Origin of the sequence: Saccharothrix sp. HUAS TT1 (genome assembly GCF_040744945.1) — a bacterium.
Taxonomy (GTDB): domain Bacteria; phylum Actinomycetota; class Actinomycetes; order Mycobacteriales; family Pseudonocardiaceae; genus Actinosynnema.
The window spans coordinates 7,236,213-7,293,883 of sequence record NZ_CP160453.1 but is presented as its reverse complement, the minus strand read 5'-3'; the positions used below and the strand labels follow the sequence as shown (position 1 = coordinate 7,293,883).

Here is a 57,671-nt window from a genome sequence, read left to right as displayed (position 1 = left end):
CGAGGAGGCCGAGGCGACCGGCCTGGACCTGCCGTCGCTGCGGGTCGTGCTGCTCAGCGGCGACTGGATCCCCGTCGACCTGCCCGACCGCGTCCGCCGCGTCGCGCCCAACGCCCGGGTGATCAGCCTGGGCGGCGCGACGGAAGCCTCGATCTGGTCGATCCACCACCCCGTGGACGAGGTCGACCCGGCCTGGACCAGCATCCCGTACGGCAAGCCCCTGGGCGGGCAGACCTGGCACGTGCTGGACGAGGGCGGCGCGGACGCGCCGACGTGGGTGCCCGGCCACCTGCACATCGGCGGCGTCGGCGTGGCCGTCGGCTACTTCAACGACGAGGAGCGCACCGACGCCGCGTTCGTCACCCACCCGAGGACCGGTGAACGGCTCTACCGGACCGGCGACCTCGGCCGGTACCTGCCCGACGGCACGATCGAATTCCTCGGCCGCGCCGACTTCCAGGTCAAGGTCCAGGGCTTCCGCGTCGAGCCGGGCGAGATCGAGCACGTCCTCGCGCAGCACCCGGCGGTGTCCCGCGCGCTGGTCACCGTCCGCGACACCCCCGCGGGCCGCCGGCTCGTCGGCTTCGCGGCCGCGACCGGGGTCGACGGGCAGGAGGTGCGCGAGTTCCTGGCCGACCGGCTGCCCCGGTACATGGTGCCCGCGCACGTGACCGTGCTCGACCGGCTGCCGCTGACCTCCAACGGCAAGGTCGACCGGCGCGCCCTCGACGGGCTCGGCCCCGCCGACGGCGAGCCCGCCCGGGAGTTCGTCGCGCCGCGCACCGACCTCGAAGCCGAGGTGGCCGCCATCTGGGCCGCCGTGCTGGAGGTGCCGCGGGTCGGGGTGTTCGACGACTTCTTCGACCTCGGCGGCCAGTCCTTCGCCGGCCTCCGCGTGATCAGCAGGCTCTCCCGGCAGCTCGGCAAGCGCCTGTCGCTGGGCGCGCTGCTCTCCGGGCGCACCGTCGCCGCGCTGTGCGAGCACCTGAACCAGGCGTGGTCGGCGCTCGTGCCGCTGCGCGAGAACCCCGGCGCGCCACGCGTCTTCCTCGTGCACCCGGCGGGCGGCAGCGTCCTGGCCTACCGGCCGCTGGCCGACCTGGTGGACGCCGACTGGCACGCCCTGCAGGCCCCCGGCCCCGACTCCGGCCAGGAGGTGCCCGCCGAGGTCGAGGACTTCGCCGCCCGCTACGTCGAGGAGATCCGCCGCGTGCAGCCGCACGGGCCCTACGTGCTCGGCGGCTGGTCGTCCGGGGCGGTCATCGCGGCACAGGTGGCGCACGAGCTGGAACGGGCCGGCGACCGGGTGACCCGGCTGTTCGTGTTCGACTCGCCCGCGCCGATGCCCGCGCCCGAGGTGGACCCGGTGTCGATGCTGCTGTGGTTCCTGGAAGACCTCGACCTCGGCTTCCGGGCCGACGACGCCACGGCGGACGAGCGCGCCGCCCTGCTCGCCGCCGCCGAGCACGACCGCCTGCGCGCGGGGCTGCGGGTGCTCGAACGCCGCACCGGCCGCGCGGTCGCGGTCGACGAGGCGCACCTGCGCGACACCTACGCGGTGTTCAGCGGCGTCGTGCGCGCCTGCCGCCGCCACCGGCCCGCCGTCATCGGCGCCGACGTGCTGGTCGTCCGAGCCGCCGACGGCGTCGTGAGCGAGTTCGCCGACCACCCGCACGCCGAGGACCCCGACTGGGGCTGGCACACCCTCACCACGGGCGCCGCGACCGGGATCGCCCTGCCGGGCACCCACTACACGCTGCTCACCGACCGGCACGTCACCCCCGTCGCGGCCGCGGTGCGCGACCACCTCGAACGAGTGCTGGAGGCACGATCGTGAGTCGCGACTTCCCCCTGCTGGTCGACGTGCTGCGCGCCCACGCCGTCGACCGGGCCGACGAGACGGCCCTGGTGATCCTGGCGGACGGCGAGACCGAGCACGCCCGGTTCACCTACGCCGAGCTGGACGCCCGCGCCCGCGGGCTGGCCGCCCGGATGCAGCACGCGGGCCTGGTCGGCCAACGGGTGATCATCCTGCTGCCCACGGGTGTCGAGTACGTCGTCAGCGTCCTGGCCTGCCTCTACGCCGGCGCGGTGCCCGTGCCGCTCAACCCGCCGACCAAGAGCGGCCACCGCGACCGCGTCGACCACGTCGTGGAGGACTGCCGACCGGCGCTGGCGATCGTCGCCTCGACCGACGGCCCGATGGCCCACCTGCCGGAGCGGCACGGCTGCGCCCTCTGGTCGGCCGCCGACCTCGCCGACCACGCCGACCTGCCCTGGACCCCGCCCGCGACCGGCCCCGACGACGTCGCCTACCTGCAGTACACCTCCGGGTCCACCAGCCGCCCCCGCGGGGTGGTGGTGACCCACGACAACATCGTCTACCAACCCGCGCTGTTCAGCACCGGCCTCGGCATGGACTCCCGGGACGTCGTGGTGACGTGGCTGCCGCTGTTCCACGACTTCGGCCTGATCGCCGGGCTGTTCATGCCGCTCGTGCTCGGCGCCACGACCGTGATGATCCCGCCGCCGGTGTTCGTGCAGCGGCCCCTGCGCTGGCTCGACGCCGTCAGCAGGTACCGGGCCACGGTGTCGTTCAGCCCGAACTTCCCCCTGGACCTGTGCTGCGAGCGCATCACCGAGGAGGAGAAGGCGACGCTGGACCTGGGCAGCTGGCGGGTGCTCGCGCTCGGTGCCGAACCGATCCGCGCCGACACCCTCGACCGGTTCGCCGAGGCGTTCGCCCCCTGCGGGTTCCGGCCGGACGCGTTCCGCACCGCCTACGGCATGGCCGAGTCGACGCTCGCCGTCGCCACCCACCCGCCGCGCAACGGGGTGCGGGTGGTGGAGGTCGACGTCGAGGGCTACGCGCACGGCCGGGTCGACGTCGTGCCCGCCGGGAGCCCCGGACCGCGCCGGCAACGCCTGCTCAGCAACGGGCCCGCCCTCGGCGACACCACGATCACCGTCGTCGACCCCGAGACCCGCCGACCCGTCCCCGAGGGGCGCGAGGGGGAGATCTGGTTGAAGGGCCGCACGGTCGCGGCCGGCTACTGGGACCGCCCGGACGACACCGCCCGGGCGTTCGACGCCCACCTGGCCGACGGCAGCGGCCCGTACCTGCGCAGCGGCGACCTCGGCGCGCTCATCGACGGTGACCTGTACATCACCAGCCGCCTCAAGGACCTGATCATCATCCGCGGCCGCAACCACCACCCGCAGGACGTCGAGCTGACGATGACCGACGCCCACCCCGCGCTCAACCGCGGCCTCGGGGTGGCCTTCTCCGTCGACGTCGACGGTGAGGAGCGCCTGGTCGTCGTCCAGGAGCTCAAGCGCGCCGAACGCGGCAAGCACGACCTCGCCGCGGTCGCGCGCCGGGTCCGCGGCGCGGTCGCCGAGGAGCACGACGTGGCCATCGACACCGTCGTGCTCATCCGGCCGGGCTCCCTGCCCGTCACCACCAGCGGCAAGGTCCGCAGGCAGTTCACCAAGCAGGCGTACCTGCGGGGTGAGCTGAAGGTCGAGCACGCCTCCGGCCCGGTGGCCGCCGACCCGCCCGTCGCGGACCGCGGCACGGCGTCCGTGGTCGAGTGGCTGCGCGCCCGCGTCGCGGCCAGGACCGGGCTCCCGCCCGCCGACGTCCCGGTCGACGCGACCTTCGGCGGCCTGGGGCTGGACTCGGCGCAGGCGCTCGGCCTCACCGGCGAGCTGGCCGCGTGGCTCGGCCGCCCGGTCGACCCCGCGACCTTCTACGGCAACCCCACGATCGCCCGCCTGGCCGCCGCCCTCACCCCCGCGACGCCGAGCGCGGCCGAGCCCGTCGCGTCGACCGGGACCGCCGCGTCGGCCGAGCCGGTCGCCGTGGTCGGCATGGCGTGCGCCTTCCCCGGCGCGGACTCGGTCGGCGACTACTGGTCGCTGCTGGTCGAGGGGCGCACCGCGGTGGCCGAGGCGCCGGCGGACCGCTGGCCGACCGACTCGTGGTACCGCGAGGGCCCGCCGATCCCGGGGCACAGCACCACCAAGTGGGGCGGCTTCCTGCCCGACGTCGCCGGGTTCGACGCGCGGTTCTTCGGCGTCTCCGCCGAGGAGGCCGCGGCGATGGACCCCCAGCAGCGCCTGCTGCTCACCACCGCGTGGCGCGCGCTGGAGGACGCCGGCGTGCCGGCCGACGAGGTCGCGGGCGCCGCCGTCGGCGTCTTCGTCGGCATCAGCACCACCGACTACGGCCGGCTCATGGTCCGCGACCAGGTCGAGCCCGGCGCCTACACCGGCACCGGCACGTCGCCGAGCGTCGCGGCCGGCCGCGTCTCCTACTTCCTCGACCTCACCGGCCCGAGCACGTCGATCGACACCGCCTGCTCCTCCTCGCTGGTGGCGGTGCACAACGCCTGCGAGAGCCTGCGGCGGGGCGAGTGCGACACCGCGATCGTCGGCGGCGTCAACCTGCTGCTGGATCCCGACCTGGTGGTGGCGTTCTCCCAGGCCGGGATGATGTCCCCGACCGGCAGCTGCAAGACCTTCGACGCCGCGGCCGACGGGTACGTGCGCGGCGAGGGCTGCGGCGTGGTCGTGCTCAAGCGCCAGGCGGACGCCGAACGCGACCAGGACCGGGTCCGGGCGCTGGTCGTCGGCTCGGCGGTCAACCAGGACGGCCGCAGCAACACCCTCACCGCGCCCAACGCCCTGGCGCAGCGGGCGGTCATGCGGCGGGCGCTGGCCGGTTCCGGCCTGGCGCCCGGCGACGTCGGCTACCTCGAAGCGCACGGCACCGGCACGAGCCTGGGCGACCCCGTCGAGATGGCCGGCATCACCGCGGTCTACGGCGAGCCGGGGGCGGGTGACCCGCTGTGGGTCGGGTCGGCCAAGACCAACCTGGGCCACCTGGAAGCCGCCGCCGGCGTCGCCGGGCTGATCAAGGCGGTCCTGGCCGTCGAGCACGGGATCGTCCCGCCGCACCTGAACTTCGACCGGCTCAACCCGCACATCACGCTGGACGGCACCCGCTGCGCCATCCCGACCGCACCGCAGCCGTGGTCGGACGAGGCGGGCCCCAGGGTCGCCGCCGTCAGCTCGTTCGGGTTCAGCGGCACCAACGCGCACGTGATCGTCCGGCAGGCGCCACAGCCACCCCGCCCGGCCGACGGCGACGACGCGGAGACCTGGCAGGTCCTGCCGCTGTCCGCCAAGGGCGAACGGGCGCTCGCCGACCTGACCGACGCCGTGGTCGACGCCCTCGACGGCGGCGACCTGGCCGCCCTGTGCCGCGCCGCCCACCGCCGGACCCGCTTCCCCCACCGGACCACCGTCGTCGCGCGCACGGCGGCCGAGGCCGCCGAGGCGCTGCGCGAGCACCGGTCGGGCACGCCGTCCGCCTACGTCCTGACCGGCGTCGCCCCGGACACCGGGCCGGGGCCGCTGGCGTGGGCGTTCCCCGGCCAGGGGTTCGCGCGCACCGGCATGGCCCGGCCGCTGCACCGGCGGCACGAGGTGTTCCGCGACGCCCTCGCCGAGGTCGACGCGCTCGTGCGCACCGAGCTGGGCGCCTCCCTGCTGCCCACGCTCGCCGGCGAGCCCGGCGAGCTGGTCGACCTGGCGCGGACCCGCTACGGCCAACCGGCGATGTTCGCCACCCAGTACGCCATCGCCAGGCAGTGGCAGGCGTTCGGCGTCGAGCCCGACCACCTCATCGGCCACAGCCTGGGCGAGTTCACCGCCGCGGTGATCTCCGGCGTGCTCACCCTGGAGGACGCCGTCGGCCTCGTGCTGGTGCGCGCCCGGCTCATGCAGGACACCCCGCCCGGCGCGATGTACGCCGTGCGCACCCCGCACGCCGAGGAACTGCTGGGCGAGCTGGCGACCGGCGCCGTCGCCGTCGCGGCGTTCAACGGACCGGAGGACTTCACGGTCTCCGGTCCCGAGGGCGCGGCCGAGGAGTTCGCGGCGCGGTGGGTCGGCCGGGGCGCCAAGGTGACCCGGCTCGGCGTCGACCGCGCGTTCCACTCACCCCTCATGGACCCCGTGGCCGACGCCTTCGCCGAGCACGCCCGGCACGTCCGCCACCACGAGGGCCGCATCCCGATCGTCTCCACGCTGACCGGCGACGTGCTGCCCACCTCGTCGCTGACCGCGGCGCACTGGGCGGACCAGCTGCGCCGCCCCGTCCGGTTCGCCGACGGGCTGCGCACGCTCGCCGGGCTCGGTGTCCGGCACTTCGCCGAGATGAGCCCGGAGCCGGTGCTGTCCCCGCTCGGTGCGCGCGCCGTGCCCGACGCGACCTGGTTGACCAGCGGCCACCGCCAGGACGACGACGACCGGCGGCTGCTGCTGTCCCTGGCGGGCTGGCACAGCGCCGGCGGCGCCCTCACGCGCCGCCTCGCCGCCGGCCGGGTGGACCCCGCCGCGCTGCCGGGCCACCCGCTGCGCGCGGACCGCCACTGGTACGCGCCCGGCACGACCCGGCGGCGGCCCGCGACCGGTCACCCCCTGCTCGGCCGCCGGGTCGACATCGCCGGGGCGCCGAGCGAGTGGTTCGAGTCCGAGCTGGGCGGGACCCGGCCGTGGTTCGCCGACCAGCACCGGATCGGGGGAGCGGCCCTGCTGCCCGGCGCCGCGGTGGTCGAGTGGATCACCGCCGCGGCCGGGGCGGTGCTCGGCGGCGACGCCTGGACCCTCGACGACGTCCGCTTCACCGGCGCGGTGGCCCTGCGACCCGGCCGGACGACCGCCGTGCAGGCGGTCGTGGACCCGGTCGGGGGAGCGGTCGACTGCTACGCCCGCGACGACGGCGAGCGCCGCTGGACACCGAGGGCGAGCGCGGGCGCGACCCGCCGGGGCGTGGCCGCCGCCGAGCCCGGCCGACCCGCGGAGGAGCTGACGTGGGAGCTGGTGCGGCAGGACGTCGACACCCTGTACGCCCGCTTCGCCGCCGCCGGGATGGCGTACGGGCCCGCGTTCCGCGGCGTCCGGCAGCTGTGGCTGGGGCGCGGTGAGGCGGTGGGGCGGATCAGCGTCGACGTCCGCGACCCGGAGGACGCGCGGTACGCGCTGCACCCGGTCGTGCTCGACGCCTGCCTGCACGTCGCCGCGGCCTTCATCCCCGACCTGCCCACCGCTCTCGTGCCGGTCGCGGTCGAGCAGGTGGTGGTGCGCGCCGAGCTGCCCGGTGACGTGTGGTCCCACGCCAGGTCGCGCGGTGAGCGGGACTCCGGCGAGCACGTGGTCGACGTGCGGCTGACCTCCACCACCGGCGAAGTGCTGGTCGAGCTGCACGGCCTGGTCCTGCGCCCCACGGGCGCCGCGGCCGCGGTCCCGCTGCTCCAGTACACAGTGGACTGGGAGCCGGTGGACGCGGTCCTCCCCGCCCCCGCCGGTCACTGGCTGGTCGTCGGCCCCGACGAGGTCACCGCGGAGGACTGGCGGGAACGCCTGCGCGCCAAGGGGATCACCGCGACCGGCTACTCGGGACGCGGCGCACCCGACGACGTCACCGGAGTCCTGGTCGTCGGGGCGACGCCGCGGAACGACGACCTGGCGGGGTTCGAGGAATCGGCCCGCGCCGCCGTGCTCCCCCTGCGGCAGCTCCTGCCCGAACTGGCCGCCCGGCGCCCGACGGTCGTGCTGTGCACGGAGGGCGCTGCCGGTGATCCGCCGCGCGTGGCGCGTGCCGCGCTCGCCGGCCTCGCCGCCGCCCTGACCGCCGAGCACCCGGACCTGCCGGTCGTCCACCTCGACCACGACGGGACGGCCGAACCGGCGGACGTCGTCGGCCGGGCGACCGGGCTCGGCGGGTCGGGCAGGCTCGTGCTGCGCGACGGGCGGTGGCGGCGAGCCCGGCTGCGGGCCGCCGAACCGGACGGCGGCGACGTCGGGCTGCGGGCGGACGGCACGTACCTGATCACCGGCGGGTGGGGCGCGCTGGGCCGCGTCACCGCTCGGCGGCTGGTCGAGCTCGGCGCCCGGCACATCGCCCTCGTCGGCAGGCGCCGACCCGAGCCGGACCCCGACTGGGTCGTGGAGCTGCGCGAGCGGGCCACGGTCGTGCTGCTGACCGCCGACGTCGCCGAGGAGGGCGACCTGCACGACGTGCTGGCCCGGATCTCCGGGACCATGCCCCCGCTGCGCGGCGTCGTCCACGCCGCTGGCGTCACCGACGACGGCGCGTTCACCGACCTCGACTGGTCCCGGTTCGAGCACGTCCTGGCCGCCAAGGCGCGCGGCGCGTGGAACCTGCACCGCCTCACCAGGGGCGCGCGGCTCGACCTGTTCGTGCTGTTCTCGTCGTTCGCCTCGCTCGTCGGCTCCGCCGGCCAGGCGAACTACGTGCTGGCCAACGCCTTCCTGGACGCCCTGGCGGACGTGCGGCGGGCCGAGGGGGCGCCCGGCGTCAGCGTCAACTGGGGGCCGTGGTCGGACGGCGGCCTCGCGTCCCGGGGCGGGCTGCCCGCCAAGCTCGCCCGCGGCGGCCTGCACGGCATCGGCGACGACGAGGGCGCGTCCGCGCTGTCGGCGGCGCTCGCCGGCCACCACGGCCGGCTCGGCCTCGCCAAGGTCGACTGGGACCGCTACCTCGCCGTCAACGGCGGAGCGGCCGACAACACGCTGCTCGCCGACCTCGCCACCCGGCGGGCCGCGCCGGTGGAGCCGGACCTCGGCGAGCTGGTCCTCACCGACCCCGAGGGCGCGGAGGCCGCGGTGACCGCCGTGCTGCTGCGGGAGGCGTCCGTGCTGCTGGGGCTGAGCGCCGTCGACCGGGAGGAGCTGCGCGCGCGGTTCGCCGACACCCGGCTGACCAACCTCGGCCTGGACTCGCTGATGGGGGTGCGCCTGCGGGACCGGCTGCTCACCGGCCTGTCGGTCGCCCTCCCCGGCGAGGCGCTGTTCGACGGCAGCACGGTCCGGGACGTCGTCCGGGACCTGTGCGAGCAGCTCGCGCTCAAGGCCGTCGTGCGGGAGGAGGACGTGCCCGACTCCGACGACCTGGAGGTGGTCCGGCTGTGACCGGTCAGTGGCAGCAGGTGTCCACGAGCGAGTCGGCCGCGGCGGGCGGCGGCTCCGCGCCCCGGGCCTCGGCCGTCGACCGGTTCGGCCCGTACATGATCACCAGCACGCCGACCAGGCAGATGCCGACGCCGACCAGGTCCCAGCGGTCCGGGCGGAACTTGTCCACCACCACGCCCCAGATCAGCGCGCCGAGGATGAACACGCCACCGTAGGCGGCCAGGACGCGGCCGAAGTTCGGGTCCGGTTGCAGCGCGGCCGTGAAGCCGTACAAGCCGAGGACGACCACCCCGCCCGCCAACCACAGCAGGCCGCGGTGCTCCCGCAGACCCTGCCAGATCAGCCACGTGCCGCCGATCTCGGCGAGCGCGGCCAGCGCGAACAGGATCACGGACTTGAGGGGCATGCGGCCATGATAGGTCACGTCCAGTCACAGCCGGGCACTCCCCGTGTTCGGAATGCCGTTGAGCGTTATCGGACCGGATAGCGGTCAATTATTCCGGAAATGGCGTGAATCGAATCCGGCGCTTTCCCGCGATTTTCAGCGACCACACCGCGGAGTAGGATAGGGCACATGGAATCTGGGCAGATGACGGTTGCGGGCTTATCCCGGCGCACCGGGGTTCCGAGTGACAGCATCCGGTACTACGAACGCGTCGGGCTCCTGCCGGAACCGCCGCGCACCGAGGCCGGTTACCGGCGGTACGGCGACGACGCCGTCGACCGGCTCCACTTCATCCAGGGCGCGCAGCGCCTGGGGCTGCGGCTGCGCGAGATCAACGACCTGCTGTCGATCCGCGACACGGGCACGTGCCCCTGCGGCGACGCGGCGGTGCTGCTGCGGGAGCGCATGGAGGAGATCGACAACGAGATGAAGCGCTTGGCGGCGCTGAAGTCCGAGCTCTCGGCGATGGTCGGCCAACTGCCCAGCGCGGACTGCCCGAACCCCGAGCCCGGCGTGTGGCGGCCCCCGGTCCCGGTCGCCGGCTGACCCGCCCGCGCGACGGGGCGCCCCGGCCGGGGCGCCCCGTCGCGGGATCAGTCCGAGCGCCGGCGCGGACCGCCGCGCGAGCCCGTGACCGCCGGGTGAAGTACGAGATCGGGATCACCGCCAGGGTGACGCCCAGCCCGACGACGATCACCTCGACCCCCCACTGCAGGCCGCCGAAGACGAGCAGCGCGGCGTTGAACAGGAAGAGGCACACGGCCACCCCGGCGAACGCCCTGCCGAGGCGGAAGCCGCCGTCGTCGTCGCGCCGGTAGCGGCGCAGCGTGAGGTAGGCGATCGGCAGCAGGACGAACACCACCAGGTAGCCGAACGTCGCCGCGGCCACCACGCTGACGACCTCGGTGCCGAACACCACCAGCATGATCATGATGACGGCGGCGTCGCCCATGATCGAGCCGACCGGCGCGCCCCGCTTGTTCATCTTGCCGAACAGCTTCGGCAGGTGCCCGTCCTGCGCCATCTGGTGGATCGTCCGCGACGAGCCGATGATGAAGATCTCCGCGCCCAGCACGAGGACCGCGGCCAGGCCGAGCCCGACGACGTACTCGCCCGCCGGGCCGAAGGTGATCCCGCCGATCTCGGCGAAGACCGTGAACGGGTCGCGCTGCAGGCCCTCCACGCCCACGACGCCGAACATCGAGACCGGCACCAGCGTGAACGCGACGATCGCGATGCCCGCCGAGATCGACATGACCCGCTTCATGTACTTCTCCGGGCGCTTGATCTCCGCGCACACCGTCGAGGCCATCTCGGCCGCATAGGCCGCCCACGTCGCGATGAACGTCCACTTCAGGATGATCCCGACCACGCCCCAGCCGCCGGTCGGCGCGTCCTCGGGCAGCTGCGTCGGCAGAACCCTTGCGACGTCGAAGGAATCCGGGTGGAACACCGGCGTCAGGACCACGACCAGCACGACGCCGAGCGCCACCACGGCCAGCGCCGCGTTGACCATCGTGGACAGCCGCAACCCGAGCGCGGTGACGAAGTACAGGGCGATGCCGATGAGCACCGCCAGCAGGATCACGTTGCCGCTGGGCCAGAACAGCGACTTGAGGTACGTCGCGGCCAGGATCAGGTTGACCGCGATGCCCGGGGTCCAGGCGAACCAGTACGCCCAGGACGACAGCGCGCCCAGCGTCGGCGACCCCTTGCTGGTGGCGCGGTACGCGAACTGCGCCGTGCCGCCCGCGCGCCCGGTGAAGCGCGACGCCAGCTCGGCGATCAGCAGGCACTGCAGCGCGCCGACGACCGCGGTGGCGATCCAGACCCAGATGGACGCGTTGCCGATCTCCGCCGCCATCTCCGCCATCGACACGGCGATCATGAGCGACGCGCCGACCGCGACCAGGATGGACGTCCACCAGGACGCGGTCACGGGGAGCAGGCTGCGGCCGGGGAACACGTCGTCGTCGCCGGCCCCGCCCCTCGGTCGACCAGCGGTCGTGCTGCCTGCTAACGAACCTTCGTGCGTTCGGGACACGGGACCTCCTCGTGCGCGGCGCGACAAATCGGGCCGGTTGACGGCCATGAGGACCCCGGATGTCCCACGAGTGCGATTCGCCACCCGCCGCCGAGGACGCCGTGGGCGTCCACAGTGGCCGGAACCCGCGACTGGTTCCGTTGGCGCAGCGAACGTAGGGCGTGCCACACGCTCGCCGCAATGTTGTGGCACAGGACTCACCGGTTCGGCCGCACCTGTGATGAGTTCGTAGCGAAAGAGCGCCGATCGTTATCCGGCGTTGCTCCAACAGGGTGACACCGGCGGGTCGGGGGCACGGCGGTGCGCGGGGGTTGACTTGAAGCCGGGTTCAACTACGAGACTACGACCAGCAATCGACCCCGGATCACCACGAAGCGCACCAACCGGGTTCCCCGTCGCGACCGGGGGCCCGTCACAGCCTCAGGTGGACGTTCGGCGGACCACCGCGGAACCCGCCACCTGCGGGTCAGACCACACAGGACTCATCCGTCCGGCTCACCGGACGGACGCGAACCCGCGCGCCCGTTCACTGGGGGACTGCGCCTCGTCACAGCTTGGAGGGCTGGCTGGCCATGGCAAACCTTCTGAAGAAGGCTTACGACGCCACCTGGGGGAAGTACGTCTTCGCCGGGATGTACGACAAGTTCCTGGCGAGGGTGGAGGGGCACGGCCTGTCGGAGAAGCGCGCGGAGTTCCTCAAGCCCGCGTACGGCCGGACCATCGAGCTCGGCACCGGCACGGGCCTGAACCTGCCCCACTACCCGGACACCGTCGACGAGCTGATCCTCACCGAGCCCTACTCGCACATGGTGTCCAAGCTGGAGGAGAAGACCCGCAACGACCCGCGGCGCATCCAGCTCGTGGTGGCCGGCGCGGAGAAGCTGCCCTACCCGGACGGCTACTTCGACACGGTCGCGGCGGCGATGATCCTGTGCACCGTGCCGGACCCGACGCCCGCGCTGCGGGAGATCGAGCGCGTCCTCAAGCCGGGCGGGCAGTACCTGTTCCTGGAGCACGTCCGGAACAAGGACCCGCGGGTCGCCCGCAAGCAGGACATCATCCAGAAGGGCTGGTACTGGTTCGGCAACGAGTGCCACTGCAACCGGCCCACCGTGCAGACGCTGCAGAACTCGTCGCTGGAGATCGCCGACCTCCAGGAGACCAAGATGCCCGGCGCCTGGGAGTTCATCGAGGCCATGGTCATCGGCCGCGCGGTCCGCCCGGTCACGGCCGAGCCGCTGTCGGTGGCGACCGCCCCGACCCACGGCCACGCGGACGCCGACTGCGACTGCTGACCGACCCGGCGCAGCGGCGGGCCGTCCCACGGGGCGGCCCGCCGCGCCGCACCCAGACCTGCGGCCAACCCAGACCTCCGACCAAGGACGGGTCGAGGCACCGTGTCGAAGATCCGCATCACCCAGCTGGCCGAGATCACCGGCTTCACGCCGGCCACGATCCGGTTCTACGAGCACTCCGGACTGCTCCCGGCCGCGTCCCGGACGCCCAGCGGCCACCGCGTCTACGGCGCCGACGACGTCGAGCGGCTGCGCTTCATCGCCCGCGGCAAGCAGTTGGGGCTCGCGCTGGACGAGATCCGCGAACTGGTCCACGGTGGCGGGGACGCGGACGCGGACGCGGAGCAGGTGCTGGACACCCTTCGCACGAGGATCGCGGAGGTCCACGAGCGGATCGCGGAGCTGTCCGCGTTCTCCGCGCAGCTGGTGGCGAGCATGTGGGCGGTCCGCTCCCGGCACGTGCCGGCGGCCGCGGCGGTCGAACCGGCCTGCCGGGAGCACTGGGCCCGGGCGCTGTCCCACCCGCACACCCGCCGGCAGGCCGACGACCTGGTCACCCTCACGTTCCCGAGCACCCCGGCGCTGGTCGGGGTCCTGGCCGACCTCGTGGCGCACGAGTCGGGTTGCCGGCGGCCCGCGCACCTCCTGCTCCGCTGCACCTCCGGCACCGCGGTGCTGGAGGTCGCCCTCGCGGAGGTCACCCGCCGGCTCCTCGGCGAGCTGGTCGCGTCGACCCGCTCCACCGCGGACGACTAGCCCTTCGACGCGACCTCGGGCATCGGCGCGGTGGAACGCCGTTCACGCAGCAGCAGCGCGATCACCACGAAGGTCACCGCGCACAGCGCCGCCATCGTCCAGAGCAGACCGTGCAAACCGGACGCGAAGGCTTCGCCCGCCGCCTCGGCGAACTCCTCGCGCCGCCCCTCCGGCACGAGCGCCGTCGCCCGCGCGAGGTCGCCCTGGTTGAGCGCGTTGGCCACCGCGTCGGCGTCGACCGAGCCGCCGAACTCCCGAGCCCGCGCGGCGACGGCGTTCTGCGTGAAGCCGACCAGCAGCGCGCCCGCCACCGCGATGGAGATGGTCTCGCCCGCCAGCCGCACGGTGTTGAACATGCCCGCCGCCATCCCGGCGCGGGTGGCCTCGACGCTGCTCACCGCGGCGCCGTCGAGCAGGCCGAACGACAGGCCGACCGCGATGCCGACCAGGGCCAGCGGCCCCAGCAGCGAGAGGTAGCCGATGCCCGGCTCGATCACGGTGAACCAGGCCAGCCCGATCGCGGCCAGGGCGGCGGTCAGCACGATCTGCACCCGGGCGGGCACCCACTTCGCCGCCACGCCGGCGATGCCCGGGAACACCAGCGCGAGCACCGTCAGCATCAGCATGAACAGGCCGATCTGCGCGGCGCCCAGGCCGTCGACCGACGCCAGGTACGAGGGCAGGTAGATCACCAGCGGCGAGAAGCCGAACACCACCGGGACGGTGGCCAGCGAGATGCCGACGAACCGCGGCTGCGACAGCAGGCCGAGGTCGAACATCGGCTGCTCCTGCCGGCGTTCCACAACCACGAACGCGATCAGGGCCACCACCGCGCCGGCGAAGCTCGCGATGACCCGCTGGTCGCCCCAACCCCACTGCGGGCCCTGGACCAGGGCGAAGATCAGCAGCAGCAGGGCGGCGGTGAAGGTGGTCGTGCCCGCCCAGTCGACGCGGTTCGCCCGCGGGTTGCGCGACTCCCGGATCACCGGCGTCAGCAGCAGCACCAGGGCGCCGATGACCGCCGGCAGCAGGAACACCGAGCGCCAGCCGAAGCTGCCGATCAGCAGGCCCGACAGGCTCGGCCCGAACACCAGGCCCACCCCGACCGCGGTGCCGAACACGCCGAACGCCTTCGCGCGGGCCACCCCCTCGAACGCGTCGGCCAGGATCGCGCTGCCGCTCGTGGTCGCGGCGGCGGCGCCGACACCGGCCACCACCCGTGCCAGGTCGAGCACCAGGATGTTCGGCGCGAGGGCGGAGACCAGCGAACCGGCCGCGAACAGCACCACGCCGACCCGGAACACCCCGCGCCGACCGACCAGGTCGGCGAGCGACCCGGTCGCCAGCATGAAAGCCGCGTAGGTCAGGTTGTAGCCGTTGACCACCCAGAGCCCCGACGCCAGCGAGTTCTGGAACTCGGCGTTGATCGCGGGCAGCGCCACGGACGAGCCCGTGATCGCCAACGGGAACAGCACGACGGTCAGGCACACGGCCGGCAGTGACAGCCCGGGACCCCGGCCGGTTCCCCGCTCGGCACTTCCCACCTGGTCAGGCATCCCTGATCTCCTCGCAGCTCGGCCCACCGCCCCGACGCTAAGCCTTGGAGCGGGGACCAGGCTCAAGGAGAAGTGACCTGGATCACGGGATGGCTCAGTACCGGTAGTGCTCGGGCTTGTAGGGGCCCTCGACGTCGACGTCGATGTACTCGGCCTGGTCCTTGGTGAGCTTGGTGAGCTTGCCGCCGAGCGCGTCGAGGTGGATGCGGGCGACCTTCTCGTCGAGCTTCTTCGGGAGCCGGTAGACCTCGCGGTCGTATTCCCGGTGCTTGGTGAACAGCTCGACCTGGGCGATGACCTGGTTGGAGAAGGAGTTGGACATCACGAAGCTGGGGTGGCCGGTGGCGTTGCCCAGGTTGAGCAGCCGGCCCTCGGAGAGCACCAGGACGGAGTGGCCGTCGGGGAAGACCCACTCGTCGACCTGGGGCTTGATGTTGATCCGGCGGACGCCGGGGAAGCGGGCCAGGCCGGCCATGTCGATCTCGTTGTCGAAGTGGCCGATGTTGCCCACGATCGCCTGGTGCTTCATCGCGGCCATGTGCTCCACCCGCACCACGTCCTTGTTGCCGGTGGTGGTGATCACGATGTCCGCCCGGTCCAGCACGTCCTCCAGGCGTTGGACGTCGTAGCCGTCCATCGCGGCCTGCAACGCGCAGATCGGGTCGATCTCGGTGACCACGATCCGGGCGCCCTGCCCGCGCAGCGACTCCGCCGCGCCCTTGCCGACGTCGCCGTAGCCGCAGATCACGGCGACCTTGCCGCCCATGAGCACGTCGGTGCCGCGGTTGATGCCGTCGATCAGCGAGTGCCGGATGCCGTAGCGGTTGTCGAACTTGGACTTGGTCACCGCGTCGTTGACGTTGATCGCCGGGAACAGCAGCTCACCGGCCGCGGCGAGCTGGTAGAGCCGCATGACGCCGGTGGTGGTCTCCTCGGTCACCCCGCGCACGCCCTCGGCGATCTTGGTCCACTTGCCGCTGTCGGCGGCCAGGGAGTCGCGCAGCCGGCCCAGGAAGACCTGCCACTCCTCGGAGTCGTCGGCCTCGGGCCGCGGGACGACGCCGGCCTTCTCCCACTGCGCGCCCTTGTGGACCATCATCGTGGCGTCGCCGCCGTCGTCGAGGATCATGTTCGGGCCGCCGCCGTCGGGCCAGGTCAGCATCGACTCCGCGGTCCACCAGTACTCTTCCAGGGTTTCGCCCTTCCAGGCGAAGCAGGGGACGCCCCGGGGTTCCTCGGGGGTGCCGTGGGGGCCCACCACGACCGCGGCGGCGGCGTGGTCCTGGGTGGAGAAGATGTTGCACGACGCCCAGCGGACCTCGGCGCCCAACGCGACCAGCGTCTCGATCAGCACCGCGGTCTGCACCGTCATGTGCAGCGACCCGGAGACCCGCGCGCCCTTGAGCGGGTAGACCTCCGAGTACTCGCGGCGCAACGCCATCAAACCGGGCATCTCGTGCTCGGCCAGCCGGATCTCCTTGCGGCCGAACTCGGCCAGGGAGAGGTCCGCCACGGCGAAGTCGATGCCGTTGCGGGTGGTGAACTTGTCGGACGCCATCTCGGTCACGCGGGTCCCCCTGGCTTTTCGGCGGCTGACAGGACAGTCCTCTGTGGAACACATCCCGATCGTCCAGTCTCGGCCTTGAAGTCGAGTTCAAGTCAAGCCGCCGAAGGCACGCCGGGCGTGCGCCGGTGGGCGCAGGCGGGCTGCGGCATGCCGAAGGGGCCCGAGGACCGATCCGTGGTTTCATCTCACCTCTCCTCCCGACCTCGTCGAGACCGGAAGCCATGACTCCAGACCACTCCACGCCGCGCGACGAAGGTCGACCGGCGAAGGCGGCTGTGTTCCTCCCGCGACCCGAGCACCACGACGGCGCGGTGGCGCGCTGGCACGTCGAGCTCCACCTCGACCGCCACGCCGAGATCCGCCACCACCTCGTCAACGGGCAGCCCACCGCGCCCACCGCCTCGCTGGTGCAGCTCGCGGCGGAGGCCGCCGCTTCCTTCGACCCCGAGCTGGCGCCCGTCGGGTACTCGGACCTCCTGCTGCCGCGCCTGCTCCGCGCGCCCGTCGAGCGCTGGCCGCGCCGCGTCGAGGTCACGGCCACCCGCACCGGTGACGACGTGCACGTCCGCGTCGACAGCCCGGCCGTGAACGCCGTCCCGACCGTCGGCTACGCCCGGACGACCGTGCGCCTGGGCGAACCCGCCACGCCGGAGCCCGACGACCGGCCCGACACCGAGGCGGTCGACCAGCGGTTCACCGGGTACCTGCTGCCCGGCGACGCGCTCGAAGCGCTCCTCCGGGTCGCGGGCCCGCCGGGAACCCTCGCGTCGGTGAGCGCCATCGACGTCCCCCACCCCCTGGACGACCGCGAGCTGGCGCTCCTGCTGGGCGCCCACGTCGACCTGCGCCACTACTCCACATCGGACGGCGACCAGCACACCGCGACCACGGCCGACGGCACGGTCCTGGTCCGCCTGCGCGGCGTGGTCGGCTCCAGCCCCGACCTGTCCACCATGCGGCGTCACCGGACCGGCGCCAGGACACCCGGGCGGGCGGCCCGCCGGACGCGGTCGACCGGGGGAGCGCACGATGGCGGATGAGCCGTTCTTGGGGACGGGCTCGACGCGTTGGTGGACCCTCGTAGCCGCGTCCATCGCCACCTTCCTGGTGATGCTCGACGGCACCGCCGCGCTGCTGGCCCTGCCCGGCCTGGTCGCGGAGTTCGACGCGGGCCCCGGCGCCCGGCAGTGGGTCGTCGTCGCCCACACCGCGCCGCTGGCCGCGTTCCTGCTGACCGGCGGCGCGCTGGCGGACCGGTTCGGCCACCGACCGGCGTTCCGCCTGGGGGCGCTGCTGTTCACCGCCGGCTCCGTGGCCGCGGGCGCCGCCGGGACGCTGCCCCTGCTCGTCACCGCCCGCGGGTTCCAGGGCGTCGGCTCCGCCCTCCTGCTCGCGACGTCCTCGGCGCTCGTCGCGCACGAGTTCCCGGGAGCGACGCGGTCCCGCACCCTGGCCACCGCCGCGGTGCTGGGGCTGGCGCTCGGCCCCGTGACCGGCGGCGTCCTGGCCGAAGCCGACTGGCGGCTGGTCTTCCTGTCGGTCCTGCCCGCCGGTGCGCTGCTGCAGGCGATCGGCCAGGTGCGCCTGCCGACGACCCGGCCGACCGCCCCGGCCGCCGTGGACTGGGCCGGGACCGCGCTGTTCGCCGCCTGCGCCGCCCTCGTGGTCCTCGGCCTGACCGGCGCCTCGACCCTGACCGCGTTCGCCGTGGCGGCGTTCCTGCTGCTCCTGTTCCTCCTGGTGCAGCGCGCCCGTGACGACGAGGCGATGCTCAACCTGGCCCTGTTCGGCAACCGCAGCTTCCTCGGCGTGTCACTGGCGACCTTCGCGTCCGGCGCGGTCGGTGCGGTCACCGTGTTCCTGGCCGTCCTCCACCTCCAGGACGCGCACGGGCACACCCCGCTGGACGTCGGCGCCCGCCTCCTGCCGCTCACCCTGGCGATGATCGGCGCGGCCGCGCTCGCACGGCGGTTCGCCCCCGAGCTCCCGCCGAGGGCCGCGGTCGGCGTGGCGGCGCTGCTCACCACCGCGGGCGCGGGACTGCTCACCCTCGTCGGCCCGGACAGCACCTGGCTCGCACTCCTGCCCGGCGTGGTCGCCGCAGGCGCCGGCGCCGGGGTGGGAATCCCCCTCCACCACCACCTCTCCACCCGCGCCACCGACCCCGCCGCGATCGTCACGGCGACCCGGATCAACGGGACCTGCCACCACCTGGGCGTCACCGCGGGCATCAGCGCACTCTTCCCGTACCGCGTCGTCATCGAACAACAACGCCTCGCCGCCGCGTCCCTGAACCTGATCGCGCTCACCTGCGCGGTCCTGGGCGGGATCTTCGCCCTGATCGCCGTCACCCAAATCCACCGCCGCGACCTCCACGACCGCGCCACGGGCGGCTGACGCGGGCTCGAGCACGGCACAGGAAGTCCACACCGGACCCGCTTGCGCGCCACCCGGCCCGACGGCTATGCTCCCTGACATCTCGCGGTCGTAGGCGGCTCTGCCCCACCCGCGAATCCCCTCGGTGATATCGGCTCGGACGTGGCTCGAAGCAGCCTTCCCCGACGTGTCGCAGGGGTTCCGCCGCGGCGTGGCCGCGGCTTCCACCATTCCCGCGATCAGGGAGAAAACCCTTGAACCACAACGATTCCACCAACCCCCGGCTCACCTCCGGCGTCCTCGACGTCGTGGACCGCCGCCCCGTGCTGCGGACCGACGGCTACCTGCCGGGTCCGCACGACGCCGCCGTGCCGCCGCGACTGGTCGCCGACCACGGGCTGCGGCGCGGCGACGAGGTCCACGGCCAGGTCGCGCCACCAGCCCGGGACGGCAAGCCGCCGTCCCTGGTCACCGTCGAAGCAGTCAACGGCGCGCACCCGCGCCACTCCCGGGCCCGGCCGGCCTTCGCCGACCTCGTGCCCACCCACCCGCACGAGAGGCTGCGGCTGGAGACCGAGCCGCACGAGCTGACCACCCGCGTGGTCGACCTGCTCATGCCGATCGGCAAGGGGCAGCGCGCCCTGGTCGTCGCGCCGCCCAAGGCCGGCAAGACCACCGTGCTGCGGTCGATCGCGCACGGCATCGCCAAGAACCACCCGGAGTGCCACCTGGTGCTCGTGCTGGTCGGCGAGCGGCCGGAGGAGGTCACCGACCTGGCGCGCGCCGTGCCGGCCGAGGTGGTCGCCGCCACGTTCGACCACCCGCCCCGCGACCACACCGCGCTCGCCGAACTCGCCGTCGAACGCGCCAAGCGCCTGGTGGAGCTGGGCCGCGACGTGGTGGTGCTGCTCGACTCCGCGACCCGCCTCGGCCGCGCCTACAACCTCGCCGCGCCACCATCCGGGCGGACCCTGTCCGGCGGCGTGGACGCCGGTTCCCTCACCGCGCCCAAGCGCTTCCTGGGCGCCGCGCGCAACGTCGAGGGCGGCGGCTCGCTGACGATCATCGCCACCGCCCTGGTCGACACCGGCTCGGCGGCCGACGCGCTGCTGTTCGAGGAGTACAAGGGCACCGGCAACGCCGAACTGCGCCTGGACCGCAGGACCGCCGCCCGCCGGGTCTTCCCGGCCGTGGACGTCCACCAGTCCGGCACCCGCCGCGACGACCTCCTGCTCACCCCGGCGCAAGCCGCGTCCACCCGCCTGCTGCGCCGCGCCCTGGCGGGCAAGGAGGACGCGGTGGACGTGCTGCTCGACGGCCTGCGCAAGACCGCCGACAACACCGGGTTCCTGACCCGCCTCACGGCCACCACACCCCGCTGAGCGCACCCGGACGAGCCCGCCCGCGGACCGGATACCCCGACCGGGTGCGCGATCCCGGCCGGGTGATCCTCAACGGGACGTCGAGCGCGGGCAAGACCACCCTCGCCAAGGCCGTCCAGGACCTGCTGCCGTCGTGGCTGATCGCCCTGTCCGGCCTGGACGTGCTGCTGGTCCGCGTCACGTGCCTGCTCGCGGTCGCGGAGCAGCGGGAACGCGACCGGCGCAACCCGAACGGACTCGCCCGGGGCCACTACCGCTCGGTCCACGCCCACGGCGCCACCTACGACATGACCGTCGACAGCACCACGGGAACACCGGCAGAACTGGCCAGGGCCGTGCTGCGCGCCCGGTGAAACCCCCGCGCACGCGGGTCCCGACCGCCCGCGACGAGCGATCGGGACCCGCGGGTCACCGGGTCAGAAGCCCATCCGGCAACCGGACAGCACGATCTCCTGGCCCAACAAGGTGACCACCCGCACGGCGTACTGCGCGAGCTGGCCGTTCGGCCCGACCACCGTCTGGTTCAAGTGGACGGTTGCCACACCCGGCACGCCGACCGTGGTCGGCGCGGTGCCGATCGGCTGCCCGTTCAACGTGCCGACCCGCGACGAGCCGGACAGGCCCTGCTCGTTCGCCACGCAGCTGGTCTCGATGTCGGACACGGTGATCGCACCGCCCAGCAGGCTCGCGCTGGACACCTCGGCGCCCGCGTCGGTTCGACCCGTCGCGGTGTCGAGGTAGCAGTCGGCGTGCAGCGCCTGCACCGAGGCCAGGCCCAGCACGGTCACCGAGGCCGTGGTCTTGTCCGACGACGGCGGGCAGGTGGCGTGCGGCGTCTTGGCGACGGTGACCAGGCCCGAAGCGCTGAGCGACCACGCCTCCGCCCGCACGTACGACACGACCGTCACGACGGCGGTGGCCGAACCACCGTCGTCATCGGTGACCGTCACCAGCACGGTGTGCGCGCCGACCCCGGCGTAGGAGTGCGTGGCGGTGCAGGTGCCCGAACCGGGGCCCTGCGCCACCGTGCCGCTCACCACCGGCGTGCCGTCGTCGAAGTCGACGGTGCAGGTGTGCGTGTCGTGCGTGGCGATGTCGGTGAACGGCGCGGTGACCGTGACCGGGGTGTTGCGCAGCACCTGGGCGCCGTTGGCCGGCGAGGAGATGCCGACCTGCGGCGCGACGTTGGACAGCGTCAGCGTGGTCGTGGCGACCACGTCCGGGTGCAGGCTGTCGTTCGCCCTCAGGGTCAACGCCCACACGCCGTCGTCGTTGCAGGTGATGGTGGTGTTCACCGACGTGGGCGCGGAGAACGCGCACGTGGTGCCGGGGTCGACGCCGGACTGCGGGGTCGCGCTCCACTGCACGGCCAGGGACGGGCCGTCGGGGTCGACGACCGTGCCCGCCAGCGCCACGGGAGTGCCTTCCTGACCGGCGTACGGTCCACCGACGTCGACCACCGGCGGGTCGTTGACGATGACCGTGGTGCACTCGACGACCGAGCCCGCGCCGCCGCCGTCGGTGCCGCGCGCGGTCACGCACAGCTGGTGCGTGCCGGAGGCCAGGGGACCGGTGGTCGCGGTGTAGGTGACCGAGGCCGGGCCGGTCTCCGGCAGGGCCGGGGTGACGTTGGTGATCTGCGTGGGCGCGCCGCCGTTCACGCTCAGCGTCAGGTCGGTCAGCTGCGAGGCGATGACGCCGGGCACCACGTTCGGCAGGTTCGCCGGGTCGGGCACCGCCGTGCAGGTGCCGCCGGTGAGGTCGGCGATGGCCTGGAGGCTCGCGTTGTAGTCGCCGCCGTTGCAGGCCGAGCCGGGTCCGACGGCGAAGGTGAAGTAGTCGACGTTGGCGGGCACCGCGCCCGCGACACCGGTGACGTCGCCCACCGCGAAGCCGTCGGACAGGAACAGCACGACCTTGCGGGCCTGAGTCTGCGCGTTGGTGACCGTGGTCGCCGACTGCACGGCCGGCACGAAGCTGGTGCCGCCGCCGACCCCCTTCGCGGTGAACAGGTTCACGCCGCCCTGGACGGCCGACCCGACGGCCTCCTCCACGTCCCGCGTGCCGTTGCCGTTGGCGTCGGTCTCCGGCGCGGTCAGCACCTGGTCGCCGGCCGCCGGGCCCACGTCCACGGTCGCGGCGGTGGTGGCGAACACGACCGCGCCCACGCTGCCGACCACCGTGTTCGGCGCCGCCGCGACGGCGTTGAGGTTGGCCACCGCGGTGCGCTCGCAGGACAGGACGTCCCCACCGGCGCACGCGCTCGCGGTGCTGCCCGAGACGTCGACCACGTACGTCAGCGCGGTGTCCTTGACCGCGACCCCCGTGCCGACGGACGCCGTGCCGGTGACCGTGACCGGCCCCTGCGGGACGACGGTGTTCGGCGCCGGGCTGGTGATGTCCACGGAGATGCTGGTGCCGCCGGGCAGGTTGCCGTCGGTGGCGTGGGCTTGGATCTGGCTGGCGATCAACGCGGTGACGACTAACGCCGCCGCTCCGGCCAGGCGTCTCGGTCTCATGTCCTCGTGCCCCTTCACTTGGTACTGGGGAATCGAGGAGCCTCGCGATTTGGTTACTGAGCCGTTCCGGTGAGTGACCTTCAGTCAGCATCCCGGCTTCCCGGGCCCGCACACCACCGCACGCGACTGGTCCCGGAAGGTGCCGGCACGACCAGGCGGACCGACCGACGGTGGGCCTCGTCCCGCAAAGTGCCGTCATACCCGAGACCCACGCGGCGACCTCAACCCTGGACCGGTCGGTGGACGGCCCGATCTCCCGCGGCGTCGAGCGCGGGCCTGAGCGGCGCCATCGCGGCGCGCAGCAGGTCTGGCAGCGAGCCGGACGGCACGACGAGGCCGCCGGGGGCGGGGGACACCCGCACCCACCGCTGCAGTGCGACGCGGACCGCCGCCGCCACGCTCGCGGCGAGCACGTGGGCGGTGTGCTCGTCGGTGGTGTGCTCGTCGTCGCCGAGGCGCAGGGCGATCGCGTCGGTGAGCGGGTGTTCTAGCGCGGTGGCGGTGTCGACGAACGCGTCGCGCAGCGCGGGGTGCGAGGTGATGAGCAGCAGCGCGTCGCGGGCGGGTCCGCCGGGGTCGGTGTACTGCTCCACGATCGCGTCGACCACGGCGTCGGCGAGCCCGACGTCGGCGGGGCGTGCCGCCACCGCCGCCGCGACCCGTGCCTCCCGCTCGGCGGCGACGGCGGCGACGATGGCCTGCTCACGGCTGGAGAAGTAGTTGTTGTAGGTCCGCGGCGAGACCCCGGCCGCCTCGGCGATGTCGTCGACGCGGACGTTCTCGGCCCCGCGCTCCAGCGCCAGCCGCAGGGCCGCCTCGCGCAACGCCTCCCTGGTGGCCTGCTTCTTCTGCTCGCGCAGCCCCGTCCGCCGTGTCGTCACCACCCCAGCCTACATGCGTGCACGCAAACTTGCGTGCACGCAAGTTTTGTCCCTAGTCTCGCCGTCGGCACACCACGACAGGAGAGGACGGACCCATGCGCGCCAAGGGCATCGCCTACGACACCGGCTTCGTGCGGAACGGCAGGACCTCCCGCGACGACTTCGACCCCGACCTGGTGCGGCGGGAGCTGACGATCATCCGCGACGACCTGCGCTGCAACGCCGTCCAGCTCGTCGGCGGCGACCCGGAGCGGCTGGAACTGGCCGCCCGCTCCGCCGCCGACCTCGGGCTGGAGGTCTGGTTCTCGCCCTACCCGCTGGAGCTGACGACCGCGCAGGTGCTGTCGCTGTTCGCCGACTGCGCGCGGCGGGCCGAGCGGATCAGGCAGGCGGGGGCCGAGGTCGTGTTCGTCACCGGCGTCGAGCTGAGCCTCATGGACCACGGGTTCCTGCCCGGTGACGACATCACCGAACGGCTCGACCGGCTGTTCGGCGACCCGGACGGCCTCGGCGAGCGGATCGCCGAGGCGAGCGCCCGCCTCAACGACTTCCTCGCCGACGCCGTGGCGCTGGTCCGCGAGCACTTCCGGGGGAAGGTCACCTACGCCTGCGTCCCGCTCGAACGCGTCGACTGGAGCCTCTTCGACATCATGTCGGTCGAGCTCATCCGGTCCGCCGCGGTGGCCGACCGGTTCCAGGAGGGCGTGCGCACCCTGGTGGCGCAGGGGAAGCCGGTCGCGATCACCGGGTTCGGCACGGCCACCTGGCGCGGCTCCGCCGACACGGCGCCGCGCAGCATGGAGATCGTCGAGCACGACGCGACCGGCCGCCCGGTCCGGCTGAACGGCGAGTACGAGCGCGACGAGGTCGGCCAGGGCGCCTACCTGCGCGAGCTGCTGGAGGTCTTCGACGCCGAAGGCGTGGACAGCGCCTTCGCGTACCTCTTCGCGCTCTACAACTACCCGCACCGCCCCGGCGACCCCCGCCACGACCTCGACCTGGCCGGCTTCGGCGTCGTCAAGGTCCTCGAAGACGGCCGCGGCGCCACCTACCCGGACGTGCCGTGGGAACCCAAAGCCGCCTTCACCGCCCTCGCCGACTACTACTCCGAACCCCGAGGGACCCGGCGTGGGTGATCACCGGATGGTGAACAGCTCCACCATCCCGGTCAGGTTCAGCATCTTGACCAGCGTCCTGGGCGGGGCGACCAGGTCCAGCGCGGCGTCCGCGCCGAGGACCAGCTCGCGCGCGAACAGCAGGGTGCTGAGCCCGCTGGAGTCGCAGAACGCCAACTCCGCCAGGTCCAGGACGACGAGGTCGCCCGCGCCGAGGTCCAGGCCGGTGAGCGCGTCGCGCAACCGCGGGGTCGTCCGGTGGTCCAGCTCCCCGGTGAGCCCGATGGTGTGGACGGCGCCGTCGGTGGCCGTGGTCAGCTCGATCACCGTGCCTCCTACGAGAGCGGGGCGGAGGCGCCGGGGTTGCCGATCGCGAGGATCGCGGTGTCGTCGGACGGCTCCTCCGACCAGTCGGACAGCAGCCGCGTCAACCGGTCCACCACGGTGAAGGCGTCCTCGCCCGTCATCGCGGCGGCGGCCTCGGCGAGACCTTCCTCCTCCAGCAGGGTCCCGTCGGCACGGCGGGCCTCGGTCAGGCCGTCGGAGTACAGGACGATCACGTCTCCCGGGTCCAGGCGCGTGGTCGCGACGGCGAACCGCGCGTGGGGCAGGATGCCGACCAGCTGCCCGCCCGGTGTGGGCAGGAAGTGGGACTCGCCGTCGGCGCGCAGTGCCAGCGGCGGCGGGTGCCCACCGCCCGCGAGGGTGACGGCGAACCCGTCGCCGTCCGGTTCGAGCAGGCCGAAGATCACCGTGCAGAACCGCGGGCCCTCGTTGCGGCGTTGCTGCAGCAGGACGGTGTTGAGCGTGGTCAGCACCTTGACCGGGTCGGTGTCGTGCACGGCCGCGGCGCGCAGGGCGTACCGGGTCAGCGACGTCAGCACGGCGGCCTCGGGCCCCTTGCCGCAGACGTCGCCCAGGAAGAACCCCCACCGGTCGTTGCCCAGCGGGAACACGTCGTAGAAGTCGCCACCGACCTGGTCCTTCGACGCGACCTGGTAGTGGGCGGCGAGGTCGAGCCCGTCGACCTCGGGCAGCGCGTCGGGCAGCAGCGTGCGCTGCAGCGTGCCGGTCAGGCGCTCCAGCCGTTCCCGCTCCTGCTCGGCCTTGCGCTTGGCGGCCAGCAGCTCCCGCTCGTACGCGCGGCGTTCACGGGCGTCGAACACGGTGAGGCGCACCAGCAGGGGCTGCCCGTCCTCGCTGGTCTTGACCCGCGCGCTGACCAGGGCGGGCAGCCTGCGGCCGTCGGCGGCCACCAGGTCCAGCGCGAGTTCCCGCACCTCGCCGTGCATGCGCAGGAGCGGCGCGTAGTGCGTCTCGTGGTAGAGCCTGCCGCCGCCGGTCAGCAGGTCGGTGAACCGCCTGACCCCGACCAGCTCCTCGCGCCGGTAGCCGAGCCAGTCCAGCAGCGTGTCGTTGACCTTGGCCACCTCGCCGTCCATCAACGTGGACAGGTAGCCGCACGGCGCGTTCTCGTACAGCTCTGCGACGTCGTCCTCCAACAGCGACGAGAACACCACTCGCGGGTCACCGGTCGCCGAGTCGCCGTCCTCGAACGGCTCGTCGGGCTCACCGACGCCGGTCCCGGCCGCGCACATCACGGGCGTGCGCCCCGCTGCCCGGTCAGGAACCCCCGGATGGCGGAGGCGGTCTCCTCCGGCGCGCTGAGGTTGGGGCAGTGCCCGGTCGCGTTGAGCACCACCAGCTCGCTGCCGGGGATGCGCGCGTGCACGAACTCGCCCACCGCCTGGGAGGCGATCACGTCCTCGCGGCACTGCAGCACCAACGTCGGCACCTCCACCGCGGCCAGGTCGGCCCGGTTGTCCGACAGGAACGTCACGCGCGCGAAGTGCCGCGCGATGTCCGGGTCGGTGCGGCAGAAGCTCTCGGTCAGCTCCTGCCCCAGCTCGGGCCGGTCCGGGTTGCCCATGATCGCCGGCGCCATCACCGCCGACCAGCCCAGGTAGTTGCTGTCCAGCGAGTCCAACAACTCCTCGATGTCCTCCGCGCTGAACCCGCCCCGGTAGTCGCCGTCGTCCACGTAGCGGGGCGAAGGCCCGACCAGGACCAGCGCCCCGAAGCGCGACGGGTCCGCGTTGGCGGCCAGCACGCCGACCATCGCGCTGACCGAGTGCCCGACGAAGACGACGTCGCGCAGGTCCAGCTCTTCGAGGACGTCCAGCACATCGGAGGCGTATCCGCCGAGGGTGGCGTAACGCTCCGGCTGCCAGGCGGACAGATCGGACCGCCCGGCCCCCACGTGGTCGAACAACACCACGCGGTGGTCCTCCGCGAACCGGGGCGCCACCAACCGCCACATGTTCTGATCACAGCCGAACCCGTGCGAGAACACCACCGGCCGACCGCCCACCGGCCCCGACACGGTCACGTTGTTCTTGCTCCGGACATCCATCCCGGCAGTATCCCACCCCCACCACCCGCGACCGGCCGGCCCACCAGCCCGTTGGCGCACCGGGTAATGAAGTCGCTCAGCGACGCCCGCGGTCGTAGAGTGCCGCGATGATCCGCTATGAGTGGCGCGGGCACTTCGCCAACTCCGAGGTCAACGCGCTGCACGCCGAGGGCTTCGACCACCGCGTCCTCGACGACGACTGGTGGGGCCAGATCAACCGCCACAGCCTGGGCTGGGTGTGCGCGCGGCGGAAGACCGACCTGGTCGGCTTCGTCAACGTCGCCTGGGACGGGGCGATCCACGCGTTCGTACTGGACACGCTCGTCGCCGTGCAGGCGCGCCGCCAGGGCGTCGGGCGGGAGTTGATCGCGCGCGCCGTGGAGGGCGCGCGAGCGGCGGGGTGCGAGTGGCTGCACGTCGACTTCGACGACCACCTCGCGCCGTTCTACTTCGACAGCTGCGGGTTCCAGCCGACCAACGCGGGCCTGATCCCGCTCTGACGGCTGTGCAGGACGACGCTGACCCACCGACAAGTCCAACGGGAGGGGAGCAGCAACTGCGCACGGTGAAGATGATCACAGCGGGACCACCTGTTCCACTCGTCCCGCAAACGCAGAACGGCTGGTTGGCGAAGATCGCCAACCAGCCGTTCGAGCTGCTGAACAGAAGCAGCTCCGGCGGGAGCTGTGCGCTGCACAGCTTCGTCGGCACGACCCTGGTGCTGATGGCGGATGGCTCGACCAAGCCGATCGCCGAGGTCGGGATCGGCGACAAGATCAAGGCCACCGACCCCGCCACCGGCGACACCGCCGACCGCGACGTCGTCGCCACCATCGTCCACACCGACAAAGACGACATGACCCGCCTCACCGTGGCGGCGCAGGACGGCTCGACCTGCACTGTGGACGCGACGTCCTGGCACCCGGTGTGGGTCGATGCCGAAGGCCGATTCGTCAACATCGGCGACCTGAAGGAAGGGCGACGCCTCACGTCGGTCGACAGCACGTCACCGAAGGCGACCGCTACATCCACTTCGAACCGGTCCACGACCTGACCGTCGAGGGCGTCCACACCTACTACGTGGTGACCGGCGGCCTCAACTTCCTGGTCCACAACTGCGATCGACCTGGAGCCGTGGACACGGACTAGCCAGAGGAGAGCGCCGGTGAGCACCACGAGCTCTTGCACCCGGTCGCGCAGAGGTTCCGCACGACCAGTGTGCTCGACGCGGAGTGCGCTGACGGCGTCACCAACATCGTTACGGGTGGTGCGAGGAGTAATCTGACCAGGATCCAACGTGCGGCTATGCTGGACGATGGCAATCTCGCAGCGTCGATTTCTGGTGGTGTGCATGCCGAGGTCAAGGGGTTCGTGGCAGCGGAATACTCGGGGCTCACACCACGCGGGATCGCGGCTGGCAGGTTTTTCTGTGCCAATTGTCGTGCATTCCTGATCGAAAGAGGTGCCGCGATCACATCGCCGAACACGGCTGTGTGGCCGTCATGACCTGCTCTGCGTGCAAATGGTGGGAGCCTTCATTGGTGCCGTTCGAAAATAGCGATGTCATCAGGAACTTGAGTGCTCCACTTCCCGCTGATCGGCGCGCGGTGTTCATCGTTGCGGCGTTGACTCGTGTGCTGCCGATCTACCAAGTCTACGACGAAAGGCATCGAGGTGTGCGGGGGCATTCTGCGGGCTGGGACGCGCTGAGCGGAATGGTGGCGCTTCCCCTTGGACGCAGGTGGGCTACGCCGGAGAAAGCAGAACAGAAGATCGCCCATGCGCTGTCCGTCGTGGCCAATGACGCCGAGTGGCTGGAGAATCACACCGAGTTCGGTGTGGCTGAGGAGATGCTTCAAGAGGTGATGCAGGCACTCCTCCTCGTGTTCAAGAGCTGGAGGAAGATCGATGCCGAGTTGTGCCTTCAAGTGGCCAACAGCGTTCTTGAAGTGGACTCGATCTGGGCGGAGCGCCGGGACGATCCGATCACTGTATGGGTCGGAGTAGAAGAGCACTTCCAGCGGCTGGCGCGGGACCTTCAAGAACTCGCTGAGGCTCGACCAGAGAATGCGATCGACGTCTACAGGTTGGTCAATGGTCGTGCAGGTAGGGAAGCGATGTCCTACTTGGAACGAGCAGAGGCGTTGCGCGCAAAGTAATGCTCCCTCGGGTCCTTCTGCCTCATGGGCTCAACGGGAGAACTCTTCCTGGTGACGGACGGTTCGATCGCCGGTGGTCTTTCGCTGTCTACCGAACCACGACCGTGCTGAACAGTGTTCGCGCTCGCCCGCGCCAGCCTCGATCATCATTGGCGGTGTCCGAGGACGGAGGTGATATCCCGCAGAATGGCCAGGTAGTCGGAGTCCTCGCGCTGGTGATGATGGTCGGGAGGGTCGGCTGTTCGGTGGTCAGTGACCACCCTTGGTGTTGCGAGCTGTGTATGTGGTCGCTTGTGTTCGAGGTTTGTCGCAGATGGGGTTGGGTGCTGCCACCTGCGATTTCGTGTCATTGGATGCAGTTGGAGACGTCTCCGGGACTCCAACTGTGTCAACATACATCATCATCTGCTCTGACCTGCGGAAACACGCCTTCAGCAGGCTGTGTGGGTCCGGTTGACCGTGATTGGGGGCTGTTAGATGCGGTTAGGCGCGTCCTGCGGCTCCCAATCTGCTCCCACGACGCTGCTCCCAGGTGGTTGATCAGTGCCTCGGGGAGCTGGAACTGCAGCGTGGTGATGCGTGCCTGGGGTACGGGGTAGAGCAGGACGAGGCCGCTGTCGCCGATGTCCTGGGCCGTCAGGCTGGCGAGGGTTTCGGTCACGATGCGTTCGGCGGCGTGGTCGGGTAGGGAACAGGTTGATCCACAGGTGTGGGTGCTGCCACGGACCCAGCGTGCGCAGCAGGGCCACGTCGCTGGCCAGGCGGTTCAGTCCTGCCAGCAGGCGTTCCTCGGCCGGCTCGGTGAGCGGGGTGGAGTAGCTGACGCCGTCGATGTAGGGCACCTATGTGCCGTCGGCCGGTTTGACCTGGCCTTCCAGGTGGTGAAAGCGGCCCTCGGTCATGAGGGTGCGTTAGGAGCTGTTTGAGGTTCGGATCATGTGGCTGAAGCCAGGGCTCTCAGCCACATGATCGCTCCTCGTAGATGCAGCCCGGCCTCGTAGCTCTCCGGTGTTTTGTCGTAGCGGGTGGCCAGGCCGCGCCATGTCTTGATCTTCTGGAAGCAGCGTTCGACGGTGTTGCGCCGCCTGTAGCGCGCGGGATCGAAGGACACCGGCCGCCCGCCGGCCGGGCCTTTCTTCTTGCGGTTGGCCTGCTGGTCGGTCTTCTCCGGGATCACGGCGGTGATCCGGCGGCGGCGCAGGTAGGACCGGTTGGTCTTGGAGGAGTACGCCTTGTCCGCGGCCACCGCGTCCGGGCGGGTGCGGGGTCGGCCGGTCGGGCCGGGAACCCGAATCCGGTCCAGCACGGTCCGGAACCGCGGGCTGTCCGCGGCCTGGCCGGGTGTGAGCACGAACGCCAACGGCAGCCCGGCGGCGTCGACCGCGGTGTGGATTTTGCTGCTCAGCCCGCCTCGGGACCGGCCGAGCCCGGCCGCCTCAGCCCGCGCCTTCCGACGCCGCCGGAGGGCGGCACGGTCCCGACCGGCAGACGTGCCCGCGCCGGACGCGTCAGGCGCGGACGGCGGCGCATCACCCGCAGCACGCTCTGCTGTGTGGGCAGCGGAGCCCCTTTTTCCTCGGTCAGGGCCTGTTCCAACGCATCGAGGGTCTCCCCGGCCACCGCGAGTCCGGCCGATTCGTGATGCGCCCGCACGATCGTGGAGTCCACGCTCACCAGCTCCAACCCGACCTGCCCGCGGGAGGCGGCCTCGGCGATCAGCGCCTCCATCAAGGTCTGGAACACCCCCGCTTTGGCCCAGGCGTTGAACCGGGAGTAGACGGTGGACCAGGGCCCGTACCGTTCGGGCACGTCACGCCAACCCGACCCGGTGCGGCACCGCCACAGGATCCCGTTGAACTGCCCCCGCGCCCGACGCGGCAACGGCCCGGTGGCCGCCACCGGCACATGCGGCTCGATCAACGCCCACTCGGCATCGGTCAGATCAAAACGCGCCACACCCGTGTTCTACCAGCGCACCACAGGGTCGGTAGATCCGAACCCCAAACAGCTCCTAGTACTCCAGCCGCACTTCGTGATCATGTTCTGGTAGCTTGTCGATCTTGTGTTGGTTGATGAGGACATCCAGGCTTGGGTGAGCGGCTTGGACGAGTTGTTCGGGCGGGTGGCAGGACGGTTTCTGCGGGCGGAGCCGCGGCGTCGGGCTCGGGCGTATGTTCGAGGTCTGTTGGCTCCGATCGCGGGCAAGAACGGCTGGACGTTGGCCGAAGTGGCTGGTGAGACGACGCCGGACGGGATGCAGCGGTTGCTCAACGCCGCGACATGGGACGTCGACGGGGTCCGCGACGACGCCCGCGACTATGCCGTGGAGCACCTGGCCGACGGCGATGGCGTGCTGGTGGTGGACGAGACCGGGTTCCTGAAGAAGGGCGACAAGTCGGCCGGGGTGCAGCGGCAGTACTCCGGTACCGCCGGTCGGATCGAGAACTGCCAACTGGGCGTGTTTCTCGCTTACACCACGGGCAAAGGTCGCACGCTGATCGACCGGGAGCTGTACCTGCCCAAGTCCTGGGTCGCCGACCGGGAGCGGTGTCGGGAGGCGGCGGTGCCCGACACCGTGGAGTTCGCGACCAAGCCCGTGCTCGCCCGCGCGATGCTGGCCCGGGCGTTGGACGCCGGTGTTGCCGGCCCGTTGGGTGACCGCGGACGAGGCATATGGCGGCGACTCGAAATTCCGGGCCTGGCTTGAAGATCGACGTATCGCCTATGTGGTAGCCGTGCCGAGCAGTCAGACCATTCCCGCCACCGCGGGCGCCACACGCGCCGACCATCTGACCGCCGACGCCCCGGAAGCGGCATGGAAGCGCCGCAGTTGCGGCCAGGGTGCGAAAGGGCCACGTCTGTTCGACTGGGCGGTGGCCTCATTACCCGTCTACGACGACACCACACCTGCCGGGTGGCGACGATGGCTGCTGATCCGCCGCTCCCTGACCGCGAACCGTCGTGGTGAGCACGAACTGGCCTATTACTTGTGTTGCGCCCCAATGGGAACCACCGACGACGACCTGATCCGGGTGGCCGGAGCCCGCTGGGCTGTCGAGGATTGTTTCCAGACCGCCAAAACCGAGGTCGGCCTGGACCAGTACCAGGTCCGCCGTTACGACGCCTGGTACCGCCACATCACCCTCGCGATGCTCGCCCACACCTACCTCGCCGTTACCGCCGCCATCGCCCCAAAAGCCCTGGCAGCGGCCTCATCCCGGTCACCCTCGGCGAGGTCAGGCGTCTCCTGGCACACCTGATCACCACCATCCCCGAGCGTGCCACCACCTGGGCCTGGTCCCACTGGCGCAGGCGCCACCAACACCGCGCCAAACAAGCCCACTACCAGCGAAGACATGCCATATACAACGAAGTGCGGCTGGAGTACTAGTCGGTGACGCGCGGGAGCTGGAGGTGGTCGCGGCACGAGCCCGGCAGACGTTCGACGACGTGGCCTGGGAGGTCGGTGTGGACGTCGAGTACCGCATCGGCACGATGATCGAGCTGCCGCGCGCCGCGCTCACCGCGGGCCGCATCGCCGGCAACGCCGAGTTCTTCTCCTTCGGCACCAACGACCTGACGCAGACGACGTGAGGTTTCTCCCGCGACGACGTCGAAGGCTCGTTCTTCCCGGTGTACCTGGCCGAGGGCGTGTTCGAGGTGTCGCCGTTCGAGACGATCGACCGCGACGGCGTCGGCCGGCTGATCGAGATCGCGGTGCGGGAAGGCCGCGCCGCCCGCCCGGATCTCGCGCTGGGCGTGTGCGGTGAGCACGGCGGCGACCCCGCGTCCATCCGGTTCTTCCACGAGACCGGCCTCGACTACGTGTCCTGTTCACCGTTCCGGGTGCCCGTCGCCCGCCTCGAAGCAGGCCGGGCCGCGGTCGGCGAGGCCGACGCGACCACCGACAACCGTTAGAAGGCCGACGCAGCAGGTGGTGGAAAGCCGGAGACTCGGGACGAAAGTCCTTGCCCGGTCATGACCTCGGGCCGCGGTCCCCGCGCGGTGACCGGGAAAAACTGGTCCAGGACCAACGAGCAGAGGAGTCGTTGTGAGGGCTGCTGTTGTCACGGAGCTGGGTGCGCCGCTGGAGGTCAGGGAGGTGCCGGTCCCCGCGCCGGCCGCAGGGCAGGTGCTGGTGCGGCTGGAGGCGTCGGGTATCTGCCACACCGACATCCACGCTGCCAACGGCGACTGGCCGGTCAAGCCGACCCCGCCGTTCGTGCCCGGCCATGAGGGCGTGGGCATCGTCGAGGAAGTCGGTGACGGGGTCGGCGGCACGCTGGTCGGGGCGCGCGTGGCGATCCCGTGGCTGGGGCACGCCTGCGGTGAGTGCTCCTACTGCGTGTCGGGCTGGGAGACGCTGTGCGAGCAGCAGCGCAACACCGGCTACTCCGTGGACGGCTGCTACGCCGAGCACACCGTCGCCGACGCCCACTACGTCGTGCCCGTGCCCGACACCGTGTCCAGCCTGGACGCCGCGCCGCTGACGTGCGCCGGCGTGACGACCTACAAGGCGGTCAAGGTCGCCGCGGTGCGGCCTGCCGAGCGGGTCGCTGTGTTCGGCATCGGCGGCCTGGGGCACCTCGCCCTGCAGTACGCCCGCATCGCCGGCGGCTTCACCGTCGCCGTGGACGTCGAGGACGACAAGCTCGCCCTGGCCCGCGACCTGCGCGCCGATCACACCGTCAACGCCCGCACCACCGACCCGGTCGCCGCGATCCACGAACTGGGCGGCGCGGACGTCGCCATCGCCACCGCCGCCTCGCCCAAGAGCTTCCAGCAGGCGTTCGCCTCGTTGCGCCGCGGCGGTCGCCTGGTCTGCGTCGGCCTGCCCGCCGACGGGTTCCTGCCCATCCCGGTCTTCGACCTGGTCCTCAAGGGCATCAGCGTCATCGGCTCCATCGTCGGCACCCGCCAGGACCTCACCGAAGTCTTCGCCCTGCACGCCGCCGGACGCACCCACGTGATCGCCGCGACCCGCAAGCTCGACGACGTCAACGACGCCTTCGCCCAGGTGCTGTCCGGCACGGTTCCCGCCAGGCTCGTCATCGAGTTCTGACACTCATCTTCCGGCGAACCGGCGAAGCCCGGACCCCGTCGCCCAGGTATACACCGGTCAGGGTCGTGAACCGCTCGCACCGGGCTGCCTGACCCGCGACCTCGGAACCGCCGTGTCGCGCCACTGCTCCAGTTAGGCGACCATTGCCCATGCGTGTCTTGTCCGACTCCCAGTTGGCCGCCGTGCTGCCCGCAGTCGCCACCTGTCCGCGGGTGGTGGTCAGCGGGAACCACGCCACCCCTCATCACGCGCTGGACGTGCTGGACAAAGCGGTGGACGAGTACCGCCTGTTCGCGCTGAACGCCCAGTCCGGCATCCCCGACCGCGCCGGTGTGGTGCTGGAGACCCCGTTCGTCGGGCCGGGCATGCGCGGCAAGCGGACGCTGCGGTACTTCCCCTCCCGGCTGTCACTGGTCCCGCACCTGCTCCAGCAGGCGTTGCCGCCCGACATCGTGCTGATCCACACCTCCACCCCGGTGGACGGGTGCGTGTCGCTGGGCACGGAGGTGAACATCCTCCCCGCGGCGATCGAGGCGGTCCGGTCCCGAGGCGGACTGGTGATCGCCCAGCTCAACCCGCGGATGCCCTACACCCACGGCGACGGGGTGGTGCCCTGCGACGAGGTGGACTACGCGATCGAGGTCGACGAGCCGCTCACCTCGCCTGTGCCCCGCGCGGCCGGCGAGGTGTCCCAGGTGATCGCCGAGCGGGTGGCGGCACTCGTCCCGGAAGGCGCGACCCTGCAAATGGGCATCGGCGCCGTTCCTGACGCGGTGCTCGCGGCGCTGACCGGGCGGCAGGGCCTGGCGGTGTGGTCGGAGATGTTCAGCGACGGTGTGCTCGGCCTGGAACGGGCAGGCGCGCTCGACCCGGACACCCCGGTGACCGCGTCGTTCGTGTTCGGCAGCCCGGAGCTGTACGCCTGGGTGGACCGCAACCCCCGGGTCCGGCTGCTGCGCACCGAGAAGACCAACGACCCCGGTCTGATCGCCCGCCGGCCGCGTTTGATCTCGATCAACAGCGCGCTGCAGGTCGATCTGTACGCCCAGGCCAACGCCAGCCGGGTGCACGGCGTCATCTACTCCGGCTTCGGCGGGCAGACCGACTTCGTGGTCGGCGCCCTGCACTCACCGGGCGGTAGGGCGATCGTCGCCCTGCCGTCCTGGCACCCGAAGGCCGACGTGTCCACCGTGGTGCCCCGCCTGGCCGGCCCGGTCACCTCGTTCCAGCACAGCTACCTCGTCAGCGAACAGGGTGCGGCCGCCATCTGGGGCCACGACACCGGCGAGCAGGCCCAGCAGATCATCGACCACGTCGCCCACCCGCGGGCCCGCGCCGAACTCACCGAGGCCGGCCTCGACCTGGGCTTCCCGCTACGGCCACCGGCCTGAACGGACATCCGCCGCTGAGCTGCGTTGAAGGGTGGCGGCTCGTACTCGTTGATCAGGTCGCGAGCGGCTTCCTCCGCCGCTGAGAACACGCCGGTGATGCGTAGCCCGTTTGGTTGAAGTGTTCGGTGAGCGGTCCCGAATGTCCCCTGCGGCGCCTTTTGGCGGAGTTCAGAGGTGGATGCGCTCATCGGTGGCGAGCGCACTGAGCTTCTGCGGAGGAACGATGGTGGCTTCGGGCGGGACATCGAGTCGGATCAGCGTCGGGGACGTTCGTGGACCCGTCGGTGGGTGGTATCCGGCTGGGGGAGTGGGTGCCTACCTGGGCGGACACGCATGACGTAAGCGCGACGACGTAGGCGAAGTATGACTCCCACCAGCGCAACCACATGTTGCCGCGGTTCGGTGACGTGCCGTTGAAGGAGATTCGCGGATGGAGGTGAAGGGATGGGTCAAGGGGCTGCGTGGCCGTTGGCCGTTGGCCGAGCACACCGTGGGTGATGTGTGGTGCCCCTGTTGTCGATGATGTTGGGCGGTGCGGTCGAGGAGGGGTTGATCGGGGCGAATCCGTGTTGGCGGTTGCGGGTCAACACGATGATCACGATGAACGGCCTCTTGCTTCGCCGTGGCAGGTACGGGCGATGGCGCAGCGGGTTTTCCCGTGGATGCCGTATTGGTCGACCTGCTCGCCGAGCACCGATCTACCTCAGGCTGTACTTCCATGACCTACGTCACACGCACAAGACCAGGCTTATCGAGGACGGCGTGCCAGACCTCCTCCAACGCAGCGACTGGGGCATCGGATGGCCTGAGTATGCGGCACCTACCCGCATGTGACGCAGGTCATGTTGGACGCGATGCTCGACGGTCTGCAGCGTCGGTGGGAGCGTTCGCTGGTCGCTCCCACGGGTCCGGCGGGGGTGACCACATACGGTGTCGACGATCACGCCAAGATCGTTGCTCCCGATTTGCTCCCACGACAGCAGAACGGCCCGTAGGCGGTGATCGCCTACGGGCCGTCTGACCTGCATGTATTCCTGGTGGACGATACAGGGATTGAACCTGTGACCCCTACCGTGTCAAGGTAGTGCTCTCCCGCTGAGCTAATCGTCCGAGGCGGAGACGGGAATCGAACCCGTGTACAGGGCTTTGCAGGCCCTTGCCTAAGCCACTCGGCCACTCCGCCGTGATTCCCGAATGCTAGCACCCAGGAGTCAGACCTGAGCCCAAGGGCCCTCTGCCGAGCGGATGACGAGACTCGAACTCGCGACCCTCACCTTGGCAAGGTGATGCGCTACCAACTGCGCTACATCCGCGTGCCCCGTGGATTTCGCGGAACTTTTCCCTTTTGGGGCTGGCGTTCCGGTCTTCCTCGGTGCGAGAGGAACTTTATTACATGTACCGCGGCGGGATCAAATCGGGGGTCCCTTGATCGCCCCGCAGGCCCGCCACCTGCGCTTTTACGTCAGGTCGTTGGAGATCAGGTGGGTCAGGGCCTCGTCCACGTCGACCCACAGGTGCTCGTTCCCGGGCACCACGACGTCGTACGTGCGGTCGAGGAAGTCGGCGAGCTCCTGGGCCGAGGCCTCGAACATGGCGTGGCCGGACGGCGAGCTGAGCTCGATCACCACGACCTCGGGGTCGTCGGCGGCCGGGCGGATCCGGACGTCGCCGTCACCGGCGTCGGCGATCAGGCCGTCGGCGAGCAGGTCGCGGGCGAAGACCCACTCAACCCAGCCGGCGCGGCCGGTTCGGAACGCGGCGACTACCGCGTAGGGATCTTTGGTGTCGTAGCGGAGTTCGACCTGCACCGGGACGGCCGGGGTCCTCGGGGCCAGCAGGTCGAAGACCGCTGTTGAGCGGAGTGTCACGTGGTCGTTGCGCATCGTCGTTACCCTCTTCTCCCTTCCCGGCCAATGGAACGACCGAGCTCTCCACTTGTGACGTGTATGTGGCGAGGAACGCTCGACTATAGATGGTTTATCACCCGTTTGGGGCTATATCGCTCCACAGGGCGACCACCTCGATGCGTTCCGTGTCCACCGGCTCCCGGCTGCTCCCATCTTGCTGGGTTTAACCTGAACCCGGTACCGGCTGTTGCGCGAATGTTGGACGTGAGGACCTTCCTGGTGGCTGACGCACCCCCGCCGCCGCTCGAGCCCGACCCGCGTGCCACGGACGCGGAGCTCGTCGCGCGGGTGGCGGCTGGCGACCGCACGGCGTTCGGCGAACTCTACGACCGGTACGCGAGACCCGCGTACTCCCTGGCCCGGCGGATCTGCGTCGACCCCGAGCTGGCCGAGGACGTGGTCCAGGAAGCCTTCCTGGCCCTCTGGCGCAACCCCGCGGCCTACGACCGCTCACGCGGTGGCTTCGGCACGTGGCTGATGACCGTGGTGCACCACCGCGCGGTCGACGCGGTGCGCCGGGAGGAAACCCAGCGTAGACGAAACGTCCCGCTGACCGACGAGGTGTCGGAGCGCGACGCGCCGCCCGCGGCCGGTGCGGATCAGGCCGCGTTGACCGGTGTGGTCGGCGCCGAGGTCCGTGACGCGCTGCGGCGGTTGCCCGAGGACCAGCGGCAGGTGATCGCACTGGCGTACCTGGGCGGCTACACGCAGATCGAGGTCGCGGCGTTGACCGGCATACCCCTGGGCACGGTGAAGTCGCGCACGTTCGCCGCCATCCGCAGGCTGCGCACGGTGTTGCGCTCGGCGTGGGCGGGGGAGACCGGCGAGACGCCGGGCAGGACGACGGGAGCACAGCGGTGACCGGGGAGCGGAGGGACGAGCGGTGCCCTCAGGAAGAGCTCGCGGTCGGGTTCGCGATGCACGCGCTCGAACCCGACGAGGAAGCGCGGATGCACGCCCACCTGCCGGGGTGCGCTCGGTGCCGGGAGACGGTCGGCACCACGCAGGAGGTGACCGCCGTGCTGGGTGCGGCGGTCCACCAGCACGATCCGCCGGAGCGGCTGCGCGCTCGCCTGATGGCCGCGATCGAGGAAACGCCGCAGCTGCCCGTTCGCGAGGAGCCCGTGGCCGAACCCATCCCGTTGGCGCCCAGGAGGTGGGGGCGCAAGCTGCTCGCAGCCGCTGCGGCCCTGATCATCGTGACCGGGATCACGATCGCGGGCATGCGGTTCGACCGGTTGAGCGACCAGGTCGCGCAGCAGGAGGTGCGGGCCGAGCAGTTGGAACGCGCGTTGCGGGTCGTCGCCGACCCGGACGCGGACCGGGCCGTGCTGCGGACGACGTCGGGCGACCCCCTGGCCGTGCTGCTGTCCGGCGCCGACTCCGCCGCGATCGTGCCGGTGGAGCTGCCGTCCAACGACGCGGCGAGCCAGGTCTACGTGGTGTGGGGGACCAGCACGCAGGAACCCGTGGCGCTGGCCACGTTCGACGTCGCGGCGGACGGGTCCGATGTGCGCTTGCTCACGTGGTCGCCGGACGCGCACGCGCACCAAGGCTTCGGGATCTCGCTGGAACCCGGTCGTGCCGCGCCGGCGAAGCCGTCCACCGTACTGGCATTTGGCCAGGTGAGCCCCGCGTGAGTTGCGAATGAGCGATGATGAGGGCATGAGTACCGAGCAGCGCGAGGACACCAGGGGCGCAGATCACCGGCCGCGGTTCCGTCGCAACCCGGCGATGAACATGACGTACCGCATCGGTGTCGGTGTGGTCGGCGGGTTGGTGCTGGTGGCGGGCGTGCTCATGATCCCTTACCCCGGGCCGGGCTGGCTCGTCGTGTTCGCCGGTCTGGCGATCCTGGCCACCGAGTTCGAGTGGGCCGGCCGCGTGCTCAAGTTCGCCAAGCGCTACTACGACGCGTGGGTGGAGTGGCTGAAGCGGCAGAACCTCTTGGTGAAGGGGCTCGTGCTGCTGGCGACCGGCCTCGTGGTGGCCGTGACCTGTTGGCTGCTCGGCGCGTTCTCGCTGGTCGGCGGCTGGTTCGGGCTCGACTGGGCCTGGTTGGATAGCCCGATTTTTGGTTCCCGGGGATGATGTTGTAAGCTATGACCACACCGCGAGAGCGGGAGTGAGAACCGAATAAGGGCGTTTAGCTCAGCGGGAGAGCGCTTCGTTCACACCGAAGAGGTCACTGGTTCGATCCCAGTATCGCCCACAGTGTGTTTTACCTGGTCAACGGCTCGTAGACGATCTTCGTCTGCGGGCCGTTGATCGTTGCGGGGAGCAATGTGGGAGCGGATGATCTTGACCACCTCTGTATTTGCGAAGGTGGTCATGGGTTGGTGCTCCCCGTTTGCTCCCGGGTTTGCTCCCAGCGGTGGTGGAGTGCGGCGAGCATGGTGTCGATCATGGGTTGGGTGACGTGGGAGTAGACGCCCATGACGCCGTGGAACTTGTGGCCGATCCTTTTGTGTTGGAGGACTTCGGGGACGCCGTGTTCGATGAGCCAGGTCTTGTGGGTGTGGCGTAGGTCGTGGAAGTGCATGTCGGGGTTGATCCGCGGTCGGTTGGTGGCGGTGTCGCCGCGTAGGGCGGGTAGCCAGACGCGGCGGCGGAAGTTGGAGCGGCGGTGGAACCCTGTGCTTGCCGAAAATGTCGTCCATGCAGGTCAGGCGGCGTGGTGGTACTCGTTGAGGATGCCGCCCAGTCGTTGCTGTCGGCGGATGTCGAGTCTGGTGATCGCTGCTTGATCGGTAACGGTTGGTGGCAGGGCGCGTAGTGGTCGGGCGTTGTCGATGCCTTGGTGGGGTCGGTGGGTGTTGTAGTACTTCTCGTACTCGTGTAGGGCGTGGAGTAGGTGCTGCTGGTTCCAGATGGGGGTGCGGTCGAGGAGTTCGTGGCGGCAGCTGCGGATCCAGCGTTCCATGATCGCGTTCATGCGCGGGATCCGGACACCGGTGAGGAGGACCTGGATGCCGGCGTCGGCGAGGACGGCGTCGAACAGGGTGGGGAACTTTCCATCCCGGTCGCGGATCAGGAATCGCGCGGAACCACCCGCCTCTTCGAGGTCCATGACGAGGTTCCTGGCGGCTTGGGTGATCCAGGAGGCGGTCGGGTGCGCGGTGGCGCCGAGGATGCGGATCCGGCGGCTGGCGTGCTCGATCACCGCGAGCACGTACAGGCGGGTGCCGGTCAGGGTGGTGGTCTCGAAGAAGTCGCAGGCCAGGATCGCGTCGGCTTGGGAGCGGAGGAAGGCCGACCAGGTCGTCGTGGTGCGTTCGGGTGCCGGGTCGATCCCGGCGTCCTGGAGGATCTGCCAGACGGTGGAGGCGGCGACTGTGATGCCGAGTACGAGGAGTTCTCCGTGGATGCGGCGGTAGCCCCAGGTGGGGTTCTCGCGCGTTAGGCGCAGTACCAGGAGTCGGATCGAGCGGATGGTCCGTGGTCGACCGGGCCGTTTGGGGCGGGATCTGGCGGCGTGGCGGCGTGCGAGGAGGTCGCGGTGCCACCGCAGCACCGTCTCCGGGCGTACCAGTAGGCGGAGTCGACGAAGCGCTTGCGTCGGGAGTCGGTGCAGCAGGGCGGCGAGGAAGGCCCGGTCGGCGGGGGAGAACCGTGGTCGGGTGTATCCGAGTTGGCGTTGCAGGACCATGATCTGGTGGCGCAGCGCCAGGATCTCCGTGTCCTTGTCCCGGTCGCTCATAGGCAGCAGGCGCAGCAACGCGAACGTGTTGGTCACGCCGAGATAGGCCAGTCGGAGCAGCACAGCCGAGCATCATGCCGTGCTGGCCGACACCACGGCGGATGGCAACCGTGACCCTGAGCCCCTCGATGCCTTGGGTGCCGCGCGTCCTCTACGTGCATGGATGAGGTTATCGGCAGGCACAGCGCTGTATGACTATATCGCCCTGCTTGGAGATGCCGTTCGAGGTGCTTTTGAGGGCGGCTGAAGGGCTCACGGTGCGGCATCGTGCGGCTGGCACCACTGGTGATCCTGGTGGTGGGTGTCGTCTAACTCCTCGGGTGGGGCGGTAGTCGCGGCGGCCATGATTGCGCCGATGTTGTGGTGCACCAGGCCCTCGAGCGTCAGTGCGGAGCGCGGTAATGGCTCCGGGCCGACGGTGGGCATCTTCGGCGTGGGCACCTCGGTTCGAACAGTGAGCATCGGCCCGCGCGCCGCTCGGCCTCGACCAGGGCGGCTCCGGACAGGTTGTCGGTGCCGCAGCGTGATCCCCGTCATGATTGGCGCGCCCTCGCGCGGCCGGACGACTGCGGTGGCGGTCTCCTGCCGGTCGTCGCTGGTGATCTGCCAGTCCACGCCGGGGAGCGCAGCACCATCGGATCGGAGGCCGATCACGTGCGGGCCCTCGCGCTCGCACAGTGACTACATCAGCTCTCTCGCGGTCGCCCAGGGCGCTGGTCATGGCTAATGAACTGCGACGATGACATCTCGAGCGGCACAGGGCGTGTCAGGTCGCGTAGAGAGTCGCGACGGTGCTGTGCACCGTCGTCGAGTACACCGGGTCGGAGATGTGGATACCGCCGAACACTGGTCCGTTTCCCCTGGTCATCGTCCAACCGCCGGTGGTTTCGAAGTCGGGGTTCGCGATGTGGCACCCCGTGAGTCGGATGTCGTCGAACCGGACGAGCACCCGGTAGTTCGCGACGCCCTTCGCCTCGTAGAGCCGCAACGTCAGCGTGCCCACCCCGTTGGTCAGGTATGGCGTCAGGTCGCGTGGTGAGGACGTGTACCAGTCGGTGCCCTCGCTGGCGATGTCGCGTTCCCACACCTTCGTGCCCCCGATGAGCGCCTGCTTCATGTGGTAGCCAGGTGTGTTGTCGCCCCAGTTGTCCTGGTGCCACAACACCATCGAGCAGGATGTGGACCCGGGGTTGAGCCGTACTGCGGTACTGGCTGCCGCGAAGTCGCCGGCTTGGGTGTCCGTGTTGCTGTGCACGGTGAAGACCAGCCCGCCGTGCCCGGTGTGCGCGAACGAGACGTCTCCGGCCTGAGGAAGGTCTGGGGTGAGCGGCAGTGCGTACTGCACCACGCCCGCGATCTTGCCGGCCTTCATGTACTCGATGGCGACCGCGGTCACCGTGCGGACGTAGTTGACGTCCGGCGTGACCGTGGTGGCCGACAGCGTTGCCGCGTACGGCATCAGGAGGAGCTTCTTGCTCTTCGCTGCGAGCAGCGCGACAGCGGTGTCGAGATGGCCGCGCAACGATCCCGTCCACACCGTGTTGCGGTTGGGCGAGTCGTTGTACGGCAGGATCAGGCTGTCCATGACACCGGCGTAGGAGGTTGCGAACGCCTCGGTGAGCTGGTGGACGTAGACCACCGGGTAGAAGTCGATGCCGGCGGCGGTGCGGATCTGGCCCGTGTAGGCCGGCGTGAAGAAAGCCTTGTTGTAGAAGAAGTCGTCCATCGCCCACGCTTTGAGCACCGCGTACTTGTCGGCGAGTGCGCCAATGGCCTGCGCCCAGGCCAGGTAGTCCTTCTTGTGGGGCAGGTAGGTCGAGCACGTGTCGTCGACGCCGAGGCACTCGGTCGGCGGCACCAGGTAGGCCCACGTGGTCAGCCCCGCGGCCTGGGCCTCGCGCAGGAACGGCTCGAAGTCGTTCCAGTCGTTCTCGTTGTGGACCAGGAACGCATAGGTGTTCGCGTTCATCTCCCGCAGTCGCGCGACCGTGGCCTGCGCGTCGACCCGGCCGTTGACGCGAACCGGGTTCGCGTAGCTCGCACGCACCCCAGGCGCGGGCGCTGCGGCTGCCTGCGCGGGGAGAAGCCCGGCAAACACGGCTGACATCAGGGAGATGAGGGCGGTTCTCAACACGAACCCGCTGTTGTGCCAACACACGTGTCTCAGCCTGCTTCGATGGTCTGGACGATGAGCTCGTTGCGGGCGTCCTGGCCCAGCGGCTCGGTGGTGTGGACGCCGTCGCGGAGGTAGGCCGTGAGCCGGGTCGGCTTCGCGGCGAGGAACTCTGCCCAGCGGATGACGCGCAGGTTCGGATGACGACGTTGGGCGTCGGCCAGCTGGAGGTTGATCCAGGCGCTGTTGCGCTGGTCGGCCAGCTGGACGGCGGCGGGTTGGCCGGTCCGGGAGACCTGGGTGTTAACCCAGTACCCTGTCCGGGTCGGGCCGACGATGGTCATCGTGCGGTCGACCTGCGCGGCGAACACCGGCGGGGTGAAGATGTCGTTCGACCCGGTGGCCATCAGGATCCGACGCGGCAGTCCGTACGCCTGGGACCACTGGGCCAGCGCGTCGACAGCCGGTGTGGTCGGGCGGCCGGACCAGTTGTGCACGGCGATGACGTCCCCGGTCCGGCTGAGCAGTCGTTGGGCCAGGGTGTAACCGTCCTGGACGGAGATGCTGTCCCCGAACATGAACAGCCCGTCGGTGTCCAGGACCGGCCTGATCTGGGTGAGGGTCGAGATCGCCTTGGACATGCCCTCCCACGGGCCCAGGGCGCCGGAGCCGTAGCCGTCGGCGGACGCCTGCCCCGTCGTCAGGAACGTCGAGCCCACGGCGACGGCGCCCGCCGTGAGCAGCCGTCGACGCGTGGTCTTCGCCGACGCGTTCACGAGAGGACCCGCGGAGCCGTCGGCTCGGATGGGCTCGGCGCCGTTGGGCCCGGCGATCGGTGCATGGCTGTACCTCCCGAAGTGTTCGGTCACGAAAACAAATGCGCGAGGTGTGACAGATGCTGCTACACGCACGCCAGAAGGTCGCTGACCTCGATGGGAAGGCTCCAACCGGAGCTGTCGTAGGAGATCATCAGCCGCCTCTTCGTCGTAATGGGGCACGTGGATTCGTAAGTGTCGGCGGAGAAGATGGTCCGCTGCTCGCCGGCGGCCAATGTCGCCACGCCGAAGTCGTCGGGGGCCCAGCGGATCCACTGGGAATCCATGTCCCTCTCAAGTCTCCAGGTGACCGTACGAGGGCTCGTGGCGTTGTTGATCAGGCCGAGGTACCCGCGGTGGAAGCAGGAGTCGCTGTCGCAGTTGTACCGGACGCAGACCTGGTAGAAGATCTTGCCGTGTCCCTCGGTGCCGGAGCACTTCGGTGACGCCAGGATTTCCGCATCGACCGCGACCAGTGGTGCCGGACGGCTCGTCTCGGCTGCGCCCGTCGTGCCGGCGGCGAAGATGACCGCCGTGGCCGTCGCACAGGCGACCATCACGATCGCCAGCGCTTTCTTCAGCATGAACTCCTCTTCTCGTTGGCACTGTCGGCGGTGATCATCGACGTGTGGTCTGACCGGTGTATGCCGGGGGAGCGGTGCTGGTCTGCTGCGTGGACGTAGGGATGAACACGGTGCGGATGGAGCCGTCGGTCGAGCGCCAGGTGAAGATCGGGCTGCCGCTGGTGAGCAGGAGGCCGGTGGGGTCGGTGGCGGCGTCCTCGAAGTAGTGCACGGTCCACGGGCCGAAGCCGCCGGCCGGTGCGACCTGACTGGACTGGTGGATGAGGCCGTCGGTGCCGCGCACCGCGAGTTCCATCAGGCCCCCGGCGCGCAGTACCGCGGCGGGTGAGCCGGCGGTGGTGACGTTGCCGATGGTCTGCCAGGTGCCGGGGAACACACCACCGGATTCGCGTTGGGTGCGAACGGTTCCGTCAGTCGCGCGGGCGAACACCTGTAGGTCGCCGTTGGCGTGTACCACGGCAGCGGGTTTGCCGGTGACGTCGGTGCCGATGGTGCGCCACGCGCCGAGCGTGCCGCCGGAGTGCCGGGCGGTGCGCAGCGCGCCGTCACCGGTGCGGGCCACGACGTCCAGCGCGGTTCCGTTGCGCACCAGCGCGAAGTCCGTGGTGAGTCCGGTGCCGCCGATCTTGCGCCACGGCAGGTAGGCGCCGTTGAGCGCGATCTGGGTGCGCCGCCACAGTGCGCCTGCGTCATCGACCGCGTACACCGTCAGCGTCTTGTTCGCTTCGGACACCACCACCGGGTCGCTGAGCATCCACCCCTGATGTGCCGTGACACCGGTGATCGCCCCCCATGCGCCGTTCGCGGTGCTCTGCACCCTGCCTCGGTACGCGGCGTCGTCGTGGCTGTTGGCCAGCGCTTCCAGCCTGCCGTCCTCGCGCACGCCCACCCCCGGCGTACCGGTGAACTGGTGGTAGTCGGCGATCACCTGGTACTCGATGATCTCGTAATCGCCCGCGTAGCGCTGCTTACCGGCGGTGAGGCCGCCCGCGGAGTTGACGTAGAAGAACGTCACCAGGCCGTCGGTGCCCTGTACCGGTGTGCTGGCCGCGTCGAGTCGTTGTGGCACGGAGGGACGGGTCGGCACCGGGTATCCGGTGAGGCGGCAGTCGTTGGTGTCGGCGACGACGTCCAGTTCATCAGCCCAGCCGGATCCGATGATCTTGCCGCCCGACCAGGTGGCGGTGTCCTCGTGGTAGCGGTACCAGACCAGTGCCTGGGTGCCGGTCCGCGTTCCGTAGAGGATGTCGCCGCCAGCGGAGAAGACGTGGGTGAAGGTGTTCCAGTTCGAGCCGACCCGTTCGCGGTACTGGGTGAACCGCTCGGACGCGGCGTTCCAGCGGAACCGGAACAGGTCGCCGCCGGGGTTGCGTGCGTACAGCACGCCGTCGTCGCTGGCGACGATGAGATCGTACTGGTTCCAGCCGGTGTCCAGGACCCTCGCCGGCGCCCACGAGCCGGTGGCGTGGTCGCCGGTCCAGGCGAAGAACTGGAGGTGTCCCTCGGCGGTGACGGAGTACAGCCTGTCCCGCCCGTCAACGGTGACGTGGTTGCGGTAAGCGGCCTGCACGTAGCGGCGCCAGCCGCCGCCGACATCCCTGAACTGCTCGCCGTTCCAGGTGTCCCAGCCGGTGCCGTTCCAGTGGTACCGGAGGATGTCGCCGGTGGTGCCGTCCAGCCGGTAGATCACCCCGTTCGGGCCCGCCAGCGTGCGGTCGCCGTTCCAGCCCCCCGTGCCGATGGTGCGCTTCAGTCCCCAGTTGGCGACACCGGTTTCCGGTTCGTTGTGCGGGTAAACGAACATGCTGCCCGCCTGGGTCACCCCGAAGATGTTCGCCGCGGAATTGCACACGAGCGTCGCGGCGGCCTGTGCCACCGGGACGGTCATGCCGGTCAAGGCGACGGTGAGCGCCACGATGGTGGCGGGGAATCGTTTTCTGCGCGTGCTCGGGCCGACCTCTTGCATGTGATCTCCCCCGTTGTCCGGTGTGTGGACAGCCCCGGGGCACTGTGACCGCGTATCTCTTCGGGCTGCCAGGGTTTCCGCTTCGGTCGATGGTCTATTCGACTTGGAGAACGGGGCTGTGCTGTTCCACGTGGTAGCTCAATTCCCAGACTTGGCCGACGGAGGTGTACTCCGCGCTCCTGCGGGGGATGGCGCACGTGGCGGTGGGGGTGGATTTGACGGAGTGCGCGGGGACGACGAAGTTGCTCCAGACGCCGCCGGCGCAGGTGATCGACGTACCGCTGCGGGTGTAGTCCACCCAGATCGTGTCGACGGACCAGGCGACGTCGCCGGCGTTGCCGAGGTTGACGGTGAAGTACACCTCGTCGTCGTCGGCCCACGCGCAGGTCTGCCAGTACCATTCGGTGTGGCCGGTGACGCGGCTGTAGCCGCTACAGGCGCTGCCCGCCTGCTCCGGCGGCACCACGACCGCTGCCGACGCGGGTGTGGACAACGCGATGAGCCCCGCGCTGAGCAGCATCCCGGTCATGAAGAGCCTGAACATGTGCCTCATCCTCGTTCCTCCAATGTCGGCTCCCGCTCGATTGCCCTTCGGTGGTGTTATCGACGTGCCGTCCGTCCTGTGTAGGCAAGGAAAGCCGTGCCGGTTTGCCTTGTGGCGGTGGGGATGAACACGGTGCGGATGGAGCCGTCGGTCGAGCGCCAGGTGAAGATCGGGCTGCCGGTGGAGAGGAGCAGGCCGGTGGGGTCGGTGGCGGCGTCCTCGAAGTAGTGCACGGTCCACGGTCCGAAGCCGCCGGCCGGTGCGACCTGGCTGGATTGGTGGACGAGGTTGTCGGTGCCGCGCACGGCCAGCTCGATCAGACCTCCGCCGCGCAGCACTGCGGCGGGGGAGCCGGCGGCGGTGAGGTCGCCGATGGTCTGCCAGGCGCCGGGGAACACCCCGCCGGTTTCGCGTTGGGTGCGTACCGTGCCGTCGGTGGTGCGGGTGAACACCTGGAGGTCCCCGTTGCCGTGTGCGACGGCAGCGGGTTTGCCGGTCGCGTCGCCGCCGATGGTGCGCCACGTGCCGAGCGTGCCGCCGGAGTACCGGGCGGTGCGCAGCGCGCCGTCACCGAAGCGGGCCACGACGTCCAGGGCGGTTCCATTGCGCACCAGGGTGAAATCGGTGGTGAGACTGCTTCCGCCGAGCTTGCGCCAGGCGGTGTAGGCGCCGTTGGGCGCGATCTGCGTGCGGCGCCACAGCGCGCCCGCGTCGTCGACCGCGTGAATGGCCAACGTCCCGTTGGCATCGGCGACCACCGCCGGGTCGCCGGCCATCCACCCGCGGTGCGCCGTGACGTCGGTGATCGCGCCCCAGGATCCGTTCGCGACGCTCTGCACCCGGCCGCGGTAGTCGGCGTCGTCGTGGCTGTTGGCCACCGCCTCGAACCTGCCGTCCGCGCGGACGCCGACACCCGGTACGCCGGTGAACTCGTGGTAGTCGGCGATCACCTGGTACTCGATGATCTCGTAGTCACCCGCGTAGCGCTGCTTGCCCGCGGTGAGGCCGCCCGCGGAGTTGACGTAGAAGAAGGTGACCAGTCCGTCGGTGCCCTGCACCGGCGTCGTGGGCGCGTCGGATCGTTGAGGCACCGCGGGTCGTGACGGTACGGGGTATCCGGAGAGCCGGCAGTTGTCGGTACCGGCGATGACGTCCGGTTCGGTGTACCAGCCGGTGCCGATGATCTTTCCCTTGCCGCTGTTCGCCCAGGTGGCGGTGTCCTCGTAGTAGCGGTACCAGAGCAGTTCGCCGCCGTTGTCCGCCCGCGGGGCGTAGAGGACGTCGCCGCCGGGGGAGAAGATCCGGTTGAACGTGTTCCAACCCCATCCGACCTGGGTCCGGTACTGGGTGAACCGCTCGGACGCGGCGTTCCAGCGGAAGCGGAACAACCCGCCGTCCGGTGTGCGTGCGTACAGCACGCCGTCGTCGGTGGCGACGATGAGGTTGTACTGGTTCCATCCGGTGTCCAGGACTTTCGCCGGTGCCCACGTGCCGGTGGCGTGGTCGCCGGTCCAGGCGAGGACCTGGAGGTGCCCTTGGGCGGTGACGGAGTACAGCCTGTCCCGTCCGTCGACGGTGACGTGGTTGCGGTACGCGGCCTGGGCGTAACGGGTCCAGCCGCCGCTCGTGTTCCTGTAGGACCGACCGTTCCAGACGTCCCAGCCGGTGCCGTTCCACCGGTACCGGTACAGGTCTCCGGTGGTGCCGTCCATCCGGTACATCACCCCGTCGGGCCCGGCCAGCGTGCGGTCGCCGGTCCAGCCCGAGCCGATGGTGCGCCGCGATCCCCAGTTCGCCGTGCCAGTTTCCGGCTCATTGTGCGGGTAGAGGAAAACGTCGCCTGTGGTCGTCACCCCAAAGACGTTCACCGCCGAATTGCACGTGAGCGTCGCGGCGGCTTGTGCCGCGTGCGTCGGCGCGACCATGACGGCTGACGCGACGGCACCCGCTAAGACGGTGGTGAGCAGTCTTCTTCGCAGGCTCGCGCCGACCGATGCCATGTGGTCCCCCCGGTTCATCGCTGTCCATGCGGACGGTCAACGACTGTAGACACTGGTGGGACGGTTGTCAGTGCTTTGGCCCGACACCCGCCGAGTGGCGGTGTGCCCCGTCGCTCCGGGTACCCGTTATCGGCCATACGGTTAGCACGGGAACGGTGGACTACGCCTTTTGGGTCGACTCCTTGCCTTGTCGCACCGCGTATGCAAGTTTCGGACGGATGTGACCACGGGGGTGGTCGCGTATCGCTATTTCGATCCGGGGGAATGCGCAATGGTGGCCTGGAGTGCTCGGCGTGCCCGCTTATTCCCGGTCGCACCGTCAGGTACCCGGCTCACGGTCGCGGTCGCCGTGGTGCTGGTGCTGCTCATCGGCACGGTCCCGCCTGGCGTGGTCGACGCGCTGCCGTGGTTCGGCGCGGCGGGCCGGAGCGGTGTCGACGCCGGTGAACCGGCGCCCGGCCAGTCGTGGGGGAGCGCCGCGGGACAGGCCCAGGTGGTCGAGGGCGACACGGTCAACCGCGCGCTGCCCGAGTCCGAATCGGCCAAGTACCCGCAACCGGAGTTCCCCTCCGGGGAGCCGCCGCCCAACGTGGTCCGCGAACTCGGGGTGCCGTCGGGCCTGACCGGTTTCGACCCGGCCGGCAGCCGCGAGGACCCCAGACTGCGTCAAGCCGACTCGCGCACGTTCCGCAACGCCGATGGCACGATGACCACCGAGTTCAGCCAGGCGGCGGTCAACTACCAGCGCCCCGACGGTTCCTGGCACCCGATCGACACCACGCTCGTCGCCGACGGGGACGGGTGGCGCAATACCGCGGACCAGGTCGAGACCCGGTTCGTCGCGACGGCGTCGGAATCACCGTTCGTGCGGATGAAGTTGTCCGAGGAGCACGAGCTGGCGTTCGGCCTGGCTGGCACGTCCGCCGCGCCCGCCCGGGTCGAGGGCAGTCGGATCACGTACCCCGGCGTGGCCACGGGTGTGGACCTGCGCTTGGACGTCCTGCCCGGTGGTGTCAAGGAAACGCTCGTGCTGGCCTCACCGGACACACTGCACGCCTGGGTGTTCCCGTTGCGGCTGAAGGGCCTCACCGCCCGGATCGTGGATGGCGAGGTGTCCTTCGTGGACGCCTCGGGTCGCGAGCGGTCGCGGATCCCCGTGGGCTTCATGACCGACAGCCACCCGGAGAACCCGTCCACCTCGCACGGTGTGCGCTACGAACTCGTCGACCACAACGGTGGCCAGGCGTTGAAGATGTCGTTGGACCCGGTGTGGCTGCGCGAGGCCGGCCGCACCTACCCGGTGTTGGTGGACCCGTCGGTGCAGGGCACGTCCGCCAATGCCGCCGTGGTCACCTCCGGCGGGACCCGCACCGGCGGCTCGGAGCTGCTGGTGGGCGACGGCAGCGCGATGTACCTGAAGTTCGACGGGGTGAACCCGGCGCTGGCCGATCACAGGGTCTTCGGCGCGCAGCTCTACCTGACCAGCTTCAGCGCGCCGTCGTGCCGTCCGGAGCCGATCACGGTGCACCCGGTGACCGGCGCCTGGTCCCCGTCGGGATCGGGACACCCGCCGACCGGTGGCTCGATCGCCGGCGCCTCGTTCGCGCACGGCTACGTGGCGCTCGGCCAGTCGCACTCGGCCTGCCCGGTGGCGCCGGACCTGGTCGACCTCGGCACCGCGGGGCGTGACCTGGTGCAGGGCTGGGTGCGCGGCGGCACCAACAACGGCCTGGCGGTGAAAGCCACCCGGAGTTGGAAGAAGTTCACCGGTGTCGGCACCGCGAACCCGCCGCGGCTGTTCGTCACCCACACCCCGTACGACGCCTCCTACCGGATCGAACGGGGTGTGCCGCAACCGCCGGTGCACCGGCAGCAGGACGGCAAGGTGCGCATCGCGGTGACCAACCGCGGCTCGCAGACGTGGACGCCCGCGGCGTACAAGCTGGCCTACCGTGCGTTCACCGCCCAGGGCCGCGCGGTCGACTCACGCGTGTCGGCGGTGCTGCCGCGCGACGTGCCACCCGGCGACACGGTGACGCTCGACGCGACCGTCTATCGCTTCGCCAACCCCGGCGACTACCTGCTCGACTTCAGCATGGTGCACGGCAGCACCTACTTCACCGACGAGCAGATTCCGCCGGCGCGGCTGTCGCTGACGATGTTCGAGCTCCCGCCGGTCGTCAAGGCGCAGTACCCGCCCGCGGGGCACTCCGCGCCGACGCTGACCCCGCAGCTGTGGGCGGACGCCGTCGACATCGACGCGCCCGCGGGCACCGGGGTCCGCTACGAGTTCGAGGTCTGCGGCAGCAACGCCGACGGCACGCCCGCGCTGGGCAGCTGCACGCTCGGACCACGCGTGGCGAGCAAGACGTGGACCGTCCCGAAGGGACGGTTGCAGTGGAGCGAGACCTACCACTGGCGGGCGTTCGCGATCGATCCGAGCGGCGCCCGCAGCGAGGCGTTGCCGTTCAGCGCGCTGCTGACCGCGGTGCCGCAGCCGGAGATCACCTCGCACCTGGGTGGCGCGCCCTACAGTGCGGGTGACCTGGACTTCGACCCGCAGGTGGGCAACTACACGACCGCCGCGATCGACGCCGTGCTCGGCGTCAGCGGACCGGAGCTGAACGTCGCGCGGACCTACAATAGCCTCGACCCTCGCAAGATCAACCTGTTCGGCGCGGGCTGGTCCACCCGGTACGACATGCGCGTGGTGCCCGACCAGGACGGTTCGGGCAACGTCGTGGTCACCTACCCCGACGGCCAGCAGGTCCGGTTCGGCCGCAACGCCGACGGCACCTTCGACCCGCCGCCGGGCCGGTTCGCCACCTTCTACCAGGACACCACGACCACCGCCCGCAACTACGTGCTGGTGGACAAGGCCAACACCGTCTACACCTTCCGCGAGTTCGACGGCCGACTCATCACGATCCACGACAACGCCGGTCGCATGCTGGAACTGGACTACGGCCTCAACGGTCAGATCAAGCGCGCCATCAGCCGCGCGAGCGCCAACCGGACGCTCTACTTCACCTGGACCGGCAACCACGTCACCCAAGTCCGCACCGACCCACCGGCGACCGGCGGCACACCGTTCACATGGACCTACAAGTACCTCGGTGACCGGCTGACGGAGGTCTGCGACCCCAAGGGCGGCTGCACCAAGTACGACTACGACAACGGCTCCCACTACCGCACCGCCGTGCTGGACTCCCGCCCCGACTCGTACTGGCGACTCGGCGAGCCCGCTGGCTCGGCCGACGCGGTCAGCCAGGTCGCTACGAACCTCGCCAAGGACTGGGGCGCGCACCGCAGTACCACGCCCGGTGCGCCCGGCCCGCTGGACGGCAGCCCGGACACCGCGACCACGTTCAACGGCAGCAGCTCGTACGTGGCCCTGCCCGACGGTGCGATCAAGAAGTCCCGTGACCTGTCCGTGGAGCTGTGGTTCAAGACCACCACCGGTGGACCGTTGATCGGCTTCCAGACCGCCCCGTTCGACCGCGCCCAGAACGGCGCCATCCCCGTGCTGTACGTCGACCGCGACGGCAAGCTGCGCGGCCAGTTCTGGCACGGCCGCGTCGCCCCGATCACCACCACGGGCAGGGTCAACGACGGTCAGTGGCACCACGTGGTGCTGTCCGGCTCGCTGGCCACCCAGACCCTGTACCTGGACGGCGCCAAGGTCGGCACCACCGACGGAGAGATCGACAACAGCCCGTTCAACCACGGGCAGATCGGCGCGGCCCACGCGGTCGGCCCGGCCGCCTGGGAACCGGTCGGCTGGTGGCCCGGCGCGGGCCGCAAGCACTTCGCCGGGGAGATCGACGAGGTCGCGATCTACCAGCACCCGCTGGGCGAGGAAGCGACTCGCGCCCATTACCAGGCGCGTGAGCACTCCGACCAGCTCACGAAGGTCACCATGCCCAGCGGCAGGGTGGCCGCCGAGTTGGCCTACGACACCACCAACGACCGTGTCCGCGACTACACCGACGTCGACGGCGGGCACTGGAAACTGGGTGTGCCGCAGGTCAGCGGCACCGAGAAGCAGGACGCGCAGGGCCGCACGGTCCGCAACCTGGTGCGCACCGTCCAGGTCACCGACCCCGGCGACCGGTCGCACTTCTTCGACTACGACCCCATACGTGGCCGAATCATCCGATTCGTCGCCCCCCTGGGAACCGGTGTGCGGCTGGAGGACCGCCCCGACCCGTCGGTCGTGCCGACCACCCCGTCCACCGCACCACCGTGCACCGACACGACGACGAATCCGGACGGCACACCCACCTACTGCGGCGGCACGGGAGTGAGCAACCCGGACTGGCAGGGCGGCCCGGTGCAGGGCGTCGGCGTGCGTACTTTCGGCTACGACGCCTCCGGGTTCCAGCAGACCATCACCGACGAGAACGGCCACCAGGTCGAGCTGCGCAACGACGCCCGCGGCAACGTGATTTCCCGCAAGACCTGCCGCGAACCGGGCGTGTGCGATACCGAGCACTTCACCTACCACCAGCCCGCGCCGAGCAAGGCCAACGACACCGACCCGCGCATCGACAAGCAGCTCACCGTCCGCGACGGCCGTTCCGCCGGTCCCGCCGACAACCGCTACCTGACCTCGATGGAGTACGACGCGCGCGGCGAGCTGCTCAAGCAGACGATGCCCGACGGCACCACCGTCACCCACGGCTACACCGATGGCACCACCGCCGCGGAAGGCGGCGGCAACGAACCCGCCAGCCTGCTGAAGTGGACCAAGGACGCGCGCGGCAAGCAGACCACCTACAGGTACTTCACCAACGGCGACCTCGCCTCCACCACCGAGCCCGGCCGCACCGACACCGAGGCCGAGGGCCTGGTCACCAAGTACCGCTACGACCTGCTGGGCCGCAGAGTCGCGGAGACCGAGTTCTCAGACACTCACCCCCAGGGCTTGGAGACGAAGTACGGCTACGACGAGCTCAACCGACTCGTCGAGGTCACCGACGCCCCGGTCACCAACGTCGTCGACGCGATCCGGCACACCAGGTTCACCAAGACGACCTACAACGCCGACAGCCTGCCGGAGAAGGTCGAGGTCTCCGACCTCGCCGGCGGTGACTCGACGCGCACCGTCACCTACACCTACGACGACCGCGGTCGGCAGGACTCCGTCACCGACGCCGAGGGCTCCAAGACCAGCTACGCCTACGACGTGTTCGGCAACCGGACCCAAGCGGTCGACGCGCTGGGCACCCGTATCGAGTACGCCTACACCGCCCGCAACATGGTGGCCGAGGTGCGGCTGCGCGGTTGGCACGGCAAACCGGTCTCCGGCGGCCAGGGCACCGGAGAGCATGCCGATCCCGGCACGCTGCTGGTGCTGGAGGCCAACACCTACGACCTCGGCGGCAGGCTCATCCGGCACGTCGACGCCATGGGCCGCAAGACCCTCTACGAATACACGCCCAACGGCCTGGTGTTCCGCGTGCACGCCGAGGTGCCGGTGCCCGGCGGTGCGCCGCGCAAGGTCCTGCTGGAGCAGAACGCTTACGACGGCGCGGGGAACCTCGTCAAGCACACGGGCCCCGGCGGCAGGATCACCCAGTACACGTACGACGCGGTCGGCCGCATCACCGAAGAGCTCGCCGACCCGACCGGCCTGGCCCGCCGGACCGCCTACCGCTACGACGCCAACGGCAACGTCACCCAGATCGCCCGCTCCGGACAGGGCTCCAACACGCCCGGCCTGCAGACCACGGCGAGCTCGGTCGTCGACTACGGGTACGACAACGTCGGCAACCAGACCAGCGAGAGCATCCAGTTCGGGACCACGCCGCTGGCCACCACTCGCCGCTACGACAAGCGCGGCCTGCTCGTCGCCGAGACCGACCCGCGCGGCAACGTCACCGGCGCCAACCCCGCGGCGTTCACCACCGAGTACCGCTACGACGAGAGCGAACGCCAGGTCGCCGTGACGCTGCCCGCCGTGTCGGTGGAAACCGGCGGCGGCACACCGACCACGGCACGTCCCGAAACACTGATCGGGTTCGACACCTTCGGCGACCAGACCGCCGTGAAGGATGAGAACGGCCAGGTCACCCGGCTGTTCTACGACAAGGTCGGCCGCCCGGTCCGCACCGAGAGCCCCGACTACACCCCGCCCGGCGCCTCCCAGGCCATCAAGGGCGCCACCACGACCACCTACGACCCGGCCGGCAACGCCGTCGAGACCACCGACGAACGGGGCGCGATCACCCGGTTGCGCTACGACCAACTCGGCAGGCTCGTCGAACGGCAGGACCCCAAGGCCGACGCCCCGACCGCGGCCGGCGGCGTGTGGCGTTACACCTACACCCACACCGGTGAACAGCTGTCGATCACCGACCCGACCGGAGCGCGCAGCGAGGCGACCTACGACGCGCTCGCCCGCCAGGTCACCAGCACAGTGCTGGAGCGCAAACCCACCGCCGCGGCCCACACGACGACCTTGGAGCACAACGAAGCGGGCGAACTGGTCAAGGCCACCTCGCCGTCGAGTGCCGCGACCACCTTCGGCTACGACACCCTGGGACAACGCACCAGCGCCACCGACCCGGCGGGCGTGGTCATGCAGTACGGCTACGACGGCCTGGGCCGCCCGGTCTTCCAGCGCGACCCGCTCGGCCGCACCGGCTACCTGCGCCTGGACGCCGCCGGGCGGCTCACCGGCTCGTTCAACCTGGACGGGCAGAACGCCATCCAGCGCCGCACCACCTACACCCACGACGCCGCGGGCAACACCCTCACCGGCACCGACCCGCTCAACCACACCACCCGCTACACCTACGACGCGCTGAGCAGGCTCACCCAGCAGGTCGAACCGGTCACCGACACCGAATCGATCACCACCTCGTTCGGCTACGACGCACGCGGCAACCGCACCCGCTACACCGACGGCCGTGGCAACAAGTTCATTACCGCCTACAACGCCTGGTCACTGCCCGAGTCCGTGGTCGAACCGTCCACCGCAGCACACCCGAACGCCACCGACCGCACCTGGACCGCTGTGTACGACACCGCGGGCAACAACACCAAGCTGACCGCCCCCGGCGGGGTGGTGCGCGACCGCGAGTACGACGCGCTGAACCGGTTGAAGAAGGAGACCGGCGCAGGCGCGGAAACCGCGACCGCCGAGCGCGTCCGCGTCTACGACGAACTCGGGCGGGTCAAGGAGATCGACGCGCCGGGTGGGCGCAACGCCTACGACTACAACGACCGCGGCGCCCTGCTGTCGGCCACCGGCCCGTCCGGCACCTCGTCGTATTCCTACGACGCGAACGGCCGCATCACCAGCCGCACCGACGCCGCCGGGACCACCGCGTTCGGATACGACAAGGGCAGGCTCAAGACCGTCACCGACGGCGTCACGGGGGTCGGCCTGACCTACGGCTACAACGAGGCCGGGCAGCTCCGGAGCGTGCAGTACGGCACTGGACGGACGCGCACGTTCGACTACGACCCGCTCGGACGGGAGAAGTCCGACGTCATCAAGGACGTCGGCGGCGTGACGCTGTCGTCGCTGGCCTACGACTACGACAACAACGACCGCCTCACCCGCAAGACCACCTCCGGGTACGCGGGCGCCGGCGACAACAGCTACACCTACGACCACACCAACCGCCTCAAGTCCTGGACGGTCGACGGGCGAACCACCGACTACGCGTGGGACGCGTCCGGCAACCGCACCCGGAACGGCGCGAAGACAGCCACCTACGACGAGCGCAACCGGCTGCTGTCGGATGGCGACTACACCTACAAGTACAGCGCACGCGGCTCGATGCAGTCGAGGACCAGCTCCGGGCTCGAGGAGAAGTTCTCCTTCGACGCCTTCGACCGACTGATCCAAGTGGGTGCCACGACCTACGCCTACGACGGTGCGGACCGACTCGTGACCCGGGGCGCGAAGTCGTTCCGCTACGCGGGTTTCGACATCGACCCGGCGTCTGACGGCGACAGCACGTACGGCCGTGACGCGTCCGGCGAACTGGTCTCCATCGCCTCCGGCGGCGCCAAGCGGTTGACCGTGTCGGACAAGCACGGCGACGTCGTCGGCGGCATGGATC

36 protein-coding genes, 4 tRNA genes and 5 pseudogenes (2 of these 45 cut by a window edge) are annotated in these 57,671 nt (G+C 70.7%); 22 read left to right on the top strand and 23 right to left on the bottom strand.

Going from position 1 to position 57,671, the window contains the following annotated elements; all coding sequences use genetic code 11:
- Positions 1–1,837 carry the end of an amino acid adenylation domain-containing protein gene (locus tag AB0F89_RS32000; protein ID WP_367129377.1) on the top strand. 2,321 nt of this gene lie to the left of the window's left edge, so 1,837 of the gene's 4,158 nt are visible here — the last part of the coding sequence; its start codon lies beyond the left edge, outside the window; the stop codon is at positions 1,835–1,837.
- Positions 1,834–9,003 carry an SDR family NAD(P)-dependent oxidoreductase gene (locus AB0F89_RS31995; protein WP_367129376.1) on the top strand — a complete coding sequence of 2,390 codons (7,170 nt, stop codon included), beginning with the start codon at positions 1,834–1,836 and terminating at the stop codon, positions 9,001–9,003. The genes AB0F89_RS32000 and AB0F89_RS31995 overlap by 4 nt, the downstream gene beginning before the upstream one ends.
- A gap of 85 nt (positions 9,004–9,088) precedes the next feature.
- On the opposite strand, the pseudogene AB0F89_RS31990 reads toward AB0F89_RS31995, so the two are convergent.
- A pseudogene (locus AB0F89_RS31990) lies at positions 9,089–9,409 on the bottom strand (YnfA family protein); the annotation flags it as partial.
- A gap of 168 nt (positions 9,410–9,577) precedes the next feature.
- Between AB0F89_RS31990 and AB0F89_RS31985 the strand changes: the two are divergent.
- A pseudogene (locus tag AB0F89_RS31985) lies at positions 9,578–9,853 on the top strand (MerR family transcriptional regulator); the annotation flags it as partial.
- Here the strand turns inward: AB0F89_RS31985 and AB0F89_RS31980 are convergent.
- Positions 9,780–11,540, bottom strand: coding sequence for an APC family permease (locus AB0F89_RS31980; RefSeq protein WP_367129375.1), 1,761 nt, complete (start codon positions 11,538–11,540; stop codon positions 9,780–9,782). The pseudogene AB0F89_RS31985 and the gene AB0F89_RS31980 sit on opposite strands and share 74 nt — an antisense overlap.
- Before the next feature lie 524 nt (positions 11,541–12,064).
- Between AB0F89_RS31980 and AB0F89_RS31975 the strand changes: the two genes are divergently transcribed.
- The gene (locus tag AB0F89_RS31975) at positions 12,065–12,787 is read left to right on the top strand and encodes a class I SAM-dependent methyltransferase (protein WP_367129374.1); all 723 of its coding nucleotides are present in this window, start codon (positions 12,065–12,067) and stop codon (positions 12,785–12,787) included.
- A 102-nt stretch (positions 12,788–12,889) separates the two neighbouring features.
- Positions 12,890–13,543, top strand: a complete 654-nt coding sequence (locus AB0F89_RS31970) for a MerR family transcriptional regulator (protein ID WP_367129373.1) — start codon at positions 12,890–12,892, stop codon at positions 13,541–13,543.
- On the opposite strand, the gene AB0F89_RS31965 is transcribed toward AB0F89_RS31970, so the two are convergent.
- Both AB0F89_RS31965 and ahcY read right to left on the bottom strand, forming a co-directional pair.
- Positions 13,540–15,099, bottom strand: a complete 1,560-nt coding sequence (locus AB0F89_RS31965) for an MFS transporter (protein WP_367129372.1) — start codon at positions 15,097–15,099, stop codon at positions 13,540–13,542. The two genes, AB0F89_RS31970 and AB0F89_RS31965, sit on opposite strands and share 4 nt — an antisense overlap.
- 94 nt (positions 15,100–15,193) lie before the next feature.
- A complete protein-coding gene (ahcY, locus tag AB0F89_RS31960) occupies positions 15,194–16,657 on the bottom strand; it encodes an adenosylhomocysteinase (RefSeq protein ID WP_367139071.1) in 1,464 nt (487 codons plus the stop codon).
- A 284-nt stretch (positions 16,658–16,941) separates the two neighbouring features.
- Here ahcY and AB0F89_RS31955 point away from each other — a divergent pair, with 284 nt between their 5' ends.
- From AB0F89_RS31955 to AB0F89_RS31940, 4 genes are all read left to right on the top strand, one after another.
- Positions 16,942–17,706, top strand: a complete 765-nt coding sequence (locus tag AB0F89_RS31955; RefSeq protein WP_367129371.1) for a hypothetical protein — start codon at positions 16,942–16,944, stop codon at positions 17,704–17,706.
- Complete coding sequence (locus AB0F89_RS31950; RefSeq protein ID WP_367129370.1) at positions 17,696–19,063, top strand: MFS transporter; 1,368 nt, start codon at positions 17,696–17,698, stop codon at positions 19,061–19,063. The genes AB0F89_RS31955 and AB0F89_RS31950 overlap by 11 nt, the downstream gene beginning before the upstream one ends.
- Positions 19,064–19,296: 233 nt before the next feature.
- Positions 19,297–20,424 carry a transcription termination factor Rho, short form gene (locus tag AB0F89_RS31945; protein WP_367129369.1) on the top strand — a complete coding sequence of 376 codons (1,128 nt, stop codon included), beginning with the start codon at positions 19,297–19,299 and terminating at the stop codon, positions 20,422–20,424.
- A gap of 44 nt (positions 20,425–20,468) precedes the next feature.
- Positions 20,469–20,777, top strand: a complete 309-nt coding sequence (locus AB0F89_RS31940) for a hypothetical protein (RefSeq protein ID WP_367129368.1) — start codon at positions 20,469–20,471, stop codon at positions 20,775–20,777.
- Between the two features lie 63 nt (positions 20,778–20,840).
- Here the strand turns inward: AB0F89_RS31940 and AB0F89_RS31935 are convergent, their stop codons facing one another.
- Positions 20,841–22,943 carry a choice-of-anchor P family protein gene (locus tag AB0F89_RS31935; RefSeq protein WP_367129367.1) on the bottom strand — a complete coding sequence of 701 codons (2,103 nt, stop codon included), beginning with the start codon at positions 22,941–22,943 and terminating at the stop codon, positions 20,841–20,843.
- 221 nt (positions 22,944–23,164) lie between these two features.
- Positions 23,165–23,824 carry a TetR/AcrR family transcriptional regulator gene (locus AB0F89_RS31930; RefSeq protein ID WP_367129366.1) on the bottom strand — a complete coding sequence of 220 codons (660 nt, stop codon included), beginning with the start codon at positions 23,822–23,824 and terminating at the stop codon, positions 23,165–23,167.
- A gap of 95 nt (positions 23,825–23,919) precedes the next feature.
- Between AB0F89_RS31930 and AB0F89_RS31925 the strand changes: the two genes are divergently transcribed.
- Complete coding sequence (locus AB0F89_RS31925) at positions 23,920–24,960, top strand: hypothetical protein (protein WP_367129365.1); 1,041 nt, start codon at positions 23,920–23,922, stop codon at positions 24,958–24,960.
- Here AB0F89_RS31925 and AB0F89_RS31920 read toward each other — a convergent pair whose 3' ends face one another.
- From AB0F89_RS31920 to AB0F89_RS31910, 3 genes are read right to left on the bottom strand one after another with little or no spacing between them, the layout of a single operon-like run.
- A complete protein-coding gene (locus AB0F89_RS31920; RefSeq protein ID WP_367129364.1) occupies positions 24,961–25,266 on the bottom strand; it encodes an STAS domain-containing protein in 306 nt (101 codons plus the stop codon).
- A gap of 8 nt (positions 25,267–25,274) precedes the next feature.
- Positions 25,275–26,537: a PP2C family protein-serine/threonine phosphatase gene (locus AB0F89_RS31915; protein ID WP_367129363.1), complete on the bottom strand. Its 1,263-nt coding sequence runs from the start codon at positions 26,535–26,537 to the stop codon at positions 25,275–25,277.
- Positions 26,537–27,352, bottom strand: coding sequence for an alpha/beta fold hydrolase (locus tag AB0F89_RS31910; RefSeq protein ID WP_367129362.1), 816 nt, complete (start codon positions 27,350–27,352; stop codon positions 26,537–26,539). The genes AB0F89_RS31915 and AB0F89_RS31910 overlap by 1 nt, the downstream gene beginning before the upstream one ends.
- Positions 27,353–27,459: 107 nt before the next feature.
- Here AB0F89_RS31910 and AB0F89_RS31905 point away from each other — a divergent pair, with 107 nt between their 5' ends.
- From AB0F89_RS31905 to AB0F89_RS31895, 3 genes are all read left to right on the top strand, one after another.
- Positions 27,460–27,852 carry a GNAT family N-acetyltransferase gene (locus tag AB0F89_RS31905; RefSeq protein WP_367129361.1) on the top strand — a complete coding sequence of 131 codons (393 nt, stop codon included), beginning with the start codon at positions 27,460–27,462 and terminating at the stop codon, positions 27,850–27,852.
- A 125-nt stretch (positions 27,853–27,977) separates the two neighbouring features.
- The gene (locus AB0F89_RS31900) at positions 27,978–28,406 is read left to right on the top strand and encodes a Hint domain-containing protein (RefSeq protein ID WP_367129360.1); all 429 of its coding nucleotides are present in this window, start codon (positions 27,978–27,980) and stop codon (positions 28,404–28,406) included.
- 487 nt (positions 28,407–28,893) lie between these two features.
- The gene (locus AB0F89_RS31895; RefSeq protein WP_367129359.1) at positions 28,894–29,511 is read left to right on the top strand and encodes a hypothetical protein; all 618 of its coding nucleotides are present in this window, start codon (positions 28,894–28,896) and stop codon (positions 29,509–29,511) included.
- Positions 29,512–30,445: 934 nt separating this feature from the next.
- Here the strand turns inward: AB0F89_RS31895 and AB0F89_RS31890 are convergent.
- Positions 30,446–31,467 (bottom strand): annotated as a pseudogene (locus AB0F89_RS31890) (IS5 family transposase).
- Between the two features lie 109 nt (positions 31,468–31,576).
- On the opposite strand from AB0F89_RS31890, the pseudogene AB0F89_RS31885 reads away from it, so the two are divergent.
- From AB0F89_RS31885 to AB0F89_RS31870, 4 genes and pseudogenes are all read left to right on the top strand, one after another.
- Positions 31,577–32,771: pseudogene (locus AB0F89_RS31885) on the top strand (IS701 family transposase).
- 28 nt (positions 32,772–32,799) lie between these two features.
- Positions 32,800–33,429 (top strand): annotated as a pseudogene (locus AB0F89_RS31880) (putative PEP-binding protein).
- Positions 33,430–33,562: 133 nt separating this feature from the next.
- Positions 33,563–34,573, top strand: a complete 1,011-nt coding sequence (locus AB0F89_RS31875) for a zinc-dependent alcohol dehydrogenase (RefSeq protein ID WP_367129358.1) — start codon at positions 33,563–33,565, stop codon at positions 34,571–34,573.
- 149 nt (positions 34,574–34,722) lie between these two features.
- A complete protein-coding gene (locus tag AB0F89_RS31870) occupies positions 34,723–35,964 on the top strand; it encodes an acetyl-CoA hydrolase/transferase family protein (RefSeq protein ID WP_367129357.1) in 1,242 nt (413 codons plus the stop codon).
- Positions 35,965–36,999: 1,035 nt separating this feature from the next.
- Here the strand turns inward: AB0F89_RS31870 and AB0F89_RS31865 are convergent.
- The 4 genes from AB0F89_RS31865 to AB0F89_RS31850 all read right to left on the bottom strand — a co-directional run bounded on the left by AB0F89_RS31865 (position 37,000) and on the right by AB0F89_RS31850 (position 37,847).
- Positions 37,000–37,074: transfer RNA gene (locus tag AB0F89_RS31865), tRNA-Val, on the bottom strand.
- Position 37,075: 1 nt separating this feature from the next.
- Positions 37,076–37,147 (bottom strand) — tRNA-Cys (locus AB0F89_RS31860).
- A 57-nt stretch (positions 37,148–37,204) separates the two neighbouring features.
- Positions 37,205–37,277 (bottom strand) — tRNA-Gly (locus tag AB0F89_RS31855).
- Positions 37,278–37,421: 144 nt separating this feature from the next.
- The gene (locus AB0F89_RS31850) at positions 37,422–37,847 is read right to left on the bottom strand and encodes an SsgA family sporulation/cell division regulator (RefSeq protein WP_073893954.1); all 426 of its coding nucleotides are present in this window, start codon (positions 37,845–37,847) and stop codon (positions 37,422–37,424) included.
- 243 nt (positions 37,848–38,090) lie between these two features.
- On the opposite strand from AB0F89_RS31850, the gene AB0F89_RS31845 reads away from it, so the two are divergent.
- From AB0F89_RS31845 to AB0F89_RS31830, 4 genes are all read left to right on the top strand, one after another.
- Positions 38,091–38,732, top strand: a complete 642-nt coding sequence (locus AB0F89_RS31845) for an RNA polymerase sigma factor (protein WP_367129356.1) — start codon at positions 38,091–38,093, stop codon at positions 38,730–38,732.
- Entirely contained in the window at positions 38,729–39,511 is a 783-nt protein-coding gene (locus tag AB0F89_RS31840) for an anti-sigma factor (RefSeq protein WP_367129355.1), read from the top strand. Before AB0F89_RS31845 ends, AB0F89_RS31840 begins: the two co-directional genes overlap by 4 nt.
- A 25-nt stretch (positions 39,512–39,536) precedes the next feature.
- Entirely contained in the window at positions 39,537–39,962 is a 426-nt protein-coding gene (locus AB0F89_RS31835) for a TIGR02611 family protein (protein ID WP_367129354.1), read from the top strand.
- A 49-nt stretch (positions 39,963–40,011) separates the two neighbouring features.
- Positions 40,012–40,083, top strand: a tRNA-Val gene (locus AB0F89_RS31830).
- 117 nt (positions 40,084–40,200) lie between these two features.
- On the opposite strand, the gene AB0F89_RS31825 is transcribed toward AB0F89_RS31830, so the two are convergent.
- From AB0F89_RS31825 to AB0F89_RS31785, 9 genes are all read right to left on the bottom strand, one after another.
- Positions 40,201–40,425 (bottom strand): tyrosine-type recombinase/integrase, encoded by a 225-nt coding sequence (locus AB0F89_RS31825; protein ID WP_367139069.1) that lies wholly within the window; start codon positions 40,423–40,425, stop codon positions 40,201–40,203.
- A 111-nt stretch (positions 40,426–40,536) separates the two neighbouring features.
- Positions 40,537–41,634 (bottom strand): integrase core domain-containing protein, encoded by a 1,098-nt coding sequence (locus AB0F89_RS31820; protein ID WP_367129353.1) that lies wholly within the window; start codon positions 41,632–41,634, stop codon positions 40,537–40,539.
- A gap of 189 nt (positions 41,635–41,823) precedes the next feature.
- Positions 41,824–42,186, bottom strand: a complete 363-nt coding sequence (locus tag AB0F89_RS31815; RefSeq protein WP_367129352.1) for a hypothetical protein — start codon at positions 42,184–42,186, stop codon at positions 41,824–41,826.
- A gap of 151 nt (positions 42,187–42,337) precedes the next feature.
- A complete protein-coding gene (locus AB0F89_RS31810) occupies positions 42,338–43,705 on the bottom strand; it encodes a hypothetical protein (RefSeq protein ID WP_367129351.1) in 1,368 nt (455 codons plus the stop codon).
- 29 nt (positions 43,706–43,734) lie between these two features.
- Positions 43,735–44,460, bottom strand: coding sequence for a hypothetical protein (locus tag AB0F89_RS31805; protein ID WP_367129350.1), 726 nt, complete (start codon positions 44,458–44,460; stop codon positions 43,735–43,737).
- 125 nt (positions 44,461–44,585) lie between these two features.
- Positions 44,586–45,083 carry a hypothetical protein gene (locus AB0F89_RS31800; RefSeq protein ID WP_367129349.1) on the bottom strand — a complete coding sequence of 166 codons (498 nt, stop codon included), beginning with the start codon at positions 45,081–45,083 and terminating at the stop codon, positions 44,586–44,588.
- A gap of 34 nt (positions 45,084–45,117) precedes the next feature.
- A complete protein-coding gene (locus tag AB0F89_RS31795; protein WP_367129348.1) occupies positions 45,118–47,049 on the bottom strand; it encodes a tachylectin-related carbohydrate-binding protein in 1,932 nt (643 codons plus the stop codon).
- A 94-nt stretch (positions 47,050–47,143) separates the two neighbouring features.
- The gene (locus tag AB0F89_RS31790; protein ID WP_367129347.1) at positions 47,144–47,593 is read right to left on the bottom strand and encodes a hypothetical protein; all 450 of its coding nucleotides are present in this window, start codon (positions 47,591–47,593) and stop codon (positions 47,144–47,146) included.
- A gap of 56 nt (positions 47,594–47,649) precedes the next feature.
- Complete coding sequence (locus tag AB0F89_RS31785) at positions 47,650–49,446, bottom strand: tachylectin-related carbohydrate-binding protein (RefSeq protein ID WP_367129346.1); 1,797 nt, start codon at positions 49,444–49,446, stop codon at positions 47,650–47,652.
- A gap of 379 nt (positions 49,447–49,825) precedes the next feature.
- On the opposite strand from AB0F89_RS31785, the gene AB0F89_RS31780 reads away from it, so the two are divergent.
- On the top strand, positions 49,826–57,671 hold the 5' portion of the coding sequence (locus tag AB0F89_RS31780; RefSeq protein ID WP_367129345.1) for a restriction endonuclease fold toxin. The gene runs 2,000 nt beyond the window's last position; only the first 7,846 of its 9,846 coding nucleotides appear in the window; its start codon is at positions 49,826–49,828; its stop codon lies off the right edge, out of view.

Coding starts and splice junctions, on each gene's coding strand:
- AB0F89_RS31980 (WP_367129375.1), bottom strand. CDS start 11,540: ATGGCCGTCAACCGGCCCGATTTGTCGCGCCGCGCACGAGGAGGTCCC.
- AB0F89_RS31975 (WP_367129374.1), top strand. CDS start 12,065: ATGGCAAACCTTCTGAAGAAGGCTTACGACGCCACCTGGGGGAAGTAC.
- AB0F89_RS31965 (WP_367129372.1), bottom strand. CDS start 15,099: ATGCCTGACCAGGTGGGAAGTGCCGAGCGGGGAACCGGCCGGGGTCCC.
- ahcY (WP_367139071.1), bottom strand. CDS start 16,657: ATGGCGTCCGACAAGTTCACCACCCGCAACGGCATCGACTTCGCCGTG.
- AB0F89_RS31950 (WP_367129370.1), top strand. CDS start 17,696: ATGGCGGATGAGCCGTTCTTGGGGACGGGCTCGACGCGTTGGTGGACC.
- AB0F89_RS31935 (WP_367129367.1), bottom strand. CDS start 22,943: ATGAGACCGAGACGCCTGGCCGGAGCGGCGGCGTTAGTCGTCACCGCG.
- AB0F89_RS31925 (WP_367129365.1), top strand. CDS start 23,920: ATGCGCGCCAAGGGCATCGCCTACGACACCGGCTTCGTGCGGAACGGC.
- AB0F89_RS31915 (WP_367129363.1), bottom strand. CDS start 26,537: ATGTGCGCGGCCGGGACCGGCGTCGGTGAGCCCGACGAGCCGTTCGAG.
- AB0F89_RS31910 (WP_367129362.1), bottom strand. CDS start 27,352: ATGGATGTCCGGAGCAAGAACAACGTGACCGTGTCGGGGCCGGTGGGC.
- AB0F89_RS31905 (WP_367129361.1), top strand. CDS start 27,460: ATGATCCGCTATGAGTGGCGCGGGCACTTCGCCAACTCCGAGGTCAAC.
- AB0F89_RS31870 (WP_367129357.1), top strand. CDS start 34,723: ATGCGTGTCTTGTCCGACTCCCAGTTGGCCGCCGTGCTGCCCGCAGTC.
- AB0F89_RS31850 (WP_073893954.1), bottom strand. CDS start 37,847: ATGCGCAACGACCACGTGACACTCCGCTCAACAGCGGTCTTCGACCTG.
- AB0F89_RS31835 (WP_367129354.1), top strand. CDS start 39,537: ATGAGTACCGAGCAGCGCGAGGACACCAGGGGCGCAGATCACCGGCCG.
- AB0F89_RS31800 (WP_367129349.1), bottom strand. CDS start 45,083: ATGCTGAAGAAAGCGCTGGCGATCGTGATGGTCGCCTGTGCGACGGCC.
- AB0F89_RS31795 (WP_367129348.1), bottom strand. CDS start 47,049: ATGCAAGAGGTCGGCCCGAGCACGCGCAGAAAACGATTCCCCGCCACC.
- AB0F89_RS31790 (WP_367129347.1), bottom strand. CDS start 47,593: ATGTTCAGGCTCTTCATGACCGGGATGCTGCTCAGCGCGGGGCTCATC.